The sequence below is a fragment of the Vulcanisaeta sp. genome (assembly GCF_049966235.1).
Lineage (GTDB): Archaea > Thermoproteota > Thermoprotei > Thermoproteales > Thermocladiaceae > Vulcanisaeta > Vulcanisaeta moutnovskia.
This window is the reverse complement of sequence record NZ_JBMFVA010000012.1, coordinates 1-54443: the sequence shown is the minus strand read 5'-3', so window position 1 is coordinate 54443 and position 54443 is coordinate 1. Positions and strand designations below refer to the sequence as shown.

At 40.9% G+C, this 54443-nt stretch carries 60 protein-coding genes and 1 pseudogene; 37 read left to right on the top strand and 24 right to left on the bottom strand.

The window, feature by feature from the left end:
• Positions 1-389: pseudogene (locus tag ACP5L5_RS07895) on the bottom strand (MFS transporter); the annotation flags it as partial.
• Between the two features lie 125 nt (positions 390-514).
• On the opposite strand from ACP5L5_RS07895, the gene ACP5L5_RS07890 reads away from it, so the two are divergent.
• A complete protein-coding gene (locus ACP5L5_RS07890; protein WP_013605426.1) occupies positions 515-847 on the top strand; it encodes a hypothetical protein in 333 nt (110 codons plus the stop codon).
• A 32-nt stretch (positions 848-879) separates the two neighbouring features.
• Here the strand turns inward: ACP5L5_RS07890 and ACP5L5_RS07885 are convergent, their stop codons facing one another.
• The 3 genes from ACP5L5_RS07885 to ACP5L5_RS07875 form a co-directional block, all read right to left on the bottom strand.
• Positions 880-1107, bottom strand: a complete 228-nt coding sequence (locus ACP5L5_RS07885) for a CDGSH iron-sulfur domain-containing protein (RefSeq protein ID WP_428762865.1) — start codon at positions 1105-1107, stop codon at positions 880-882.
• A 127-nt stretch (positions 1108-1234) separates the two neighbouring features.
• Positions 1235-2179, bottom strand: coding sequence for a carbohydrate kinase family protein (locus ACP5L5_RS07880; protein ID WP_428762863.1), 945 nt, complete (start codon positions 2177-2179; stop codon positions 1235-1237).
• Positions 2127-3371, bottom strand: a complete 1245-nt coding sequence (locus ACP5L5_RS07875; RefSeq protein ID WP_428762862.1) for an MFS transporter — start codon at positions 3369-3371, stop codon at positions 2127-2129. Before ACP5L5_RS07875 ends, ACP5L5_RS07880 begins: the two co-directional genes overlap by 53 nt.
• 306 nt (positions 3372-3677) lie before the next feature.
• Here ACP5L5_RS07875 and ACP5L5_RS07870 point away from each other — a divergent pair, with 306 nt between their 5' ends.
• The gene (locus ACP5L5_RS07870; RefSeq protein ID WP_428762861.1) at positions 3678-4730 is read left to right on the top strand and encodes a single-stranded DNA-binding protein; all 1053 of its coding nucleotides are present in this window, start codon (positions 3678-3680) and stop codon (positions 4728-4730) included.
• Here the strand turns inward: ACP5L5_RS07870 and ACP5L5_RS07865 are convergent.
• Positions 4711-5112: an Sjogren's syndrome/scleroderma autoantigen 1 family protein gene (locus ACP5L5_RS07865; protein WP_428762860.1), complete on the bottom strand. Its 402-nt coding sequence runs from the start codon at positions 5110-5112 to the stop codon at positions 4711-4713. The two genes, ACP5L5_RS07870 and ACP5L5_RS07865, sit on opposite strands and share 20 nt — an antisense overlap.
• Before the next feature lie 190 nt (positions 5113-5302).
• On the opposite strand from ACP5L5_RS07865, the gene ACP5L5_RS07860 reads away from it, so the two are divergent.
• The 13 genes from ACP5L5_RS07860 (at position 5303) to ACP5L5_RS07800 (ending at position 16861) form a co-directional block, all read left to right on the top strand.
• The gene (locus ACP5L5_RS07860) at positions 5303-6142 is read left to right on the top strand and encodes an aldo/keto reductase (protein ID WP_428762858.1); all 840 of its coding nucleotides are present in this window, start codon (positions 5303-5305) and stop codon (positions 6140-6142) included.
• 56 nt (positions 6143-6198) lie between these two features.
• Positions 6199-6480 (top strand): twin-arginine translocation signal domain-containing protein, encoded by a 282-nt coding sequence (locus ACP5L5_RS07855; RefSeq protein ID WP_428762857.1) that lies wholly within the window; start codon positions 6199-6201, stop codon positions 6478-6480.
• A gap of 2 nt (positions 6481-6482) precedes the next feature.
• The gene (locus ACP5L5_RS07850; RefSeq protein WP_428762855.1) at positions 6483-6917 is read left to right on the top strand and encodes a DsrE family protein; all 435 of its coding nucleotides are present in this window, start codon (positions 6483-6485) and stop codon (positions 6915-6917) included.
• A gap of 104 nt (positions 6918-7021) precedes the next feature.
• Entirely contained in the window at positions 7022-7258 is a 237-nt protein-coding gene (locus tag ACP5L5_RS07845; RefSeq protein ID WP_428762867.1) for a sulfurtransferase TusA family protein, read from the top strand.
• Between the two features lie 5 nt (positions 7259-7263).
• Positions 7264-9000, top strand: a complete 1737-nt coding sequence (locus ACP5L5_RS07840; RefSeq protein WP_428762853.1) for a SelD-related putative sulfur metabolism protein — start codon at positions 7264-7266, stop codon at positions 8998-9000.
• A gap of 113 nt (positions 9001-9113) precedes the next feature.
• Positions 9114-9353 (top strand): sulfurtransferase TusA family protein, encoded by a 240-nt coding sequence (locus tag ACP5L5_RS07835; RefSeq protein WP_048057044.1) that lies wholly within the window; start codon positions 9114-9116, stop codon positions 9351-9353.
• A gap of 46 nt (positions 9354-9399) precedes the next feature.
• Positions 9400-10218 carry a tRNA pseudouridine synthase A gene (locus ACP5L5_RS07830; protein WP_428762851.1) on the top strand — a complete coding sequence of 273 codons (819 nt, stop codon included), beginning with the start codon at positions 9400-9402 and terminating at the stop codon, positions 10216-10218.
• Between the two features lie 57 nt (positions 10219-10275).
• On the top strand, positions 10276-10956 hold the full coding sequence (locus ACP5L5_RS07825) for a hypothetical protein (protein WP_428762849.1): 681 nt from the start codon (positions 10276-10278) through the stop codon (positions 10954-10956).
• A gap of 5 nt (positions 10957-10961) precedes the next feature.
• On the top strand, positions 10962-12512 hold the full coding sequence (locus ACP5L5_RS07820; RefSeq protein WP_428762847.1) for a radical SAM protein: 1551 nt from the start codon (positions 10962-10964) through the stop codon (positions 12510-12512).
• A 157-nt stretch (positions 12513-12669) separates the two neighbouring features.
• Entirely contained in the window at positions 12670-13443 is a 774-nt protein-coding gene (locus ACP5L5_RS07815) for a hypothetical protein (protein ID WP_013605440.1), read from the top strand.
• Between the two features lie 8 nt (positions 13444-13451).
• On the top strand, positions 13452-15113 hold the full coding sequence (locus tag ACP5L5_RS07810) for an ABC transporter ATP-binding protein (protein WP_428762845.1): 1662 nt from the start codon (positions 13452-13454) through the stop codon (positions 15111-15113).
• A complete protein-coding gene (locus ACP5L5_RS07805; RefSeq protein ID WP_428762843.1) occupies positions 15103-16146 on the top strand; it encodes an energy-coupling factor transporter transmembrane component T family protein in 1044 nt (347 codons plus the stop codon). Before ACP5L5_RS07810 ends, ACP5L5_RS07805 begins: the two co-directional genes overlap by 11 nt.
• Positions 16147-16180: 34 nt before the next feature.
• Positions 16181-16861 carry a translation initiation factor IF-6 gene (locus ACP5L5_RS07800; RefSeq protein WP_013605443.1) on the top strand — a complete coding sequence of 227 codons (681 nt, stop codon included), beginning with the start codon at positions 16181-16183 and terminating at the stop codon, positions 16859-16861.
• Between the two features lie 8 nt (positions 16862-16869).
• Here ACP5L5_RS07800 and ACP5L5_RS07795 read toward each other — a convergent pair whose 3' ends face one another.
• The 3 genes from ACP5L5_RS07795 to ACP5L5_RS07785 are packed head-to-tail and all read right to left on the bottom strand — an operon-like array spanning position 16870 to position 19281.
• Entirely contained in the window at positions 16870-18324 is a 1455-nt protein-coding gene (locus ACP5L5_RS07795; RefSeq protein ID WP_428762842.1) for a DUF402 domain-containing protein, read from the bottom strand.
• A 46-nt stretch (positions 18325-18370) separates the two neighbouring features.
• A complete protein-coding gene (locus ACP5L5_RS07790; RefSeq protein WP_428762840.1) occupies positions 18371-18760 on the bottom strand; it encodes a hypothetical protein in 390 nt (129 codons plus the stop codon).
• A 41-nt stretch (positions 18761-18801) separates the two neighbouring features.
• Positions 18802-19281, bottom strand: a complete 480-nt coding sequence (locus ACP5L5_RS07785; protein WP_013605446.1) for a PaREP1 family protein — start codon at positions 19279-19281, stop codon at positions 18802-18804.
• Positions 19282-19364: 83 nt separating this feature from the next.
• Here ACP5L5_RS07785 and ACP5L5_RS07780 point away from each other — a divergent pair, with 83 nt between their 5' ends.
• The 5 genes from ACP5L5_RS07780 to tpiA all read left to right on the top strand — a co-directional run bounded on the left by ACP5L5_RS07780 (position 19365) and on the right by tpiA (position 22859).
• The gene (locus tag ACP5L5_RS07780; protein ID WP_428762838.1) at positions 19365-20087 is read left to right on the top strand and encodes a ParA family protein; all 723 of its coding nucleotides are present in this window, start codon (positions 19365-19367) and stop codon (positions 20085-20087) included.
• A gap of 51 nt (positions 20088-20138) precedes the next feature.
• Positions 20139-20993, top strand: coding sequence for a metallophosphoesterase (locus ACP5L5_RS07775; RefSeq protein ID WP_428762836.1), 855 nt, complete (start codon positions 20139-20141; stop codon positions 20991-20993).
• Between the two features lie 144 nt (positions 20994-21137).
• Complete coding sequence (locus tag ACP5L5_RS07770) at positions 21138-21572, top strand: hypothetical protein (protein ID WP_428762834.1); 435 nt, start codon at positions 21138-21140, stop codon at positions 21570-21572.
• A gap of 32 nt (positions 21573-21604) precedes the next feature.
• Positions 21605-22054, top strand: a complete 450-nt coding sequence (locus ACP5L5_RS07765) for a hypothetical protein (RefSeq protein ID WP_428762832.1) — start codon at positions 21605-21607, stop codon at positions 22052-22054.
• A gap of 133 nt (positions 22055-22187) precedes the next feature.
• Entirely contained in the window at positions 22188-22859 is a 672-nt protein-coding gene (tpiA, locus tag ACP5L5_RS07760; protein ID WP_428762830.1) for a triose-phosphate isomerase, read from the top strand.
• A 143-nt stretch (positions 22860-23002) separates the two neighbouring features.
• On the opposite strand, the gene acnA is transcribed toward tpiA, so the two are convergent.
• The 3 genes from acnA to ACP5L5_RS07745 are packed head-to-tail and all read right to left on the bottom strand — an operon-like array spanning position 23003 to position 27907.
• Positions 23003-25717: an aconitate hydratase AcnA gene (acnA, locus tag ACP5L5_RS07755; RefSeq protein ID WP_428762828.1), complete on the bottom strand. Its 2715-nt coding sequence runs from the start codon at positions 25715-25717 to the stop codon at positions 23003-23005.
• Positions 25718-25770: 53 nt separating this feature from the next.
• Complete coding sequence (locus ACP5L5_RS07750; protein WP_428762827.1) at positions 25771-27213, bottom strand: hypothetical protein; 1443 nt, start codon at positions 27211-27213, stop codon at positions 25771-25773.
• Between the two features lie 40 nt (positions 27214-27253).
• Complete coding sequence (locus ACP5L5_RS07745) at positions 27254-27907, bottom strand: hypothetical protein (RefSeq protein ID WP_428762825.1); 654 nt, start codon at positions 27905-27907, stop codon at positions 27254-27256.
• Between the two features lie 129 nt (positions 27908-28036).
• On the opposite strand from ACP5L5_RS07745, the gene ACP5L5_RS07740 reads away from it, so the two are divergent.
• The gene (locus ACP5L5_RS07740; protein ID WP_428762824.1) at positions 28037-28222 is read left to right on the top strand and encodes a hypothetical protein; all 186 of its coding nucleotides are present in this window, start codon (positions 28037-28039) and stop codon (positions 28220-28222) included.
• Here ACP5L5_RS07740 and ACP5L5_RS07735 read toward each other — a convergent pair.
• Entirely contained in the window at positions 28209-29195 is a 987-nt protein-coding gene (locus ACP5L5_RS07735; RefSeq protein WP_428762822.1) for a winged helix-turn-helix transcriptional regulator, read from the bottom strand. The two genes, ACP5L5_RS07740 and ACP5L5_RS07735, sit on opposite strands and share 14 nt — an antisense overlap.
• Positions 29196-29289: 94 nt before the next feature.
• Here ACP5L5_RS07735 and ACP5L5_RS07730 point away from each other — a divergent pair, with 94 nt between their 5' ends.
• Positions 29290-29541, top strand: coding sequence for a hypothetical protein (locus ACP5L5_RS07730; RefSeq protein WP_428762820.1), 252 nt, complete (start codon positions 29290-29292; stop codon positions 29539-29541).
• Here ACP5L5_RS07730 and ACP5L5_RS07725 read toward each other — a convergent pair.
• A complete protein-coding gene (locus tag ACP5L5_RS07725) occupies positions 29491-30072 on the bottom strand; it encodes a hypothetical protein (RefSeq protein ID WP_428762819.1) in 582 nt (193 codons plus the stop codon). The genes ACP5L5_RS07730 and ACP5L5_RS07725 overlap by 51 nt on opposite strands.
• 43 nt (positions 30073-30115) lie before the next feature.
• Positions 30116-30391, bottom strand: a complete 276-nt coding sequence (locus tag ACP5L5_RS07720) for an RpoL/Rpb11 RNA polymerase subunit family protein (RefSeq protein ID WP_013605457.1) — start codon at positions 30389-30391, stop codon at positions 30116-30118.
• 326 nt (positions 30392-30717) lie between these two features.
• Between ACP5L5_RS07720 and ACP5L5_RS07715 the strand changes: the two genes are divergently transcribed.
• Positions 30718-31641: a hypothetical protein gene (locus tag ACP5L5_RS07715; protein WP_428762817.1), complete on the top strand. Its 924-nt coding sequence runs from the start codon at positions 30718-30720 to the stop codon at positions 31639-31641.
• A 114-nt stretch (positions 31642-31755) separates the two neighbouring features.
• On the opposite strand, the gene ACP5L5_RS07710 is transcribed toward ACP5L5_RS07715, so the two are convergent.
• Positions 31756-32913, bottom strand: coding sequence for a CBS domain-containing protein (locus ACP5L5_RS07710; RefSeq protein WP_013605459.1), 1158 nt, complete (start codon positions 32911-32913; stop codon positions 31756-31758).
• A gap of 78 nt (positions 32914-32991) precedes the next feature.
• Here ACP5L5_RS07710 and ACP5L5_RS07705 point away from each other — a divergent pair, with 78 nt between their 5' ends.
• The 7 genes from ACP5L5_RS07705 to ACP5L5_RS07675 all read left to right on the top strand — a co-directional run bounded on the left by ACP5L5_RS07705 (position 32992) and on the right by ACP5L5_RS07675 (position 39579).
• On the top strand, positions 32992-33441 hold the full coding sequence (locus ACP5L5_RS07705; protein WP_428762814.1) for a RecB-family nuclease: 450 nt from the start codon (positions 32992-32994) through the stop codon (positions 33439-33441).
• 44 nt (positions 33442-33485) lie between these two features.
• Entirely contained in the window at positions 33486-33881 is a 396-nt protein-coding gene (ndhC, locus tag ACP5L5_RS07700) for an NADH-quinone oxidoreductase subunit A (protein WP_428762812.1), read from the top strand.
• A gap of 5 nt (positions 33882-33886) precedes the next feature.
• Positions 33887-35092, top strand: a complete 1206-nt coding sequence (gene nuoB, locus ACP5L5_RS07695; protein ID WP_428762811.1) for an NADH-quinone oxidoreductase subunit NuoB — start codon at positions 33887-33889, stop codon at positions 35090-35092.
• Positions 35092-36369 (top strand): NADH-quinone oxidoreductase subunit D, encoded by a 1278-nt coding sequence (locus tag ACP5L5_RS07690; RefSeq protein WP_428762810.1) that lies wholly within the window; start codon positions 35092-35094, stop codon positions 36367-36369. The genes nuoB and ACP5L5_RS07690 overlap by 1 nt, the downstream gene beginning before the upstream one ends.
• 181 nt (positions 36370-36550) lie before the next feature.
• On the top strand, positions 36551-37747 hold the full coding sequence (locus ACP5L5_RS07685; protein ID WP_428762808.1) for a DNA double-strand break repair nuclease NurA: 1197 nt from the start codon (positions 36551-36553) through the stop codon (positions 37745-37747).
• A 59-nt stretch (positions 37748-37806) separates the two neighbouring features.
• Complete coding sequence (locus ACP5L5_RS07680) at positions 37807-38208, top strand: hypothetical protein (protein WP_428762806.1); 402 nt, start codon at positions 37807-37809, stop codon at positions 38206-38208.
• Positions 38209-38253: 45 nt separating this feature from the next.
• Positions 38254-39579, top strand: a complete 1326-nt coding sequence (locus ACP5L5_RS07675) for a cyclic 2,3-diphosphoglycerate synthase (protein WP_048057047.1) — start codon at positions 38254-38256, stop codon at positions 39577-39579.
• Here the strand turns inward: ACP5L5_RS07675 and ACP5L5_RS07670 are convergent.
• The 3 genes from ACP5L5_RS07670 to ACP5L5_RS07660 all read right to left on the bottom strand — a co-directional run bounded on the left by ACP5L5_RS07670 (position 39572) and on the right by ACP5L5_RS07660 (position 41711).
• Complete coding sequence (locus tag ACP5L5_RS07670; RefSeq protein WP_428762805.1) at positions 39572-40204, bottom strand: pyridoxamine 5'-phosphate oxidase family protein; 633 nt, start codon at positions 40202-40204, stop codon at positions 39572-39574. The two genes, ACP5L5_RS07675 and ACP5L5_RS07670, sit on opposite strands and share 8 nt — an antisense overlap.
• Positions 40205-40237: 33 nt before the next feature.
• Positions 40238-40936 carry a B3/B4 domain-containing protein gene (locus ACP5L5_RS07665; protein ID WP_428762804.1) on the bottom strand — a complete coding sequence of 233 codons (699 nt, stop codon included), beginning with the start codon at positions 40934-40936 and terminating at the stop codon, positions 40238-40240.
• Between the two features lie 205 nt (positions 40937-41141).
• Positions 41142-41711 carry an exosome complex RNA-binding protein Csl4 gene (locus tag ACP5L5_RS07660; protein ID WP_428762803.1) on the bottom strand — a complete coding sequence of 190 codons (570 nt, stop codon included), beginning with the start codon at positions 41709-41711 and terminating at the stop codon, positions 41142-41144.
• Between the two features lie 82 nt (positions 41712-41793).
• Between ACP5L5_RS07660 and surE the strand changes: the two genes are divergently transcribed.
• The gene (gene surE / locus ACP5L5_RS07655; protein ID WP_428762802.1) at positions 41794-42618 is read left to right on the top strand and encodes a 5'/3'-nucleotidase SurE; all 825 of its coding nucleotides are present in this window, start codon (positions 41794-41796) and stop codon (positions 42616-42618) included.
• 88 nt (positions 42619-42706) lie between these two features.
• Positions 42707-45721: an isoleucine--tRNA ligase gene (gene ileS, locus ACP5L5_RS07650; RefSeq protein WP_428762800.1), complete on the top strand. Its 3015-nt coding sequence runs from the start codon at positions 42707-42709 to the stop codon at positions 45719-45721.
• Here ileS and ACP5L5_RS07645 read toward each other — a convergent pair.
• Positions 45715-46287 (bottom strand): ASCH domain-containing protein, encoded by a 573-nt coding sequence (locus ACP5L5_RS07645; RefSeq protein WP_428762799.1) that lies wholly within the window; start codon positions 46285-46287, stop codon positions 45715-45717. The two genes, ileS and ACP5L5_RS07645, sit on opposite strands and share 7 nt — an antisense overlap.
• A gap of 57 nt (positions 46288-46344) precedes the next feature.
• Between ACP5L5_RS07645 and ACP5L5_RS07640 the strand changes: the two genes are divergently transcribed.
• Positions 46345-46683 carry a hypothetical protein gene (locus ACP5L5_RS07640; RefSeq protein WP_428762797.1) on the top strand — a complete coding sequence of 113 codons (339 nt, stop codon included), beginning with the start codon at positions 46345-46347 and terminating at the stop codon, positions 46681-46683.
• 25 nt (positions 46684-46708) lie between these two features.
• Here ACP5L5_RS07640 and ACP5L5_RS07635 read toward each other — a convergent pair whose 3' ends face one another.
• From ACP5L5_RS07635 to ACP5L5_RS07625, 3 genes are all read right to left on the bottom strand, one after another.
• Positions 46709-46987, bottom strand: a complete 279-nt coding sequence (locus ACP5L5_RS07635) for an ATP cone domain-containing protein (RefSeq protein ID WP_013605474.1) — start codon at positions 46985-46987, stop codon at positions 46709-46711.
• 62 nt (positions 46988-47049) lie between these two features.
• Positions 47050-48366, bottom strand: coding sequence for a Clp1/GlmU family protein (locus ACP5L5_RS07630; RefSeq protein WP_428762794.1), 1317 nt, complete (start codon positions 48364-48366; stop codon positions 47050-47052).
• Positions 48367-48431: 65 nt separating this feature from the next.
• Entirely contained in the window at positions 48432-48743 is a 312-nt protein-coding gene (locus tag ACP5L5_RS07625) for a hypothetical protein (protein WP_013605476.1), read from the bottom strand.
• Between the two features lie 133 nt (positions 48744-48876).
• Between ACP5L5_RS07625 and ACP5L5_RS07620 the strand changes: the two genes are divergently transcribed.
• The 3 genes from ACP5L5_RS07620 to ACP5L5_RS07610 all read left to right on the top strand — a co-directional run bounded on the left by ACP5L5_RS07620 (position 48877) and on the right by ACP5L5_RS07610 (position 52680).
• Positions 48877-49878, top strand: a complete 1002-nt coding sequence (locus ACP5L5_RS07620) for an AAA family ATPase (RefSeq protein WP_013605477.1) — start codon at positions 48877-48879, stop codon at positions 49876-49878.
• Positions 49879-49958: 80 nt separating this feature from the next.
• On the top strand, positions 49959-51482 hold the full coding sequence (locus ACP5L5_RS07615; RefSeq protein ID WP_273304374.1) for a VWA domain-containing protein: 1524 nt from the start codon (positions 49959-49961) through the stop codon (positions 51480-51482).
• A 97-nt stretch (positions 51483-51579) separates the two neighbouring features.
• Positions 51580-52680 carry a DNA primase gene (locus ACP5L5_RS07610; protein WP_428762792.1) on the top strand — a complete coding sequence of 367 codons (1101 nt, stop codon included), beginning with the start codon at positions 51580-51582 and terminating at the stop codon, positions 52678-52680.
• Between the two features lie 3 nt (positions 52681-52683).
• On the opposite strand, the gene ACP5L5_RS07605 is transcribed toward ACP5L5_RS07610, so the two are convergent.
• Positions 52684-53106 carry a hypothetical protein gene (locus ACP5L5_RS07605; protein WP_013605480.1) on the bottom strand — a complete coding sequence of 141 codons (423 nt, stop codon included), beginning with the start codon at positions 53104-53106 and terminating at the stop codon, positions 52684-52686.
• Positions 53107-53151: 45 nt separating this feature from the next.
• Between ACP5L5_RS07605 and ACP5L5_RS07600 the strand changes: the two genes are divergently transcribed.
• A complete protein-coding gene (locus ACP5L5_RS07600) occupies positions 53152-53754 on the top strand; it encodes a nucleotidyltransferase (protein ID WP_428762790.1) in 603 nt (200 codons plus the stop codon).
• An 8-nt stretch (positions 53755-53762) separates the two neighbouring features.
• Here the strand turns inward: ACP5L5_RS07600 and ACP5L5_RS07595 are convergent, their stop codons facing one another.
• The gene (locus ACP5L5_RS07595) at positions 53763-54335 is read right to left on the bottom strand and encodes a 50S ribosomal protein L6 (RefSeq protein WP_428762789.1); all 573 of its coding nucleotides are present in this window, start codon (positions 54333-54335) and stop codon (positions 53763-53765) included.
• Positions 54336-54443: the final 108 nt, after the last annotated feature.

The following is a 54443-nucleotide window of genomic DNA, read 5'->3' as shown; positions in this document are numbered from 1 at the left end:
GATAGTAAGGCGCTACCTATTGGATGGTAATAAGCAGCGCCAACACCTGCGATAACAACGCCGATATACACAAGGAAAAGGTCGTGAATATAGAAGCCTATTGAAGAAAGCTCTATTGCAAATGTCCACAGGAGCATCCCAAGTGCCATGGCTCTCATATGTCCACCAAGCCACTTAATGCTCAAGGGCACTAATGGACTTGCCAATGCGGATATTGCCGCGTATAATGCCGATAATAATCCAATTATTGCATAATTAACACCAACCTGACTAAGTATTGGGAGTATTATACCGGGTATTAACCACATATTTCCATCATTAATGAAGTGTCCGATCGATGTTAGCCCAAGAATTGTTGCCCTATCTCTGCCCTTTCCTTCCTGCATCATTAACGTTTGGGTTACCCTAATGTCTTTTAAACCAATCGCGTTAAGTAATAAGTAATGAAATTAAGCCAACTAATCATTAATAATCGCGAAATACTCATAAACATGTTAGCATTAAGCCGCAGCTAATGGCAAAGGTAGTCTTCCTAATAATGAGCGATGATATAAAAATGGACCTCGCATTAACAATGGCAGCGAACACAGTGGGAACAAATAGGTACGAGGACTTCAAGGTTGTATTCTGGGGACCCGCCCAAGAGAGACTAATAAGACTTGAAGGACCTGCCAGAGACAACTTCGAGAAGTTACTAAGGGCTGGCGTAATCGATAGTGCATGCATTAATTACGCAAAGAACAAGAGGATAGACCAGGAACTAACGAAGATAGGTATTAAGCTGCATCCTGCTGGTGATAGGGTGGCATATTACATAAACAATGGGTATCAAGTGTTGGTATTTTAATTTTAAATTGAATACTAATTACCGAGATTTTATCAAACCCTCCTCAATCTCTCAACATTCTCCAGGTTTACCATACCTAATCTATTTCCATTTTGATCATAGGTATAGATCCTATTATCTTCTTCATCACGTACGAGCTTATGCTTACCACTGCATATTGGGTATGTATCACTTAAACCGCACATGCATATCCAAACTGATTCACCGTTGGGTGTTTTATATTGGTAGGGTCCCTTTGCCGTGTGAAGTATAACCCTCACGGTACTACGTGCGGATTACGTTATTAAAAAGGTTATTACTAAGTTCAGAAAAAAGTATGTATTATCGCCATTGAATAATAGCATAGTTAATACTAATTCTTTACTAATTATTAACGAAAATAGTGCGTCATTTAATGATTTCCCTAATTTCAGGGAGTTCCATTGGTGTCAAGTGTTGAGTTCTTAGGAAGGCTATCCTATTACCTAGGTTGCATGATTCAACTGGGTCCAGGTCTCGTATAATTCCAGTAATGTATGCTGCATTAAATGTGTCACCGGCGCCAATCGTAGTCACTATATTACTTGTGTCGTATGACTTACACCACTTAATTTTACCATTACGTACTAGGGCGGCGCCTCTACTACCCAACTTCACTATAGCAATAATACCAGTACTACCTGTAAAATTAGTCAGATTTTCCAGGTCGCCGAACAATCTCTTCATTTCATCCTCATTCATGAAGACGGTATTTGATAATCCAATTAGGCTGATTATTAAGTCCCTATTATTAATGGCAGGTCCTACATCGAGAAACACCTGGACTGAGTGTTTATGAGCAGTTCTAATCGTCTCAATAAATGTATTAACGATGCCTACTGTGAATGAGGCATAAAAACCATTGATGTATATAGCCCTTGAATTCTTAATTATGTTCTCATCAATATCATCAACGGTTAATTCCCTGCCAACACCTAGGTATCCCATGAATGCATGTCCATTATTAGTAATGATATTATTGGATATTGTTACAAAACCATGCACCCTCTTTATAAAGCCTGTATGTATACCATTGTCGTTAAGGTATTTAATGAGAATATCTGAGAATGGGTCATCACCAACCTTATCAATAACAGCGACATTGAGGCCCAATTTACGGGTCACTAAGGCCGTTGTGCATGCACCGCCAGGCGATAACGCGATTATATCTGATACTGCAATATCACCTACCTTAATAGGTAATTCCCCAACCCTATAATAAATGTCCAATACGCAGTCAGAGAGAATGACTAAATCAAACTCATTGTTTCCCATGCTCCCACGCACCAATGCTAATTCCCCTGCCAGTCTCAACACCGATTAAGTACCAGGTGAGGGATGCTGCGAATCCAACACTAAATATTACGGCCGCCAATATTAAGTATGAACTTACTGGTAGGTAGGATGATAGGAATATCACGGGTATGGAACCACCCAGTGATATAACCCTAACAATCGCAGTATAGGAACCCCTACGCCTAGTTACCCAATACTCAGATTTCAGTGTATCTTCAGTTAGGAAGTATGTATTTATGAGAATTGAGAATAGTATGAATAGTATCCAGAAGATGTATTGGGCGTTTATGAGACTCCTTATTAGTAGTAAAATAAGCATTGAGGTAATTAGGGATCCTATTGATGAGAGAAGTAACAATGACTTTCTGCTAATGGTATCAGCAAGCATACCTATGGCGATTCCTGAAATGAGTGATGATATTGAGAATGCAAAAATAAGCCAATTAGTGAGGTTTGGGAAGTAATACGGTCCAAAGGTCAGTACTAATAGTGTGAAGCCCGTTGTGTATGACCAGCCAATTAAACCGCCTATGGCTATCCTAGTTGTTAATGATGGTAACCTTATTGTGATATTACTATTTCTATTCTTTATTAGATCAAACCTGGAATTATCATAGGGTAATCTCCTTGCCCTAAGCCAGTATGGTGATTCAGGGATTAATGACCTAAGTAGATAGAGTATTGGTATTACTATGAGTATTGTTAATCCAAGTGCGAGCTTTTGAAGAATAATGGATGATATGTTGATTAAGACCAAGGCAGTTGCTAGGGCGCCACCAAGGTTAGTGAAGTTAAGTATTAGGTAAACAATCCTACTCCTGATTCCGCTTGGGAAGTACTCATGGGCTGAGATCATCACGGTATTATACTCACCACCAACTGCAAGCATTAATATTGCGAGGGAAATCAGTAAAATCACATAGTTAATACTGAATATCAACCCCATGGAGCCAATTATGTACATTATTAATGATATGTAAAGGCTCCTCTTCCTACCAATGGTATCTGAGAGAGGGCCCATCAAGGCGCCACCCAGTAACAACCAAAGTGGTGGCCATATTGATAGTAAGGCTATTAAAGGCCTTGGTACTGAGACCCAGTTTGAGGCAATATAGGCTATGGAATATATGTAAGCCTCAATCATAGTACTTATTGAAAACACAGTAAACACTAACGTATGAATTCTACTCCATTTCTCAGACTCAATCATCATAATAGGATAACTATCCTATTTATAAGCTATACCAAAACACCATTATTGGCTCTATCGAAAACATAGGCACAATATTTTATTGCTCAACGATCAGATTCCGCAGATGATTGGCGGTTTAGTAAGATTTTTTGTGTACAGGAAGTTTTTTAGAATGCATGGTGATGGAGGTCTGATATGTGAAAATTACCATGGCATAGTAAATATGTGGGTATTACATTGAGGATAATTGTGGAAAGTAAGACTAGGGAAATGCATGGGACAGGGCAGATAAAGAGTTTTATTGCATAGGTTCGCCTACTCATCGTGAAGTTAAACCTTGATAGGAATTGGATTGATTTTACTATTGAGAGTGAGGATGATTTGTACGTCATTTACCTATTGATTGATCCTGGTGATATTATTTATGGCTGGACCGTTAGGGAATTTAGAGGTAGGGAAGGTTCCAGGGGTGAAAGGATTAGGATTTACGTTGGTCTTAAGGTTGAGAACCTGGAGTACCACGCTTTCAGAGGTACGCTTAGGGTTAGAGGTGTGCTTATTGAAATTCCCGAGTGGTTTGAGGGTGCCAAGGGTAGTCACCACACAATGGAGTTATCCTATGGAATTGAGTATAGATTAGTTAAGCCCAGCGATATTGATAGGGGATTCATTAATAAGGTCCTGGAGATGTTCAGTGGTGCATCAATAAGTGTATTGCTGGTTTCGGTCTCTATGGAGGAGGTTGCGGTTGCCCACATTCGTAGATTCGGTAGGGAGTTACTTGGGACAATACCAATACAAGGTGGTGGTAAGGAGGGTGAGGACTCGCTTGATAGGTTTAGGAGATCCCTTAGGAACGCACTTACTCAGGTTAAGCAGTGGGTACAGGTTAGGAGACCTACGCATATCGTGGTTGTTGGTAATCATATGACACTTTCAATGGCTAAGGACGTGATTAATGAGGAATTGGGTAAGTTGGGGATACAGGCTATTTATCATGAGCAGGGTGAGGGTGGTTTAGCCGGTATTTATGAGTTTGAGAGGGTTGGTGTTGATGTTCTTAGGAAGCTGAATATAAGTCTTGGACAGGAGTATGTGGATGAAGTATTTAGTAGGTTAGGTATGGGTAATGGACTGGTCGCTGTGGGCGTCGATGAGGTTAGGAAGGCGCTTGAGTTTGGTGCTGTGGAAACCCTGATTGTTCTTGATGAGACGTATAAGGAAAAAGGTTATGAAATGAGGAATTTAATTAGCATGGTATTAAGGACTAGGGCTAACCTAGTGATAATACCATCAAGTACTGAGAGCGGTGAGAGATTGAGGAGTATTGGTGGTATAACTGCGCTATTGAGGTTCCCTATTTCTTCTCAGACTTAGTTCCCTCAGTCTTTGTTGGTTCCTGGTTAATTATTTGCGTTATCTTATCATAAGCCTCTAGGATTAGCACCATTGATCTAACAAGCTCATTTATTCTATCAATGTCCTTGGTCTCCTTAAGCTCATTATTTATCATAACAAGTCTTTCATATAGCGTATTCCTAATGTCCATAAGGCCGTACCTAATCATGACCTCCTTTTCCTCAGCATCAGACTTGACAATTACCACGGGTCTATCACAATTAGCGCAGTAATACTCACCAGTCTTCAACTTAAGCAATGGTGTTCCGCAGACTGGGCATGTATAACTCGTCAGCGTCGCCCCAGCCCTAATCAACTGAGCCATCTTCTTAGCAACCAAATCCCTACTACTAACATTCACGATGCCTAAACTAACACAACCTGCTTATAAACCCAACGAAGCAATGCCCAAGTTAAGTATTTTAAACCTTGAATAGGTTCTTCGTTAAGTGATGAGTGACATGCCATGTGACTGGTGATCGATCCTGGGGTACCTGACCATACCTGCACTAAGGAATAAGGTTAATAGAGTCTAATTACATGCGGCATCCGTGGAGTATAGAGTATTTGGTAAGACCGGCATTAAGGTATCCATAATGGGCATGGGTACTTACTACGACCCAGGCTGGATAATACTATCAAGGCTCGGGATAAGGCCTGGCTACGAGAGGAAGCTCAGGGCCCTTAGGGTTGGTCTGGATGGTGGAATTAACTTTATAGATACGGCGGAGATTTACGGCTCGGAACCATTGGTTGGCGAGGCTATCAAGGATTTCAACAGGGAGGATTTGTTCATAGCCACTAAGGTCTGGCCAACGCACTTGAAGTACGACGTCGTTATAAAGGCTGCGAAGAGGAGCCTTGAAAGGCTCGGTGTTAAGTACGTAGACCTATACCAAATACACTTCCCGAATAGGAGGATTCCAATCACGGAGACCATGAGGGCCATGGAGTACCTAGTCGATACCGGATTAATAAGGTTCATTGGACTAAGCAACTTCAATCTCAACCAAATAATCGAGGCGCAGGGCGCCCTTAAGAAGTATGAAATAGCCTCCATACAAATGCCCTATAGCCTAATGGATAGGGCCATCGAGAAGGATATAATACCCTACGCCAGGAAAAACGGAATGGCCGTAATAGCCTACTACCCACTTGGCCATGGCAAACTCATTAGGAGCATTCCAATGGGTATCATTGAGTTGGTTAGTAAGAATCATGGACCAAAGACACCTGCCCAGATAGCCCTTAACTGGATAATCACTAAGCACGAACATGTATTCCCAATACCCAGGGCCTCAAATCCTGATCACGTAAGGGAGAACCTTGGTGCCGTGGGCTGGAGATTGAGTCAGGAGGAGATTGAGAAACTGGAGAACATTAATTTATAATAAATTTTGAGGAGATGTTGAAGAAGCCATAAATAATTAAGGACCACGTAATCCACGTGAGTCTCATAGATAGGAGAAAGTTCATAAAGCTATTATTAGCGGCAGGTGGTCTCGCCGCGTTAGGTGGTTATGTAAGTAATCAGTTAACTCAGGTTAATAGTGAGAGCACAGGTACACCACAACCACCGCTTAATTCGCACATATCCGCCGTAAGGAATTACACGGGCATAAACACAACATCCATTAATACGCCTAATCTGCCGTATTTTCATACTTTCTTCTATGCAGAGATTGCATTACTTCTCCCGCTTTTAAAGGGTCATTTAGTGAGGGTTTAATAATGAAGTTGCTTATTCTAATCACTGGCTCAACGTTGGATCGATTATTAACATTAGGCACAATAACCCTTGGCGCAGTGAGCATGGGGCATGAGGTTGCCATTTATGCCACCCAATCAGCATCCTTTGTCTTCCTTAAGGATTACGCAGATAAGATTGGTAACTACACAGGTGATTCCTCGCTGGGTATGTTAATTAATGGTGTCATTAATGGTTATAACAATGCCGTAATTAACGGTAAATTTTTCAAGTGGCATGAGATGATTAGGCAGGCCAGAGAGATCGGTAATGTGAAGGTCTATGTCTGTACCCAGCCCTTTGAGTTGGCGGGTATTAAGGTTAATTTAGGTGGTTTTCTTGACATTGTTGATGAACTGGTTATGATTGGTAAATACATTGAATTGCTTGAGTGGTGTGATAAGTCGGTCTCGCTTTGAATTTAAATAAATTTATTTAAATTTAAATGAATGTTAAACTGTGCAAAAACAGCACTGATTTAAGGCTATATAAAGCGTTACGTTGGTATAATGCCGTGAAATTCATGAAAGTAAGTAATGATAGGTACATATTAGATGCCAGGGGTTATGCCTGTCCATACCCACAGGTCTTTACGTTGAAGGTTATTAAGGAGTTGAAAGAGAACTCGATAATAGAGGTTCTCGTTGATAACCCAGCGAGTTGTGATAACGTTCCAGCGGCTGTTAGGAAGCTTGGTCACGAGGTTCTTGAGGTTAACCAGGAGGGTAATTACTGGAGGATTGTGGTTAGGAAACGGTGATTAAGATGAGGGAGGATAGAATAAGTGTGTTTAGGGAAAGGTTGGATAAATACCTGAATCTTGGAATTAACTTGCTATCCCTTGCCATTGGTTGTTCAGTTAAGGTTGACCTATACGATACGTTGTACCCAGCCCTCTCACTTGTTAACAATGAGATAGCTAAGTTGAACATAGAGATACAACCAAGGGAGGATGTAGCCGTGCTAAGGAGTAATGGTGATTACTCATTGGTCAGGAGGATATACGATATAAGTGGTAATGGTGTGAATAAGGATGAATTAATTAGTATTAATCCATTAGTGGCATTATTGCTATTGCAGGTTCACCAATCACGTGCATCATCACCGAAGGAATTTGCAAGTTCAATAATAAGCCTATATAGGAGGTTAGGGAGTTCGCCGGTTCGGGTTAGGATTGGTAAGGGTCACTCAATAGTCTCGACTAAGGAGAAGGCTGAGTTTGCCCTTATCGACTTCATAGGTACGAAGAGCGGTAATGAGTACTTATTGGCTAATAATGATACAATACAGATAATTGACCCGACAGAAGACCCAGGTAGTTATAGGCAGGTGGCTACCGCAGTGAGCAATGCATTAAATGATTTATTCATAAAGGGTGTATATAGGGGTATAACGATATACCCAGTCTACGATGCACCAATTGAGGATTTAAGGGAGAAGTTAACGAGGAGCTTTAAGGAATTTAGTAGTAAGTGGGACTTTCAATTAAATGCTGATGTTATACAACCAAGGGTTAACTATCTATTGATGGGCGCAACCGTGGTTGGTACATTAGATAAGGAACCACCAATGTTTTATGATAATATTAAGGCCGGTTTTAAGATACTCGTCACTAGGTCATTTGGCGAGCTTTCCATAATATCTACGTATTTAACGACTCACGTTGATGAATCAATAATGGATGAGCTTGAACGTAATGTTATGAGTATTGAGGATCTTGAGAAATTGAAGACTAAAATAATGGACTCTCTCTCAAGACCTAACATCGAGATAGCCAGAGTGATAAGTAAGTACTTACCTGAAATAGGCGAGGCGTTTAGAGAGGACGAGCATATAGCGGCCACGGTAGACGTATCGGGACCCGGCATATTCGTATTTAAGGAATTAGCTGAGCAGGCTAATGTAGATGTTGCTCTGTACAACATACCATTAATATCACCTGAAATTGCGAAATTCGCTGCTGAGCACTACATAATCACCGATGCCACGGCGGGTACTAATGGAGCTATAGCAATCGTGGCTAGTAAGGACGTTATTGATTCGTTGATTAGGGATTTGAGGGGCATTGAGGATGTGCAACCCATGGTAATTGGCGAGGTCATGGGCAGGGGGTCTGGCAAGCTATTCGTGCCAGATTACATAACAAGGTATATAACGAGTAAATCATTATTAATGAAGCTCACTATGAACATCGACGTATTAAGAAGCCTAAGGAGGCAACAAGTCAGGTGCGAGAAGGTAAGGGTTGAGGCGAGGGTCCTTGGTAATGTGCAGGGTGTTGGATTTAGACCAACACTACGTAGGCAAGCTCTATCCCTTGGATTAACCGGGTATGTGAGGAACCTTCTAGACGGCTCGGTTGAAGTAGTTGCTGAGGGTTGTAAGGAGGATGTGATGGCGTTTATCGAGTGGATTAGGTCGAGCCCTGTTGGTTCAGTTCAGACTATAAATTACATGATTAAGCAATATTATGGGGAGTTCAACGAGTTCGAAATAAGGTAGTTAACCTGATGATCAGTCATGCACGAACCATGCCTTATAAACTTATTGGCTCAGTTAGTAATCAGCACACGCATAAGCATTTTTATGCATGCCATTAATTATGTGTGAATAATATGACTAGTGTTATTGATGTTAGGGGTTTTCAATGTCCAACGCCGGTTACAATCGTCGCCAATGCGGTGGATAAGGCTGAGGCAGGATCAACACTTACGGTAATAACGGACGACTTCATATGCTTCATGATGATACAGAGGATATTGAAGATTCTCAATGTGGAGATTAGGGAGGCCGTGCAGTTGGATGATGGTAATTATAGGATAGTCGTTATTAAGCTCCATAAAGGCACTCAATAATCTATGATTAGCACTGATTTTAATTCCCAGTAAATACGTATATTCAATGCCAACAATGGCCTTTAAGGTGCTTTATGATGGATCATTATTTAGCGGATTTACGGGTGGTACTAACTCCATTGAGTATTATCTGAGGAGGGCCATTAGGTACTTCATTAAGGACTTTGGGTTAAGTAAGGCCTCAAGGACTGATCCAGGGGTTAGTGCCGTTGGTAATGTAATTTCGATAAAATATGATGACGGCATTAGGTTGATGCCTGGTATGTTAAATTCCAGGTTGCCGAATGGGATTAGGGTGTGGGCTTGGGCTGAGGTTAGTGATGATTTTCATGCAAGGGCTGCTGTGTCTAGGACGTACGTTTATGTAATGCCTTGGCTCTACGAGGATGTTGATCTAATGAGAAGGGCGACGGAATTATTTGTGGGTGTTCATGATCTGTCTAATTTCCAGGTTAAGGATAGGGGTGTGCCGACCACGGTAATGATAAGTAGCGTTAATGTTGAGAGACTTGGTGATTACCTGGTTTTTACTATTGTTGGTAAGGGATTTAGGAATAAAATGATTAGGAAGATTGTTAATGCAATTAGGATGGTTGGCATAAGCAACTTAACACTGGATGAGCTAAGGGATTTAATAGAGTTAAAGGTTAGGAGACCAATACCTCCTGCATCACCTTATGGACTATTATTACTAAGTGTTAGTTATGGTGCTAAAGAACCAAAGTGGATCTTACATGATGATGGTGTCTCATACGCAATTAATTATCTAGTTAATAGGTGGCATAATTCATTATCGAATTCATTTGTTATTTTAAAAATTCTTCATGAATTTATGGATATAAATAAATTATTTATTCATATTTAAACATAACATGGACCAAATGTTTAAATAATAAATAAAATAATAGTAAACGGGAGTTTTGTGGCATATTTCGACATTGAAATGGCCTGTAAGGAGGGTTTTGGTGAACGTAAGCTAGTCTCCATGATTCAACAACGGATTAATTCCCTATCCTGGGACCTAGATACTAACGAGCAGGATTTCCTTACGAGCTATGCTTATCAAGACTTAAGATACTACCTATTATATAAGTTCGGATTGCTTAACCTAGATAGTGAAAACGCATCCTTTGAATTATGTAAGAGGATTTTAAGGGATGAGGATTCCATTACGAAGATTGTTGATGAATGGTTTAGTTGGTGGATGGTTAAGTGGAGACAGAGGGTTAAGTTAGTATTCAGTGAGAGTGAGCAGGTGAATTCTGATGATAATACGAGCTTAATGGCTAATGTTGATAGTATTCTTAAGAATATTCCGAAGAAACTAATCGAGAAGTTACGTAGAGAGATTGTGATCGAACTAATAAGGCAGAACGAGATTTGCAGCCTTGATGTAGTTTCTGATTTTATATTAAGGACGACGCTTAATGATCTTGTTAATGAGTATGGAAAGGATGGAATTATAAAACTAATAATTACTGATATAACGAGCATACGCCTAAGATTATTAAGAAGAATAATGGAAGTAAAGGATTCTAATCAACCGCTCGTAATTCTTAGGGTTAAGATTAACTCATCACAACCATACCAGGGAGCACAATAACAATAATGACCACTTACTATAAATCATATAGGAAAGGAATGATTAAAGTAGCCATTGCATATCCATCTAGCATAAGGGTTGCGCTCCAATCATTATCAGTGCATATAATCCGGAAATTACTGAGTGAGTATCCTAATGTATATGCAGACTTCGTATTCATAGGCAATAATGGACAATCCATAACAAGATCACTTAAGGATTTTGATGTGGTTATCTTCTCTGTGCATTATGAGCTTGATTACCCACGCATACTAAAGATGATGGAGATTAGTGGCATAAACCCATATAGCTCTCAAAGAGGTATTAATGATCCATTAATAGTAATGGGCGGTCCAACGCTAATAGCTAACCCTGAACCCATGGCGCCCTTCGCTGATATAATACTTATTGGTGATGCTGAGGTCTTAATTCCCAAGTTCATGGAGCATTACATGGAATACGGTAAGGATATTGAAGAATATGTAAATCTAACTGGTTTTTACATTCCATCACTTGGTAAGCATATTGTAAGTAAGGCGTTTGTTAAGGACTTATCATATTCCATAAAATTAATTCATGATACTGCAATTGAACTAGGCCTCAGTAATGTTAAATCAGTATTCAGTCATTCAGCAATACTTGAGGTTATGAGAGGTTGCCCGAGAGGTTGCCTATTCTGTATGGAGGGTTTCATTGGAAGACCTGTTAGGTATGCTAACATCAATTCAATTAAGAATATAGTGCTTAGAGATGCTAATAAAGATAAGAAAATAATTAACGGAGTATCACTAATGGGGCTTTCCGTAACTGATCATCCAGGCTTTAAGGACTTAATGGATTTTCTTGTGAATAACCTAGGGTTGAGCGTGTCAGTTCCTTCCCTACGTGTTGATTCTCTAGATGAAGATACGATTAAGTTAATTGTAAGGGGCGGCCAAAAAGTCCTTACTATAGCTCCTGAGTCAAGTGAGAGATTAAGGAGGGCATTAGGTAAAGGTTTCTCTGATGATGATATTGCTAGCATCGTTATAAGTGCGATGAATGCGGGTATTGATCACATGAAGCTTTACTTCATGGTTGGATTACCCGGTGAAACTAATGATGATGTGGAATCAATAATAAACTTACTACTAAGACTTAAGAGACTTGGTATTAAATATTCTCTCTCGGTTAATCCATGGATACCTAAGCCACATACCCCATTACAGTGGCTGCCAATGGCTAGTGATGATGTGATTAATAGTAGGGTTAAGGTTTTGGAGGATTTACGAACATACATTGAATTCTCAACATATAATATACTTGATGCTAAGATTCAGGCTTTATTATCGCTTGGGGATAGGGATGTTGGTGACCTGGTATTTGAGGCTTCATTAACAGGGCTCGATAGGGGTTCCTGGAGGAGACTACTTAGGAAATATGAGAATTTACTTAATAAGTACGTATATTCATGGAAGCCACTTAATAGTGAGTTGCCCTGGAGTCACATAAGGATTCCAGGTATTGAAGAACAGAGTCTCAAGGTATTATTACTTAGGTACCTTAAGGAAGTTAATATCAGTATTTCAATTAATTAAAATAATATTATTTAAAATTGAAATAGCTTCAAGATAAATCAAATAATAATTATAATATATAACTAGGTTTAAATAGTATATTTAATTTTAAATAATATAGTTACTTTATTTACGTAAATCTTTTAAATTAAATCATTAGCGCCACTGTGGTGAACATATGACCTGGAATGGTGTGCACTTTAATCTGAACACAATAATACCCTGGTACGTCATACTCATATGGATACTGCTCTATTTCGCATTACTCGCATGGGCCTGGAGACCAAAGGAGGGTAGACCCTTCGGTAATTTCAAGACCATTGACTTCGTTTACGTAGCATTAATAGCTGCATTACTTATCGTCTATAACTTCTTTATATCACCATTAATACCTAAGGTTGGTACAGTAACAACATACTTCTATTACCCAATCATTGGCGAGATGTTCCTGGTAATGTTGGCGGCAGCCCTAGTTGGTAAACCTGGTTCTGCAGGATTAACAATGTTCATTTACACTCTTCTCTCTGATATTATTCATTATGGCTTCGGCGGTGAACCATTCTGGTTCCTTTATGAGGTTACGTCGTATGCCGCAATAATTGATCTATGGTTAATATATAGGGGTAGGTATTACATGATGCCATTTAGAGGCGTTTTTAAGGGTGCAATTGGTTCTAAGACGGGTGATAGTGAATCTGTAGCTAGTGAGGAGTTAGAGGAAGAGTTGAAACCTGCTAAGGCGTTGTTCATTATTGATGCCGTATTGGGTGGTATCACTATATCAATAGCATACCCGTTCTGGTGGAGAGGTTTCTGGGGACCATTCGTACTTGGAATCTCGTATACACCAAGTTTTTGGTTCATAACAACCGTAGCCAGCATAGGTGCTGGTATTGTACTTGGTCTCGTGGTTGCCCCATTCATTTACTATATTAAGAAGGTACTGACCTAGGGGGATGTATGGCAAAAATCATTAAAATCAATAACCTCTTTGTTCGTTATTTTGGTTCCGATAAACCTGTTCTTAGGGGCTTATCACTTGAAATTGAGGAAGGTGAATTCGTGCTCCTTGTTGGTAGAACAGGCTCTGGGAAATCCACGTTGCTTAACGTAATAAATGGCGTTATACCAAACATAATAAGTGCGACCGTTAGGGGTTCAGTTAATGTGGCTGATCATGATCCAAGAAAAACCCCCGTCCATGAGATGGCTACAATAGTTGGCACTGTATATCAAATACCCGAAAGTCAAATTTTCTCATTGATTGTTGATGATGACGTGGCTTTTGGACTCGAGAATAGAGCTATTGAGCCTGAGGAAATGAGAAGAAGAGTTATTGAGTCCCTTAAATTGGTCAATCTTACACATAAGATGAAGCACCCAACATTCCTTCTAAGTGGTGGTGAGAAGCAGAGGCTCGTTATTGCTGGCGTTCTCGCTGTTAAACCTAGGATTTTGATTCTTGATGAACCAACATCAATGCTTGATTCCGTTGGCGCCGAGCAGATCTTTGGTCTTGTTAAGAAACTGAATGATGAGGGACTTACAATTATCATGAGTGAGCATAGGGTTGAAAGGGTTATCGGCATGGTTGATAGGATTATTGGTCTTAAGGATGGAGTCATATACATTGATGATGAACCACATAAGGCTGTGGCTAAGGACCTAACTAAGCTTGGTATTGAGGAGCCGCAGGTAACCACGCTATATAGGATGATCAATAAGAACTCGGATTACTATCCAATATCTGTTGAGGAATTTCTTGAAATTGGAGTGGCAAATAAGTTGGAAATTATTAGTAGGCATGAAGACGATAATAACACTAATATCGCTGTTTCAGTAAATAGCGTGAGATTCACATACCCAGGCAGCACACAGGAGGTTCTTAAAGGTGTTAATTTAGAAATACGTGATGGCGAAGTCGTAAGTGTTATAGGACCTAATGGTAGTGGTAAATCAACACTAATGTACTTACTTGCAGGCATTTATAGACCGAGTACTGGTTACATTCAAGTCTTTGGACGGGATTCCACGAAGTTAATCGGTAAGGATAGGGTTAGATTAATTGGCTATGTATTTCAGGATCCTGATCAAATGCTTCTTTCAAGTACTGTTAAGGGTGAGTTGGAGTTTACGCTTAAATTAGCAGATATTCGTGGTAAGGAGGCCGAGGATAGAATCAAGAGGATAACTAATTACCTGAATATTAGTGATTTACTTGATCAAAGTCCACATAAGTTATCTGTAGGACAGAGAAGACTTGTTAGTGTTGCCTCTGTCCTTGTGGCCGAGCCTAGGATTTTGATTCTTGATGAACCAACAAGGGGCCTTGATAATGCAATGAGTATTGCATTAATGGACTTAATATTAACAATAAAGGAGGAGAGAGGTATGACACTAATCATGGTTACCCATAATATGAGACAGGTTGGGGAATACAGTGATAAGGCGTTTGTTATGTATGATGGAACTGTGGCATTTAGCGGAACGCCAGAGAAGGTTTTTGAGGAGTCACATAAGCATCCTGAGTGGGGTATATCTCCGCCTCAGGTTTTTGAGGTTACGCGAAGTATCGGTAAACCAACAGCCAGCATGAGGAGGGTGAGAGCGAATGTTGCTTAGCCAATTACTGTATAACCCAGCTGTTAATTGGATAATAACATTAGTAATACTTCTTTACGGTCCGATACTGGTTGTTTACCTAATATTCAGGCTCATTGGTTTTCAAGGCTACATGTCATTGTTTAGGTTTATTGAGGGTAAATCAATAATTTATAGGATGGATCCCAGAACTAAGATACTGCTCTCGATAATAATTACGACTGTTGCCGCAATAACGATTTGGTGGATATCGGCAATAATGTTTATAGCCGTCATGGCATTATACGCATTACTAAGCAATATTAGGGAGAAGCTCAGGGTAGCGCTACCCCTCATACTGGCCTCATTTATAGGAACTGCATGGACTGAATCCATATTTGCCCCATACTCATACCTACATATTATATTTCACCATGTAACGTTCCTATACGTATTTCCACAATCACTTTCGGTGCTTGGCATAACCCAGGGAACTGGAACATTCTATGTACCGTACCTTGGCTACGTTAATAACCCAGTTGGTTTAACATGGGAGGGCATTATATATGGCTTACAAATAACGTTTAGGGCCGTGGCGGCAATAGCCTCTGGGCTACTGCTCATCTTCAGTACTCCACCTTCGGATATACTCAGATCTCTCGAAAAAAGCGGTTTGCCTATCGAACTTGGATTCACATTATTACTCGCTGTGAGTTCTGTGCCTAAGGTGCTTGAGAACTCCATGGTAGTTCTTAACTCACTGAGGGCTAGGGGGATTGACTTCAGGCCTAGGAGTAGGAATCCAGTGGCATTTATTGGCGAATCATTATTCATAATTAAGATTGTGGTAATGGCGCTCGTGGGTATAGTAATACTAACGCTCAGGGATGCCAGGCAGATAGCCATTGCAGCTGACATAAGGGCATTTAGGGCTTATAGGAGGAGGACGTATTACAAGGACATTAGGATGAATAGGATTGATTATATAGTACTTGCATTACTAATCGTGTTGCTAATTGCCGGTATTTATATCTCTGGGCTTCCTGGCATGGGTGCCGTGCCATACAACCCATAATAGTTATTAATATGGAGCTAAGTATTTATTATGAATGAGTAGGCGTAGGTTTGAGGTGGCGCCATTAAGTATTTACGGGACATCGACAATAGGTGTATATATATTTACAAATAATACCTTAACTATTGTTCCCATGGATGTTCCTGATAAGGTAATTAACTCAATAAGAGATACGCTAGGTACAACAGTAATTAAATCATCACTTGCAAAATCACCATTGATAGGTATATTCATGATTGGAAATGACAATGGTGTATTAGTACCAAGTATAGTAACTGAGGATGAGGTAAATGAGTTAAGAAAGAATGGTCTTAACGTCTCAGTAATACGCACGAGATATACCGCAGTTGCAAACCTGGTATTAACGAATAGTAGGAAGACCGTGGTATCACCAATCATTGAAAAGGAATATATTGATTTAATAAGGGATACATTGGGTACGGAGGTTATTATCGATGAGATCTGCGGAACCTACTTGGTTGGTTCAATAGCAGTGGCAAACGATAGAGGTGTTTTACTAAGCCCTGAGGCTAGGGATGAGGATGAGAGGAAGATTAGGGATTACTTCGGATTGCCAGTTAATGTAGGTACTGTAAATAGGGGTAGGAGTTTCCTCAGGGGTGGGCTTGTCGTTAATAACAATGGTGGTCTAGTGGGTAGTGATACCACGGGCTTTGAAATAGTTAGGATTATGCAGGCACTAGGCGGTGCATGACCATGGCATTACCTAATTAATTCCCTGGCCTTATTAATGCATTCCTCACCAAGCCCATGTATATTTCTCAATAACTCACTTATCAATTTCTCAACCCTAACCTGCAACTTACTTGGTATTACACCCATACTTACATATGATATGTACTCATCATAGTCAATAACCCTGGCCTCATTAGAATCCCATCTCTTAACAATATCAACCACAAGGTCAATATAAAGTACATTACCTCCTGTGTACTCAATAGGCGTATTAATATTCACATAAATGCCCTTAGGTCTCAAGGAACGATCTGCATAAACATGAACTAGGTACTCACTACCCACTGATGAACAGGTTATTGCAATATCACCCTCCTCCTTAGGGAGCCCAAGGCCATCAAGATAGCCACCACCCCTCAACCTACGCAATAAAACAATATCACCAGGCTCAAGCTTAAGTGCATCAGCAATACCAAGCCTAATAACCTCACCACTAGGCTTAATATGCACAATACCAACCCTATGCCTTCTACTCATCAACTGCCTCATGAACTCCGCACTAAACCCAGCCCTATCATTACAATGACTAAGGAATGACTCAACGAAATCGAGTAATGTAGTGCGTCTTCTCAGTGTCTTATATGTGTGATGTCCCATTATTGTTGGCATGACGTTGTTCCTAACATTATCAAGCAGGAGTTTAGCCCTGCCATTAAGCATGATCTCAGTAATACACTCGCCATCCTGAAGCACAGTGTATGGTGAGGATGACCTACTTGCAGCATTTACCTCATTGAATATACTCAATGCTCTTTCAGCCTCTCTAGCAGCCTCATTCTCAGTTAGGAATTGGGCACTACTTCTCCACTTAATGCTATATCCACTTAATTTACTGACATACTTAAGACCAACCTTAAGAAGCACTTGCCTAGCCTCATACTCCCTGATATGCCTACTAAATAATACTGTACCACTACCCGGTACTATCGAGACATACTCCGTATCGACCCTAATACCAGGCATTGCAACAAGTTCATCGCTTGGGTAAACCCTCGTTTTACTTATGATTATTGGAATCACATCACCATCATTATATGCATTACCTGGCGCTCTAAGCACGGCCTTAATGCCATTGCCAATATCGACAAGGTAATTACCATTACTAACATTAACAATACCCATTATAACTCTATGAAGCGGAACAACGGACTTCCAAGTTAAGGCTTCATTCTCAACAACCCTGAGCAGGTTATTAACGACATCATTAACCACACCACACTTACCCATTACCGTTAACGCTCCAGGGATCCTCTCGGAGTCCTTAATTGTAACGTCAGGCGCAGAATTATCAACATTGATACTAAACCTACTGATTATCACGTCAGAAGCTTGCGCAATGGTATAACCAAGATCAAGCGCTAACTTACTAATTGCAGTCGCGTATTTACCCCTAATCCTAACCCTATAGCTATATTTACTCACAGAAAATTGACTTATCAAGGGCTAAAATAATTTACGACCATGTAATTTAACGGCAAATACCATACTTAATGTACGAGGCAATTATTAAGCCAAGAAACAACACTGAGATTGCTAATGGGAATGCAAGTATAAGCGTTGAACCAATGACTGGCTGCCTAACGGCCATGTAAACAGATAGTGGTAAGCAAACTATGAAAAATAGAACCATAAGTACACTAAATATGATACGCCATTTACGCTCCTCAGTACTTTGTATCCTCGGCGGCTTAACGGCAACAAAGGAAAGCACTAGGAATACTAAAAAGGCCACCAACCCTATGAAATTAGTCGTGTTAATTATCCATGTAATTAAAAAGAACACAGCAACGACTAGGTAAACAATCATAAACCTCCTACTCATTACGGCATTACCGCAATTAAACCCTTGACTACTCATATACTAAAGTAATGAACAATACTCAATTAAATGTTTCCCCATTAACTGGTTCCCGAAATACTCTTTGCAAGGTTTACAAGAGCCTCTATGTCGGGTAAGTCCCTCCTGACCTGGTCAGACCTTAACCTTGCCTCATGAAATCCCTCAACGTGTAAAAACCACGCTCGTCCCCACCACCACCTAACCTCCCTTCTGCTAAGCCTATCGGCAGTATTATCCACTGCATCAAATAATAGCTGTGCCGTCCACCTACCAATCTCAGAGGCTTTCTTTGCCTCATCTAGGCCTAGGGTTATGGCTATTGCCTTAATGGCCTCCTCAGCGGCCTTGTAAAGCTTCTCGCTGGCCTGCACAGGATCCTTGCTAATGAGTTCCCTACCCTCATTTAGGAATTTCTCGGCAAGTTCAAGGTGAGCTTTACTTGTTGTTGATGGGTCAAGTGATAGTGCCTTGGCTATTAAGTCCACTATGTCTATTCCCTTTCTCTCAGCCTCGTCGATTATCAACTTTGGTATTTCCACGATTTACATTGTTGATGCGGAGTTAAAAATGTTTGTTCGTAATAACGTTAGTGCCTTATTAATTGGGGTGTTACTATATTGACGTGAGTATTAAGTGCATTGCCTCAGGCCAGAAGGGTGGTGTTGGTAAGAGCACGCTAACAATACTGACGGCTAAGGCTGCACCTGCGCTCGGCATTAGGCTAGCCATTATCGACCTAGCCATGGGCAACCCAAGCACGTCCCTCAACCTACTTGGTAATATACCGAGGCATACCCTGGCTACCTACGTAATTAATGTATCTAAGGTTAATGAGGTCATTCACGTAATTCCAACAGAGCATGGTCCCGTCTACCTAATACCCTCTGGTCATGGTGATTTAGCGCTTATTAATGAGTACGGAGATTTTAAGGAGAGGTTAGGCTCTTTGATTAAGTATTTGATTGATAGGGTTGGGATTGATCATGTGGTTATTGATTTCCCATCGTTTGAGCCAAGCCTAGATAGCGTGCTGAATGAGGCATTGGATGAGTGCGATATTGTTTATCCAGTGGGTATTCAGGACCTTGGCTCGGTGGTTGCCCTGAGGAACCTGGTGCATTTTGTTAGGAGGTTTTCGATTAATGTTGGTCGCCCTGTGATTAATATGTTTAGGGAGTCCCTGGGTAGGCAGTGGGTTGCTGTTGTTGGTAAGCTCAGTGGTTTGGAGCCCAGTATTATTCATTATGATCCCTGGGTCATCCGGTGGGTTCATGATGGTGCTGGTCAGTATGGTGTTGGCGTTAAAGAGGCTTTGTCATACGTAATTAGGGAGATTCTAAGTTAGTAGTTGTTACGCAAAATGGTTTTAAGGCATTAATTATTAGTCATTAATGCGGTGTCCGTTGAGGAGTTTCGAGGTATTACAGTGGATTCTGAGGATGGCGAGAGGTGGCTACTTATTGCCGATACTCACGTCGGCCTAGAGGTTGAGCTTGGTAAGAAGGGGGTCAGGATACCGAGCCAGTCAGCTAGGATTGCTCAGTTAGTCCTGGACTTTGCCGAGAGAACCGGAGCAACATCGCTGGTGATACTCGGTGATGTTAAGCATGAAATAGCCAGTATAGTCGAGAGTGCCAGGGAGATTAGGGAATTCCTAAACAGGGTCAGCGGTAAGTTCAATAAGGTGGTCCTTGTTAAGGGCAACCATGATGGTAACCTAGACCTAATATTGAGTAGTGACGTGAAGCCTAACGTGTACCTAATCGACTCGAGGGGCTTCGTAATGAGGAGTAAGGACGGGAAAAAACTCCTCCTGCTTCACGGTAACTCAAAGCCTAGGATTGAGGATTTCATGAATGCCGACGCAATAATAATGGGACACACTCACCCAGCCATACTCATACAGGACGTGACAGGTTATGTAATGAGGTCACCCGTCATTGTAAAGATACGCGTTGATAAGTCCGTGTTCGGTAAAAACATGTATAACACCGAAATAGACACCACGGACCTCATGAACATAATAGTACTACCCACATTTAACCCATTGACCGTGGGCATGGACGTGTTCGAAATATTCCCAAAGGATCTCGTCGAAGTCGAAACAATACTCCACTATGCACGCACCTGGGAGATACTAGGTAACATTGAGGTTTACCTAACGGATATGACGTACCTCGGCACAATGGACATACTCGCTAAAATCAGGGAGGAAATTGGCGAGAGCAGTTACGATGTTAATTGGCTTTAAATGCCATTAAACCCAACGTTAAAGTAGGTGCATTTTATCGTAAGTTAGCGTCAAGTACTGTACTCAATTATTGCGAGTTATCTGCCAAGTGGGTCATATTGATATGAAAAGTCTTAATTTTACTACGTGACTTACTTATTATATATGAAGTATTTAGAGCCACGTGAATTGAATAGGGAGTTTAGGTTTGGAATAGTCTTTTCGGTGATTGGTGTGGTTTTACTTGGTACAACCATAACACTAAAGCTCATTAATATGTTGAATGATGGATTTTACGGAGGATTTATTTCACTATCCATAGAATTACTGTTAATAGGGATTGTATTAATGTTAGGCGCATATATTATTGCAAGAAGACATAGACCAACTATTAACTGCGAGGCGATTAAGAACCTGGCGGATTGGTTCTTTAGCGTTGTAGCACTTTTATTAATCATGGTAGGTATTGTTGGTTCAATTCTTCACTTAACAATGAATTCGCCATTAGCCATAGCACTCGTTACACTTACAGGTAGTAGCTTCTTCATTGGATTCTATACCTACGGTCACATGAGGAGATACTGTGCAGGCAAGTCTTAATGGTGCATAAGTTAGTTAATAGGTGTAGGGTTATGAGAATTAATGATTTGCGTTGGATATTAATAATCGCTGCCATAGGTCTCGGACTACTTAGTGTTGGCCTTGTCCTGAGACTCCTTAACTTAATAACGATAGGCGTGTTTTACGGCTTTGCCCTAGCTTCCCTTGAGGCATTCTTAATATTTACGGCACTCATTATTGGTACAATGATCATGAGGAGGTATGGAATTAATTGTAAAATTGCTAATTGGCTCTACGGACTAAGCGGCTTCTATGTCTCGGGAACCCTTCTTGCATCCTTCACAGTCTTAACATTCAATTTACATGTGCCTCAATGGGTTAATACCACAATTATCACGGCATTAATAGTGGGTCTCGGCTTAGTGCCGATTTGGGTCTTATCAATGGTTCTTTATGAAAAGTGTAAGAAGAATAGAATTAATTATTCAGGGGTAAATAGTGGCAATATAACGCATATTTAGTAATATTGGCTTCCTACACTTTTTAATTTAAGTTTCTATCTCTCATGTAGTAAGATTATTGTGGTGCGGTTATGTAATTGTGTGATTATGCAAGGTTAATAATTTAATAATTAGCGCGATTCCCACCGTTTGTATGAGATTGCCAATACTAATTATAAACATGAAGGTATACCCTGAGGTACTCGGTAAGAGGGCTCTCGAGCTTGCCAAGGTTGCCGAGTCGGTGTCCAGGGAGTTAGGCGTGTCCATTGCCGTAGCCCCACCAGTCACTGAGCTCAGGCTTGTGGCCGAGAATGTGGGAATACCGGTATATGCGCAGGGTGCTGACCCAGTAGAGCCTGGGGCTAGGACTGGCCATGTACCACTTGAGTTCGTTAAGGAGACTGGGGCTTCGGGGGTAATACTTAACCATAGTGAGAATAGGTTGTTACTTAACGACCTTGGTTGGCTCGTTAGTAGGGCGAAGAGCCTTGGTCTGGAGACCCTCGTGTGCGCGCCTGACCCATACACAAGCGCTGCTGCCGCGGCCCTGGAGCCAACGGCTGTGGCTGTTGAGCCGCCTGAGCTCATTGGTACGGGTAAGGCTGTGAGTAGGGAGAAGCCTGACGTCATTGTGAAGACCGTGGGGCTCATCAAGAGGGTTAACCCAGGCATTCCCGTGATTACGGGAGCCGGTATTGAAAACTACGAAGATGTTAAGAAGGCCCTAGAGCTTGGCACACAGGGTGTATTGGTTGCGAGCGCAATTGTTAGGGCTAGGGATTGGAGACAGAAGATTATGGAGCTTGCGAAGGCTTTACACTAGAGTAGTAATTAGCTATGTTCATTTCGGTTCCGTAACGAAACTTAGTTCCGGCGCGGAACTTTTTCCTACTGTTAGAGAAAAATGAGTAATTGCCGTTAATTTTATGATGATTATGATTTTTATAACCATGAATGTGCGTCCTTTTAACGGTATTTCCTTATTATTTGCCTAAGTACGTACTGTAGTATACCTCCGTTCAGGAAGTACTGAACCTCCATTGGCGTATCAAGTCTCACAAGCAACTTTGTCTTTATGACCCTGCCATCGGGCTTATGTACGACTAATTCAACGGTTTGCCTAGGCTTTAATCCCTGGGATAGTCCTATTATGTCGAATGTCTCGTCGCCCGTTATACCAAGCTTGTCCGCATCCTCACCTTCCATGAACTGGAGCGGTAGTATGCCTATCTCTACGAGGTTACTCCTGTGTATCCTCTCGAAACTCTTTGCAATAACCGCCTTTATGCCCAGAAGCTTCGGGCCCTTAGCCGCCCAGTCCCTTGAGCTACCGGCACCGTAAGTCTGCCCAGCCAGTATTATTAATGGTACATGTTCCTCCTTATACTTCATGGCAGCATCAAACACTGTCATTAATTGACCATCAGGCCAGTGAATTGTATATCCACCCTCAATTACTTTACCACCCATCTTGTTTCTAACACCTTTGTTCCAGAATGTGCCCCTTACCATTACCTCCCAATTACCCCTTCTGGTGCCGAATGTGTTAAAATCACTGGGCTTTACCCCGAGTGACAATAGATATTTACCAGCCGGTGAGTCCACCGGTATTGAGCCTGCTGGCGATATGTGATCCGTGGTTATGCTATCGCCGAGTATTAATAATGCCCTTGCGCCAATTATATCCTTAACCTCAACGAGCTTGTTTGGTTCAAAGTCATCAAAGAATGGTGGTCTCCTTATGTAGGTGTTCTTTGGATTCCATTGGTATAGGTCACCGCTCGGTGCCTTTAGTGTATTCCACTCATCAGGTACTAAGTCACCGATCTTTGTATACTTCTCCACAAACTCATCTGGAGTCACGTACCTCTCCACATAGCTCCTGATCTCATCATCACCAGGCCACAGATCCCTTAGGTATATTGGCTTGCCATCATTTGTATATGTTACTGGATCCTTTGTTAGGTCCTTATTAACTGTGCCGGCAAGAGCGTAGATCACCACCAATGGTGGTGACGCTAGGTAATTAGCCCTAACATCTGGGTGTACCCTATTTTCGAAGTTTCTATTGCCTGAGAGTACAGCGGCAGCTATCAAGTCATTATTCCTAATCGCGCTTAGTACTGGTTCGGGTAATGGACCTGTGTTGCCTATGCATACCATGCATCCAAAGCCAGTTACATAGAACCCAATCTTCTCTAGGTACTGAAGTAAACCAGCTCTCCTTAGGTATTCATCAACGACTCTAGAGCCTGGAGCGAGCACGGTCTTCACGTAGGGTGGAGGCGAAATGCCTAGTTCCACAGCCCTCTTAGCGATTAAGCCAGCCGCCATTAATAGGTATGGATTACTTGTGTTTGTGCAGCTTGTTATTGCTGCTATGGCCACAAACCCATCTTCAAGCTCCACCTTCTTTCCATCAACCTCTATAACAACTTTCCTCCTACCACTAGTGTTCTTCTTCTTGTTCCTATCCTCAATAATAGATTCAAGGCTCTTAGGGACATCACTCAACGACCTCCTTTGCCATGGTAGTGATGGACCAGCCAGATTAGGCTCAATTGTGGACAAGTCAATACTAATTACCTGGCTATACTCAATGTCGCCTTCCTTTGATACGCCAAATACACCTTGCTCCATGAAGTACTTCTCTACTAGGGATATTAACCATTCATCTCTTCCGGTGAGCCTTAGATATGCCAATGTTTGATCATCAACTGGGAACAAGCCGGTAGTTGCGCCATACTCAGGGGCCATGTTGGCTATGGTGGCCCTATCAGGAACTGGTAACTCCTTAACACCTTCACCAAAGAATTCAACGAACCTATCAACAACATTGTACTTCCTAAGAGTCTCAGTTATGTGTAGCACTATGTCCGTCGCCGTAACACCAGGTCTTGGTTTGCCATATAAATTAACGCCGACAACCTGTGGTGGAAGTACAGCTATTGGTTGACCAAGGAGTGCAGCCTCAGCCTCAACGCCACCAACGCCCCAGCCAACAACGCCAAGTCCATTAATCATTGTTGTGTGGGAGTCCATACCGACCACGGTATCGAAGTACGCAAGTCTCTCGTTATGTTCAAGGTTCTCCGTCATCACAACCCTGGCGATATGTTCAAGGTGCACTTGATGTATGATGCCAGTGCCCGGTGGAAAGACCCTGAAGTTCCTGAAGGCGTTCTGAGCCCACTTAAGGAACTCATACCTCTCCGCATTCCTCTCAACCTCAAGCTTAATGTTTAGCCTAACGGAGTCAGGCCTACCCCAGTAGTCGGCCTGTACGCTATGGTCTATGATTAAGTCCGTCGGTACCTGCGGATTAATGACCTTTGGATCAATACCGTACTTAGCCACTATCTCCCTCATCACGGCTAAGTCAACTAGGGCAGGTACTCCCGTGTAGTCCTGCATTAAGACCCTGGCAACCTTTATTGGGACCTCCTTAGTACCTGGATTCTTCGGGTTCCAATGCAGTAAATTCTCAATATCTTCCTCAGTAATTGCCTGCCCATCGTAATTCCTGAGCAGGTTCTCTATGAAGACCTTAATCGTGTATGGGAACCTGGCAATGTCAAAGCCCTCTCTCTCAAGTGCCTTCAATGAGTAATAGCGAACCTTGATGCCACCAACATCCATTACGCTCAAAGTATTCCATAAATTGGGTAGGTTCTTGGCCACGAGGGTATAATTAATTCATGTGATTTTTAATATTTGCCCTTTAATTAACGGGATTACCTTGCGAATTGATTATAGCCAGAGGCATTGACGTTATAGTACGTTAGATCCCAGGTTGGTGGTGCGCTTAATTCGAATGGTGTCATGTAGTTTGCCGGTAACGTCTTAGTTGTTTCGTTTAGGAATGTTACCTGTATGTCGAACATTGTACCATTAAATATATAATCATATATTGGATACTTAGTGTATGCGTACTGGAACTCGAGTTGTGTATATGTGGCGTAAAACGGTGTTCCACTATATGGTATCTCATGCACCCAGAGTTGATCTGTGTTATAGTCATAAATCTCAAAAATTATCTCCTTGGTGCTCATATTGTAATAAATCATTAACCTTAGTAATGTATTATTGGGTGTTTGTATGCCAGGCAATACTGCGGGATTCATCGTTGTCTCGTTAAAGTAATAATGAGCAAAGCAATTTTTACCGGGTACGTACCAAGGCGCAATCGTACCATTCGGGTCAAGGTCAACCCCTATTTGGAAGAAGCCGACACAAGATGACCTGGTGGCTCCGTAGTGATTCATGGCATTTATTTGAAAGCTCAATATACCAACCTGTGGCGTGTTCCAGTACCTAAGTAGTACGAGTGCAGTTAAGTTATAAAATGGTGGTAGTAAGGTAGTGAGTAGGCCTGATCCCTGCCCATAACCCTCCATATTATTATACTTCTGCAGGTATATTGGTATCTCGAGGCTTGTGACTATAATGTCCGTGTAATAAACAGTCCCGCTGGTAGTATTTATGACCACCGTGTAGTAATTACCTGCATCAGGAACAGAAACCTCAAATGGGGGTTCATCAGTCTGATCAACAAATACCTGCATAACCCAACCAGCGGTTTTATTATACGGTGTGCTGGCATTGAATACGTTAACCATTATGAAGACCCAACCAGGTGGGTAAAGCGCATTTGATAGGCTTAATAAGGGAACCACAGGCTTTAAGTCCGTTAGGTTTGGGCCAGCCCACACATAACCATTAGCAATACCAACTATGGCGACTGGTTCATAATTACTATTCACTAAACCAAAGAATCCACTACCACCATCACCGTAATAAATCGCCACCTGGAAGGATAGGAATTGATCACCCCTAACTATTAATGATGGATTAACAATATCAATCTGAGGTTCGCCATTTAAGGCCGTAGACTCCAGTGCAGGTTCGCCCCAGTAGTTGGGTTGCGTAACTATTACTGGCGCTTGCCCATTAATGCTTATCCACCCATAATAACTGGGTGGTTCATTCACGTTCTCAAAGTTAGATACGTAGGTAAAGGCGCCAACAAGTGATGCGGCAGGTGCCAGTCTTGGTAAGGGTTTATGTACATGGGTGTAATCATGTTGTGATAAGAAGGTATTTGCTGTCAGTGTTATTGTTAGTATTATCGCCATCATTATTATAATTTTTATGGTTTTCCAGTTACCCTTTGTCATAAAATTAAGTTGTTGCTATTTAGTATTTAAATTTTATTGGTCATTCGCCAATCATGGACCTCTCCTCAGCGGTGACCTCCTCCTCTGAGTCAACGTGTAGTCTCCTCGTTTGTATACCGTCGGGTGTTAGTAATACCATTTTCACTGAGGCTCCATCCTCACCGAACCTTGTTAGGTACCTAATCAATACCTTGTTGGCCAGTACTATACCTATGTGTTGTGTCTTACCGTTTAATGAGACGCTTTGGTGGTAATGCCAGATTTCCTTCTTTGTTATTATGTTGAATTGTTTAACGATGGAGTCCTTATAATCATCAAGGATTAGGTTATAAATGCTTAATACCCTCCATATTCTCTTTGTTGGGTTTATTTCCCCGTAAATAATGACCACGGGTCTTTCGGTTCTCTTTTCCTTAACCTTTGATTGGTAAATTGCGGTTATTACAGGTTTTGAATCAAGCAGTAGTAGGTCCTTAATGAATTGTCTGTACCTAATCACGGCCGCCATGAAAGGCATTAATAACCTAAACCTAAACTCCACACCATTAGGTATCTTCACGCTATCGAAATTACAATTATAACAATGAACCCTAACAATGGCTGGCGATGGTTCTATTATCCTCCTTATGAAATCCTGATCTTCCTCAATGAGTTCCTCATTGTTCACCTTCTTGGATTCATCATTAATAGCCATCAATATTCTATCACTATTATAGAATTTATTAAATTTATGGTTCATAATGATAATATTGTTCTATGGAAAATATGCAGATTCTGCATCTTACAAACTGCTTTTTAATATAATCTATGAAGTATTAATTGTATGATGAGACATGAATTAAGGAGATACATCACCTATGGGCAATTAATAATGTGGCCCAGGATTGTTGTAAGTGCGAGAAATCACGTTAAGTTGGTGTTATTTAGTAATGCCATAAGTAAGGGTGATGTAAGGAGTATTAGGTGTACGATGGTCAGGGTCTTAAGACAGGAACTCATTGCTCAGTAGATTTTAATGAATAAACAATAACTTCCTTATTACCCCTAATAATTACCTGCCTCTGAATTAATCCCTTCCTAATCAAAATACTCAATGCGTTCCTAACAGTCCTACTGGGTAACATTGTCTTCTCAACAATCTCCCTCTGCGTTAACTGACCCTCGTACTCAAGAATCTTAAGTATGAACTTGGCACTTGGTGGTAGATCCATATTGGCTAGAAGGCTTACCTTCTTCTCATAACGACCAACCGTACTCGAAACGCCACCAACCCTAACAAGCTTAAGAGGCTTTCCAGGCATTATCTTAGTCTCATTACTCACGTAGGTCCTAATACTGCCGTCTATTATCACCTCAATCCTGGACCTGGAAATTAGGTCCTTTATGCTAATTACGGAATCGCTGGGTACAATTACTGGTACGCGGGCTAGGTTCGTACTATTAACGGGCACTATCTCAAAGACCTGGGCTCTCGAGTGTATTAATGGGCCTCCTGCCGACATTGCGTATGCGGTGGAGCCCGTGGGCGTTGATATTATTAGGCCATCGGCGACATCATGCCATAGGTACTCATTATTCACGTACAAGCTATACTCAAGGGTTATTGCGCTTTTAGCTGGGAAAATGGCGACCTCATTTATTGCATTTGGTAGTTTCTTCCCTTTCACGTTCACGGAAAGCCTGAGTATCTCCTCAACATCGTAACTACCACTCACTATCGTCGATAAGGCCTTATCCAGGTTTGCGATGTCCACGGAATTCAGGAAGCTCAGTCCAAAACCCACGGTGAGGACCGGGCCCTCCCATGAATTTAATTTATGAAGGTTCATGATTATGAACCTGTCTGTCCCAATAATACCTATAACATCGTAATTACTAACATCATCGCTCAGCTCAGTGACTACATTAAATGATGAGTAATCATTAATTAACTTCTTAACCTCACCAACAACGCTAGGCATTGTTATCAACAGACCTCTCATCTTTGTTAATTATAGAATGCTACAGGAATTTATTTTTTACTATGATTACCTCGATAATGTATGCCTTAAAAATGCGAGTAATTAACCATGTAGGATGCTAACAATGATTGTGGGGGTACTTGGACTACTATTCATTGCGGTAGGTTGGGTGCTCGCACTAGGTGATGTGCCACCACTTAGGTTAACAATACCATACTTAATAGGCAGCGCCCTACTGACGGCATACTCAGCACTTAATTGGAACCTCATATTCCTAATATTAAATGGTGCCGCAACAATCCTCTCAGCCATTAATCTAATAAGGAGGGTTAGAATGAGTAAGGTTAATGTTGAAGATCATGGATAATGCCATAAGCTCAAGCACTAAATCGCCCTTTGCAATGTATATATCACCACCATTACTTAATAACAAAGTTATTAATGAATCAAGAATCAACGTCCCTCTGGCAGTACCCCTACCTAACGCTACTGTGCATTTACCTTCACCAGTATTTAGCACTGTGATTGTATATATTGAACCAGGGATTACCCGGTCCTTAACAATTACCTCGGTCATACCAATAGTGCTAACCACCTCGGTTTTAGCAAGGCCTAGTAATAATAATGCCTCATCAATACTCCTCGTATTACCAATTCTTTTAACGAGATTTATTATGGTTGATAATATGCCCCTTGCAGTGCCCCTTTGAATAGGTATTGTTTCTCCATAGGGTAGTAAGGATATGACGACGGAGCCTTTAGCCATGCATGGATTACTTACAGAAATTATAACACTATGTGGAGGCACATTACAATCATTAACCCTAACGATATCCTCATCTAACTCCTTAACTACATCAATCAACCACTGAGGTGGTTCGCCAAATACATAGATCAATGATGGACCACCACCCTTAATTATTTTAATCGCCCTGAGGCATTTACGGTGATCCTAAAAATCCCTTCTCTAGCTCCTCAACGTCCTTTAATATTTCATTTACTGCCTCCTTAATAACATCAAGTGGTGGTTTCCCCTTGGTCTTTATCCTAAACCGAACATTCTGTGTCAATGGGTGGTCTACATCATACATCGCATACTCAACATCAGGTCTCTTGAGTAAGTACTCAATCAACGGCGCGAATAACGTGTATGTTTCACCCTGGACAACAGCCTCCAGGTAGTTGTCCTCAGCCTTAACAATACTTATTTTAATCACGAATTCACTGTGGAATAGGTAGTAAAATAAAAGCTTTAGCTCTAGCTTAAAAATAATACATTGAGCATATATCTAAGTGATGACAACCCCCGGAACTGACATCGAGTGAAGAATTCACGTACCGACTGACTTTATTCACTTTTGATGCTTCTAATTTTAGCTTCACAAGGCTTCACTTCAAATACCGTTTTCAAAAATAGATAATATCAATAAGTCCAATAGCACTTATAGTACTTACTAGTTAATAATAATTATTATTATACCATAAGGAACAACTCTTAATTTAGCAGTGTTTAAAAACTAGGTCGTATTTTTACCTAACCACTATGTCCAATTTATGCATTTATGTTATTGTTGTCTTGACAGTGATTCTTGTGATTATTGGTGCTTATCTGAGCATGATTGTCATCTCATTAAAGAATGAAGTTAATGCGTTAAGAACGGGCATGTTAAGGAGCGTATCGGAGTATTACGAGTCATTGACGAAACCCATGCTTTATATTTCCACATATGGGAATTATAGTTTCGTGGCTTTGTATCTAAACATAACGAACCCAACAAATGAATTAATGAATATTACAATTAACATAATTACCATACAACCACCAATACCATATCAGGCATTCCTACCATATCCGATGGCATTCATAATACCACCAAAAACCACAGTCTCACTACCAGTAATACTTAACTTATTTAATTCGTCCATGAATAACATAACGAATATAAACATAACAATCACAATACTCACCAATGAACTAGCCAATTTAAGATTACCTGGGGTTACATACAACGTATCGATAATCGAGGTCATTCCGATGAAACAACCAATGGGTATTGCATTTTACGGGCTAACTCAGGGATCATTGTTCTCTCTACGTGTTATGGATCCATTATCAAGTTCAATGACGATTATTAGTTATGAGATGTACGCCTATAATGGTTCTTTGTTAACCTCATGCATTTTAAGTAAATCCTTAGTTATAAATCCAATGAGCTTTGCTGGTTTCTCTCTACCGACTAGATCAGGTACATTCTCTACATTGTTTATCGTAGATATGCCATCTAGTCGGTTAGAAACTTCATTTTCAGCATCAACGATATGTACAGTGAACTACACGCTTCCAACAAACGATGCAGAATTACCCTATGGATATGTTATGCTGAACACAAATATCGGGAACATAACAATACCGTTAATACCATTTCCGCCTATCTTCCATAACCTAACATCTAATGCTTCTCATTAATGGATCAGGTCTTTGTATGTTCTTAATACTTCAGTGATTTACCTTTATATCAGTCGTTGGCGAAGTAATCATCAGTCATTAAAGGGTGCGTTCATCACTTACATCATTAGTTTTTTACTCACCTGGAGGTCCTCCGCGTAGTCTTCCTCTCCTTTTTATATCCCTTGTTCTATTTATTTCCCTCTCAATTCTCTTAATCAATGTCTCAAAGGCATACCTAACCGCGTTGACTGGGTCCCAATCAACTTCGTTAACGGTGTACGTGTCGGCGTTGTCCTTAAGCATTATGTGGACGGAGTACTTACTTCTCTTCTCTTCACCTCCCTTCTCGTACTTCTTGATGTTTATCTTCATGTCTATCACATTCGTCATCCTATTTATCTTGGCAATGTAATTTGAAATTACCTTCTCAACCAATGGCTTAACATCTTCATCAATTTCAGCGAGCTTAGCCTCTACAGGTATCTCCTCGTATGGTCTAATAACAGCCCTTATAACGTCATAACTTGAGATGACCCCTACCACGGATTCCCCAGAAATCACGGGCATTCCAGAAATACCCTTATCAAGCATTAAATTAACCGCGGTGTAGACATCATCACTCTCGCTAACGGTTATTACTGGCGTAGTTGCTATTGCCTTCGCGGGAGCCGCGAGTATGTCATCCTCGGTGCCAACAACGTCACCCCTCCTACTGCGCCGTGGTATTGATGCGTAGTATAAACGCTCAACTATGTCGCGCATTGAAACTATACCGTAGAGCTTACTTGACTCAAGTACTGGTAGGCGTGTTATTCCATGCCTAATCATAAGCCATTTAGCCCTTGCCACGGCTTCATTGGCGTCAATAGTAATCGCAGGTTTAGACATTATTGATGATACGGTAATTCGAGGTAACAACTTACCATTAACTAAGTACCTTAGTATTTTTTCCCTAGTTAGAATACCAACAAGGTTCATGCCAGAATCCACAACGGGTAAGGCCCTAACCTTCAATGTAAGGATCTTTGCCATGGCTTTTATCAGGTCTGAATCCTGGTTTATTGAATATGGTGGCGACATTGCACTTGAGACCTTAGATTTGAGACTAATCCTACGTTCGAGTAAATCCCTATAGCTCAGGGTACCGACTAATTTACCGTTCTCATTAATGACGGGGACAACCCAAACCTTATAATCCTTCATGTCTGAAATTATCTTGGAAACAATGTCCTTAGGTTTTGCGATAACTATTGCATGGTCCATGAGCTCACTAACAAGTGGTGTACTCATTGAGGAAATACTTGATTAGGCCTTTAATAATTTAATTGGGTATAATTTTTATAAATAGGGATGGAAGATACGGCCACGATGGATTGCCAACAAATCCTCAGCGATACAATCCCTGTGATTCATAATCCAGCCAGTGTTCAGAAACTTCTTGATGCAATAAAGGTATCACTTGGCTTTGGTGTAAAGACGATAGTCGTAACTAAGGCTGTGGGTACAGCAGCACAGCAGGGAATACCTGAGGCCTTTAGGCTTGTTCTTAAATCAGGGGCTACATTAATAGTGCTACCAGATATTAAGGATGCCATTGAGTTATTGCGACCCGACTCAATTTACTTCCTGAGTACGAGGGGTAATCCTATGGATAATATTAAGGGTAGGACTTTAATGATAGTCCAGGCTTCCGATCAGTCATTTATGCAGAGCGAATTGAATTTGGGGCAGCAAGTTAAGGTTATTGGTAGGGATGTGGGTAGTACGGCATTATTAACATTAGCACTTAATAAGGTACTTGATAAATGCATTGAATGAGGTTATTACTTAAAAATGCCTCATTGCTAATTCTTTCGATCACGATGTCAGCATTCATTGATGCATTAGCAATACTGATAGTACTCGTGGTGATAGCCCTAATAACCGATGCTGCAATAATATACATAGCAAAGAGGATTGCTACTAGGAATCCAAATATATCGAAGCTTCAGAGATATGAGGCTGGTAACCCACCAGTTGGTGAGGCCAGGTACGTGTTCCCAATACAATACGTAGGTTTTCTAATCATGTTTCTAGGCATGGAGCCGATCATAGTAATACTACTAATTTTGTCATCAGCTACTGTCATGGCACTACCAATAACCTACATAATACTAGCGATACTAGTAATAACTCTACCCAGTATCTATGTTGGTTATAAATACGCATTAAAAATTGCGTATCCCAAAGAATTTATAAGAAGGTCAAGTGGTAGGTGACGCGAATGTCACTTGACAAATATTTAGAACCCTACAAGAAGTGGGGTACGAAGTATTCCCTATGGCCTGTCCACCTCGTAACGGCGTGTTGCGGTGTTGAGATGGCACATACCTGGAACCCAACATATGACGCGGAGAGGCTTGGTTCATTACCATGGCATGCACCAAGGCAGACTAACCTAATCCTTGTTGAGGGTACGATATCCTTCAAAATGGCAAGGGTCCTTAGGTACATTTGGGAGCAAATGAGTGATCCCAAGTACGTGATTGCCATGGGCTCCTGCGCCGCTGAGGGCGGTATATTCTGGAATAGTTATCATGCAGTTCCGGTTAATAAAATCGTGCCAGTTGATGCATACGCCATCGGTTGCCCACCAACACCTGAAGCCGTTATTCAGATGATTAGGACTGTTCAGAGAAAGATAGAGACAGGAGAGGCTAAGGCCAATGTTAAGCCAAAGACCATTGACCTAACAAAGATCTTCACACCAACACCAACAAAACAACCCGCACCAAACCCACCACATAGGATAACCCCTAATCCGCATATACCGGTTTGCCAGGAAAAGAAAGTTGAGTGGCCCTTTGGGTATGAATTAATAAACAATCAATTAATGCCCACACTCAAGGAATCAGCTAAGAAAATCATTGTAACTGACGTTAATAGAATATGCGTTGATACAGAGCCCAATAAGTTAAAGGATGCCGCATTGTCATTATCAAAGCTTGGCTTTGATCATGTAAAATCAGTTAACATAATCGATGCACCACACGAGAATAAGTTTTACGTAGAGTACTGGGTCTCGAGCTACAGTAAAAAGGAGTTGATGCCTGTACTCGTGTCATTAACAACAGAAATTTCAAGGGATAGCCCCAGAGTACAGAGTCTAATCGATGTTTGGCCTAGTGCGGATTACATGGAGCGTGAGATGTATGACTTCTTTGGTGTTTTGTTTGAGGGTAATCCATGGATGGGTAAGAACTTCTTACTGGATCCAGATACGCCAGTTAAGTTTCCACTTAGGAAGGATGTACCAATAGTTAGGGAGTTTTACATTATTGATAGGGAGTTTCCAGGTCTACCCATAGCACCGCCACAACCAAAACCAGCAGTATCACAAAAGCCAGACCAAGCCGCTGCGTCACAGTCAAAGCCTGTTCAGGAGAAGCCAGCTGAAAGCAAGAAGGAAGAGAGTGGTACCAGTAGGTGATGAGTATGGGCGATAATGAAAAATACGTAGAATTACCAGTTAAGATGGAGATTCCTGAGGAATTTATCAGGAATTTTGTGCCGATACCTAAGGAGTATGTTGAAGAGGCCTACAGGAGCGATGAGTATCTAGTCTTCATCGGTCCTCAGCATCCAGGTAGTGGTCACATGAGGATTATACTGAGGCTCAAGGGTGACTATGTGGTTGATGCAATACCAGATCCAGGTTATGTTCATAGGGGTGTGGAGAAATTGGCTGAAACTAGGTTGTACATACACGTCATACCTCTTATCGAGAGGCCTACTATTCAGGACTCGGCTAATTTCGATCTTGGTTATTCACGTGCAGTGGAGAAATTGGCTGACCTTGACGTGCCAAAGAGGGCCCAGTACATTAGGGTAATACTGGCTGAGTTAAGTAGGATAGCCACGCACCTATACGATACTGGAATACTCGCCGTGTTCATTGGTCATAGTACAGGCTATATGTGGGCCTTTGGGCTCAGGGATGTGATCAATGAGGCTTTCATAAGAATTACGGGCGCGAGAACAACACTTAGTTATACCGTGCCTGGTGGTGTTAGGTGGGATGTTAAGCCCGAGGTCCTTAACTTTGTTTATGAATTGACGAATTACCTGGAGAGGAAGATGAATGATATGGGATCAATATTCGTTAAGAATCCAGTGACGATACATAGGCTTAAGGAGGTTGGCGTACTAACAAAGGAGGAGGCAATTAAGTACGGCTTAGTTGGTCCGTTCCTTAGGGCATCTGGTGTTGAGTATGATGTTAGGAAGGTAGAGCCCTATGAGGTATATAATGAGTTTGAGTGGGATATACCGGTGGCTGATGAGGGTGATTCATACTCGAGGTTCCTGGTTAGGGTTGAGGAGATTAGGCAGAGTATTAAGATAATTAGGCAGGCGGTTAAGAACATACCAGACACACCAATAATTAGTGAGAAACTACTATCGAGAATACCGCCGAAGGATAGGCCGCAGGCAGCCAAGGACATTAGGACATTCCTAACAAAGACACATGTGGGACTAACACCAAGCGCCGGCGAGGCAACGACATTGACGGAAGCCTCGAGAGGACTACTACTATTCACATTAATATCTGACGGGCACAGCAACGTGCCGTATAGATTAAGGATGGTCACACCATCATGGCTACTGCTCAGGGGATTCATGGAGTCGCTAAAGGGCTATAGGTTAGCAGATGTACCGGCCATATACGGAAGCTTCGGTTACTTCCCGCCAGAGGCCGATAGATAAGCCGATAGATAAACGGAATTAAACCAGCCATTTACACTAAAGACTATGAGTAGTCCTCAAGGCAGGACTTTCACAATACTAATAAAGTAGGGAGGGAATAATAATGCCCAGGAAATAGTTACAACTACCACTCACTCTTGCTCATTAGTGCTTTATATACCTCTCTGTGTTTATTTTCTAGATGTTACCCAGTGATTATGGACCTGGAGACATTGAGTTTTGGATTGAACCTCCATTACTACTTTCCATACAATCTGATGTTAAGAAAATGCTTGATGAAGGCGTTGATTCACAGGTACTTGCCCTGGTCCGTGATTTGAGGAAGGTTATTGAGGATAGAGGATTAATTAAGAGCATTGGTTCATTAACAAGGGCTTTCAATGCCTACGCAATTGACTCGAGTTACCCAACGCCACCTCTCGAGCTCGTTGGCGGCGTCATGACAGTCCTCTCTTACGGCTATGTTGGTTATCTTAATGGTTCTTATGATAGGTACATGACTGGTGAGGTTGTTTTTGAGGATGTCGGTGAGTTTGAGAGAGTAATTACGAGGAGAGCCCAGGTCAGGGAAAGGGAGTTGGCGATTAGGCTTCTTCGTAATAAGGCCCGGGGCAGGAAGGAGGTTGACCTGGTTATTCTTGATGGTGAAATACCAATGCATCCGTTGCCATATAATCTACCTGTTGAGGGTGGTGTACTTGCCCGTGTAACGAGTATAATTGGCGATTTACTGGACTTAGCATTAAAGACTGGTGTACCATTAATTGGTGTTGTTAAGAGGGTTAGGTCAAGGTTCCTATCAATACTGACTAATGAGTGCTTACCAATGAATGACAAGCTCATTGCAAGCCTAGTCCTAAATAATGGTGAGTACATGGTGTTGGGTAGTTATGGTGATATTCTTCCATCATGGGTTCAAATAAACTATAGTGATTGCGAGCTAAGAAAGAGGTGCAAAGGCACAGGTTGTGATAATGTTAAGGAATTAATGAATAGAAGGCTTAATGAGGGTTTAATGAACCTTGAGCAGGTTTTCAGTGGGTCTAGTCATTCAGGGTTAAGAATGCTTAGGGAGATATACGTGGTGTTTTACAAGCCACGTAATGGCGCACCTGCAGTTAAGCTTGAGGTCTTTAATCCAGGTAATAAGATAAGTATTGACGACATAGTTACTTATCTTGAGTCCCAAACAACAGATACAGGCTACCCCTTCCTACTTGATAGGGTTGATGAGTATGTAAGGCTTGACCCCAAAATACTGGATTACGTAAGGAGCCTAATAATTAAGGGTTCAAAGGATTTAAACCCAGCCCTGTTGACAATGCTTCAATTAACTAATCCACAAAAGGCTTACCTAGTGAGGAGGCTTGAGGCTTAATTGCCCTAACATAATGGCAGGCTATATTTTAATACCACTAATTTAATTGTTCTATGTTAATGAGGATTGGAATTAGAATGAGAGGCTTGATAATTAAGGTGGCTATATTCATACCTTTGGCAATAGCTGCAGTAGTGGGTATTAGATTCGTTCAACCGATTTTTGCACCAATCATAATACTTACACTTCTTGTCCTAGTCATAATCATCAATAGAATAATAAATAGGAAATTATTAAGCATATGGGGATCGCAGTTATTAAGTATGGATAACTATGTCATTTATGAAGAAGGAATCTATGTAAAGCCCGTTGATATTTTCTACCCATGGAGTGAATTAATTACTGTGCGTAATGAGCAGTCATTCGTAACGTTCGTGTTCAATGATGGTACTGAAATTTCATTATCAAGAAGTATTATTGAGGGTCTAGGAAATTGTCCTTGCTTAATGAACATTAGGTAAATGTTAAATAGCAGTGGTATTGCCTAAAGGAATGGTGATTACTCGTTGCGGAGGGTAATAATACTGGGTGCGGGCGGTCGAGACCTACATGTATTCAACATGTACTTCAGGCATAACCCAGAGTATAAGGTTGTGGCTGTCGCCCAGGTTCAGATACCAGGTATTGGTGGTAAGCGTTACATAAAGGGTTCAGGAGATCTCTATCAACCAGGCGGTATACCCCTAGTTGGACTTAAGGATCTCGAGGATTTAAACCGGTTAATTAGAGACTTGGGTGCTGATGAGGTTATCTTAGCATATAGTGATTTACTTTATAATGATGTCGGTAAAATAATAAGTATTATTTTAGCAAGTGGTGCAAGCTTTAGGATTCTTGGTCCGAGGGATACCATGATAAAGTCCTCCAAGCCAATGATAGGTGTTGTTGCTACTAGAACAGGTGCTGGTAAATCAACGGTTTCCCATGAGGTAACAGTAGAACTCCTTAGGAGAGGACTAAGGGTCGCGTCAATAAGGCATCCCATGATTTATATGAATCCCGATGATATGCTTGTTCAGATATTTAAGACAAAGCAGGACTTGATGAAAATAACGTTTGAGGAAAGGGAGGAGTATGAACATTATATTGAGATCGGTGTACCCGTACTTGCTGGTGTTGATTATGAGATGATACTCAATGAGGCAGAGACCATGGCAGACGTAATACTATGGGATGGTGGTAATAACGATTTCCCATTCTACTACACTGATTACTTAATAACGGTTACTGATGCCAGGAGACCAGGGCATGAGGTCGGCAGCTTCCCTGGTGAGGTAAATACTAGGTTGGCCAATTCAATAATAATAACGAAGGTGTCTGATTCAACTCCTGATAATGTTAGGACAATAATCAATAATATTAAAGCCGTTAATCAAGGAGCATCAATTACGCAGGCTGATCTTGAGGTTTACCTGGATAATCCGAATGAAGTATCAGGTAAGAGGGTGATTGTTATTGAGGATGCGCCAACGGTCACTCATGGAGGTTTACCATACGCGGCAGGGTACATAGCAGCCAAGAAGTATAATGCTGAGATAGTAGATCCAAAACCGTACGCTGTGGGCATAATAAAGGAGACCTACGCCAAGTATACGCACATGGGGTCAGTACTACCAAGCCTAGGCTATACTCCAGAGCAAATAAGGGATTTAGAGGAGACCATAAGGAGGATACCAGCTGACGTAGTCATTATGGGTACTCCAGCTCACATTGAGGATGTTGTTAAGATTGATAAGCCAATAGTTAGGGCTAAATGGAGACTTAAGGTTCTTGAAGGGCCAACAGTAGGTCAGTTAATTGATGAATTCCTTGAGCGAGTGAGACTTAAGTAATTTGTTGATGGTTCATGACTAAGTCCATTAAATACCTTGGTATTGGTTTATTGTTCATGCTTATTAGTTTTCCATAATTAATTACTATTGGTATTACGCCTTCCCAATGCTTATCGCTACTAATTTTGGGTCCTCCCTCCCTCTTCTTGATTGCGAAATCCTCAATCTTAACCTTGACAACAGCCACTGAATTCAACTCATCAATTGTCGGTAAGTCAGTATCGCCTATTCTTCCAGGTACTAACCTATTAATTATTAATTGAAATACACGAAGTTTTTCAGCTGGTTCATTAACGAATGACCCCCTACCATATACAATAACTGATGCGTAATTAATTGAGTTATTACATAGATCACTTGAGAGGACTATCCCATGGATTTCCGTCACAGCAATAACTATTGGTGATCCACCACCTATTATCTTAATCAATCTACTATCAGGTGATCCATGCATGTAAATGTACTGGTCATCATTAACATAAAGCATTGGTATTACATATGGCTCACCCTCATCTATAAATCCAACATGACATATGAAGTTTCTACTCAGTATTTTCATGAGTTCATCCCTATCATAAGAAGCCCTCTCGCTGTATCTAACGACTTTAACCTTACGGATGTCCACACAATGTTAAAACTATTTACTAATTAAGGATTATCATAATGATAAATTCTCCTCATCCCTAACTACGACAGGTCTAGCATGGATAACTCCTTCTAAATACCTGGTCGTCAGGTCGATTATGAATTGCACGGAGTCAAGGAGTCTCTCATCATCAATGCCAGGTACACCTGCGGTAATTATTAATACATTTTTTGTTTCAGTCCTTATCTTCGTAATTTCAGAATCCCTATATGGATAAACATGTAGTATTAAGCCATCTATTGTCGATAGTATAATTTGATTATTGCTTAGGGTCCTTTTAGGTGAACCAATTGGATTAAAGGTCTCTCCATCCCGTGCATATCGTATGATGAGATCCTTACCACCAAAACTATCAATATCATAAAGCCCAATTGGTACTAAGTACTTTATGCTTGCTGCATTCCCAATATCAACCACTGGATTAATCCTTGGCAAGTCCTCACCCCTGAGAATCCTTCTAAGCAGTGCCTCCTGGGCTGGTCGTTGCTTAGTTGGGTCTATACCAAGTTCATGCCAATAAAAATCCCTATAAAACCTGATTATAGGGTCATCCTTAAGCTTATCAAGACTGTACTTAGACCTAACATCCTCGATAGTATTGTTAATGGTAGCCAGTAATTCGCTTGGGTAATCATTATTAATTACATTACTGACTATGCCTACACCAACAAAGACCTTACCCCTGAGCTTAGTATCTATTGAGAGTTTCACGCGATTCCATAACAATATTTTGATATTAAATTTTTACCAATAAATCAGCTCTGGTGCCACTCCTCATTATTCAGAAATACCAGTCTTCATCACTCTGCTTCATCATTGCTTAAAGAAATTTTTAATACCTACCTTAATTATGTTCGCGTGTTAGTGATGAGCACCTCGACCCCTGACATTATGAGGAGTGGTATTACGGCTGATCTCATATCCAGTATTCAATAAGGCTAACCTTACGCCTAACCACAGCACCACAATTGGGGCATTGCAACAAATCATTGCCTTTTAATTTCAATGCATGACCGCATCTAGGGCATCTTGCATAAACAACACCAAGTTGCGCATCCCTTAGGGTTAACGTATATGGCGGATCCCTAGATATTACTCTAGCTCTAATTATGTCACCAATTCCAAGTATTTCACTGGCGTTACTTGACTTACCATTTAGTAATTGGGATGGCGGTATTATGCCCGTCACATCATCCTTCAACGCCATCTTGCCGCCATTATTCTCAACACCAATTATCTTCACAATAACAACCCTATCATTTGGTATTGCTATGACTCTGCCATAAACGACATCGTTTACCCTTAATAATGAATTACTGCTTCTTAAGGGTTTAACGCTAACTACATGGTCCCGCTCATTCCTAACTACAATACCCATAACCTGAGCCCTCAACTTACCATCCGTATCAACTTCAACATTCTCCCCAGGTAAATATTCCTCAGCGACACCTATAACATCTCCCGGTGCAACTATTTCTTTATCCATGGTTTATTCACCACTTAGTCCTATTATAGTCCTTGATTACTGAGCACGAAACCCTTTATAAACCTTTAAAATCAAGGACCTTGTGGTTAGGATACTCGTAACAAACGATGATGGTATATACAGCCCAGGACTTAGGATGCTTTATGAATACGTTAAGGATTTGGGTGATGTCTATGTTGTTGCCCCTGAAACGCCAAAGTCCGCCTCAGGACTTGGCATAACGCTGCATAAGCCTCTCAGGGTTTCTAGAGTGGATTTATGTGGGTTTGAGGTTTATGCAACATCGGGTACTCCATCAGATACAATATATTTAGCGGCGCTTGAGATAACGGGTAATGTTGACCTTGTTCTCTCCGGTATAAATGTTGGTGATAATACATCAATGCAAGTCATACTATCTTCAGGTACATTGGGCGCTGCATTCCAAGCAGCATTGCTTGGTATTCCAGCAATAGCGTATTCTGTTGATGTTGAAAGTAGTGATGAGCTTGAAAACAATGAGGAGTTAGTACCGATTTTGAGGGCTGTAGTTAGAGAATCAACAATGTTCATATTGAGAAATGGCATGCCCAGGGGTGTTGATGTAATAAGCATAAACTTTCCAAGGGCCATAAGTAAGGACGTTAAGGTTAAACTTGTTAGGGCTTCAAAGTTAAAATTCTCTGAGAAGGTTGATGTAAGGATTGATCCCAGGGGAAACAAGTATTATTGGCTTTTTGGTTCACTAATAGAGCCTGAACCTGACAGTGATACGTATGTTGTTCATAAGGAGAACAACATAGCATTGACTCCATTAACACTTGATATGAATGCTCTGGGACCGCATACGTATACCGACCTTAAGGTGCTTAATGGTCTTATTGATGATCTCAATAATGCCATTAAAAATAGTTTAAATGGAAAATAACGTGGTGCTATGGACCGCAATATCAATGGCGCATTAACATTAATAATATTGCGTGAAATTTTTAAATACTCAACATAGTTTGTGATGGGTGTCCATTATTGATTCACGATTCACACTGGAGGTTCAGTTCGATGTAAAAAGGATCGAGGAAGTAGTTAGGCAGTATTGGCATGATATAAATATCGAGGGAAGATGGCGTGAAGGTCCTGGAAATACTGATAAATGGTTCACGTTCCTTGAAGGCCCACCAACAACTAATGGCTTTCCACACGTTGGCCATATTAGGGGTAGGACGTATAAGGACGTTGTTCTCAGGTATCACAGATTGCTTGGCTATAGGGTTTGGGCTCAGGGTGGCTGGGATGAGCAGGGGCTTCCCGTGGAGATTGAGGTTGAGAAGAAGCTTGGGCTTAGGACTAAGAAAGATATTGAGAAGGTTGGTTATGATAGGTTTAGTCTTGAGTGTAACTCACTGGTTGATTATTACCTTGAGAAGTGGAGGGAGGTTGGTACGAGGAGGCTTGGGCTTTGGCTCGACCTTGAGAGGGCCTATGAAACTAGGAGACCTTATTATATAGAGCATGTTTGGTCATTCCTAAAGAATGCTTGGGAAAAAGGATTATTGTTTGAGGACTATAGGGTACTGCCCTTCTGTCCAAGGTGTGAGACCGCACTTAGTGATGCTGAGGTTGACCAGGGCTATGAGGATAGAGAGGACCCATCAATATTTGTTAAATTCCCAGTGGAGGGCGTCAACAATACCTACCTAGTTATTTGGACCACAACACCCTGGACTTTAGTTGATAATGAGGCTGTTGCTGTTAATCCAAATTTTAACTATGCGCTGGTTAAGGTTAGCATTGAGGGTAGGGTTGAGTATCTATGGCTTGCTGAGGAGCTTGTACCGAGGTTAATGGAGAAGTTCGGTATTAAGGATTATGAAATTGTGAAGGTGGTTAAGGGGTCAGAGCTTGCTGGAACTAGGTATAGGCACATTTATATGGATAAGGTACCAATACATGCAGGTCACATTGAGAAGGCGCACTATGTTGTTTTAGCTGATTTCGTAACTCTTGAGGACGGTACTGGGCTTGTACATATAGCCCCTGCTCATGGACCTGAGGATTTTGAGGTTGCCAAGAAGTATGGTTTGCCGATAACAAATTCTGTGGAAATTAATGGGATATTTAATGAGAACGGTGGTGAATTCCGTGGTAAGTATTGGCTCGATGTTTCCCAGGAAGTAATTAGGGATTTGAAGGAAAGGAATTTACTTCTTCATTATGGTACGATAACTCATGCATATCCGCATTGTTGGAGGTGTGGTACACCATTGATTTACAGAACTGATAGACAGTGGTTCATTAGGGTATCCGCTTATAGGGATAGGTTTGTTGAGGAGCTTAAGAAGGTGAAGATATACCCAGACTTCCTGAGGGATAGGTTCGATAATTGGGTTGCTAATGCCAGGGATTGGACAATATCGAGAAGTAGGGTTTGGGGTACGCCATTACCTGTGTGGCGTTGTAGGGATGATCCGAGTAAGGTCCTAGTCATAGGTTCATTAGATGAATTAAAGAGATACGCAAGGTTTATACCAAACGTGCCGTCTGACATGCTCATACATAGGCCGTGGATAGATATGGTTAAGATAGAGACTGAGGATTGTAAAGAGTGGGTTAGGGAGCCATTTGTCGTGGATGTTTGGATGGATAGTGGTGTTGCTTGGATAGCCAGCGTCGATGGCCTTAGAAATAAGGAATTATTCAATAGGTTATATCCCTATGACTGGGTAACGGAAGCCATAGATCAAACAAGGGGTTGGTTCTATTCATTATTAGTAACTTCGGTTCTTTGGATGAATAAGGCTCCATATAAATCAATATTAATTAGCGGTCATGTAGTCGATAAGTATGGACAAAAAATGAGCAAGTCTAAGGGTAATGTAGTGTGGGCTGAGGATTTATTTAACAAGTGGGGTGCCGACCCAACAAGGCTATACCTACTAATTAAGTCTTCTCCTTGGGATACCATGTCAGTAGATCCAGATGAAATTGTGGAGACTAGGAGTACATTATCAATATTATGGAATATCGTTAAATTCGCAGATACTTACATGACCCTTGATAAGTTTGACCCAGCCATGCATAGGCTTGAGGAGTTGGTGGATAAGGGATTGATTGAGGACAAATGGATACTTAGCAGGTTCTATAGTAGGTTGAATAGGTTCATCAATTACATGAATAATATGGAACTTCACATGGCTGCTAGGGAGTGGGTTGGTCTAGTAGTTGATGATTTAAGTCATGGCTATATTAGGTTAATTAGGCGTAGGGTTTGGACTGAGGAGAGTAGGGAGGATAAGTACGCGGCATATTCAATTCTTTATTATGTAATTAAGGGAGTATTGATAATGGGATCGGCATTGGTACCGCACATAACCGAATATCTATGGAATTCATTCATAAGGAGGTTTGAGAAAAATGAAGTAGATAGTGTACACCTGACATCAATGCCTCGGGTAAATGAGAAATACATAGATGAGAAACTAGAGAATGCCTTTGATTCATTATTTATGATATTCTCAGATATTGCAGAAATGAGAAATAGGATAAAGGTGAAGTTAAGGTGGCCCCTCGCTAGGGCTGTAATTAAAGTTGATGGTGATGATCTAGACATGCTTAGGCAGGTGAAGCATTTACTTGAGTATCTGGCTAACGTTAAGGAAGTAGAATTTGTAAATGAATTAGGTCAATGTAATGAGAGCGAGTATGTTAGGGCACAGGGTAAGGGTTACGAGATATGTCTTAGTAAGGCAATGGATAAGAGACTATATTATGAGGCTCTTGCAAGGGAGATTGTTAGGCGTATACAAACTATGAGGGCTAAGGCTAACCTTAAGGTTGATGAGAGGATAAGGGTTTATGTGAATACGGGGAGTGACGAATTACTGTCCGCAATAAGTGAATATAGAGATTACGTAATGAATGAGGTTAGGGCTATTGACATAGTCATTGGCAAGTTGCCAGCAAACGCATTTACCATGGATTGGGACATTGAGGATATGAAGGTTAGGATAGGGATAGAACGCATAACTCAATAATCAGTTATAACTCCCATACTAATTAGGTGCTTAAGTGCTCTTCTAACAACTCTCCTAATAATTACCCTGCCCCTAAAGGAACCAAATAGCTTAATCGCAGCCTTACGAATACTACCCTCATTAATTAATTCCTGTAATATTTTCCTCTCCTCCTCACTCATTGGTACATTATACCTAAGTGCAAGCCTAGCAATATCAATGGGACCAAGTCCAACTGAGCCATCATCCCTATGGCCAATCCTATCAGTAACTTCAAGCATTAATATCGTAACCCAATCATTACTTGAAACATCGCCATAAATCTTCCTCAATTCATCAATTAAGGAATCTCTACTAATAAAACCATCAGTCACGGCATCCTCATCAGTTAGTTCAGAGACCCTTTTATAAAGAACATTCACTATTCGCGCCCTTGCAACAACCATACCACCACTATGAATAAACACCTCCCTATACTTCGGTCTAATTATACCAAGCCTAATTGTCGTGAACCTACCGTTATCTAACTTATCCAGGTACTTCGACTTAAGCATTAGGTGCCTACCCAGGTAAACAATCCTACGCATCCTTACGGTTAATGAGGGAGAGAGCACTTTTAAAAGCGTTTATTCGCGGTATACCTAATGAATCTTGGGAATATTGTTAAGTACGTAAATGCGGCCTACGCAGGTCTAATGATAGGATTAGCTGCCTACTTCGTAATATTGATAAAGCATGGCTATACATTCATTACATCAAGCTCCATAAGCATTTCTCAATTATTCTCATCAGGTGCATTAGGGCCATTAGCGCTCGGTATAATTCCCTGGACATTAATGATAATGATTATTGCAACAATATTTATTGTTTTGATTAATATGATTTACGAGAATAGTCTAAGGCCCATTAGGAGAGAGAAGGAAAAAGGAAAAGAAGCAAAGATAAGAGAGGAAAGGAAAGCCAGGGGTAAAAGTAAAAGATGATTTTATGTTCAAGTAAGGGTAATTCTCACTCTATCTCCTTTTCTGTTAACCTACGCTTTACGGCCCTATCAAAGACTATCCAATTCCTATACCAATCCTCATTAGCCTTCTTAAGCTCCATCAATATTGCCTTGGTTAAGTCCTTGGCTGTTACTTTATCCACGTCCATGAATTGACATTCAATCTTTCTAGCTATTCTTCGTGCAGCGTCTATTGGCGCCCCTGTTTTTAATATACTAACTATTATCTTTTCGATTATGAAGTCCTCCTCAGAACCATCCCTCTTAACTACCTTATTTACCATTAATTATTTAGCAAAAAGTTGCCTAAAATATCTTTCTCCTTCAATGATTCTCCATACTATTGTCATCTTTTAAGTATAATTTGTGAGGATAATAATGATTCAACCTTACCAATATAGAGGACCTTCTCTATCTCCTCATAGTTATCATTAACTCTGATCATACCAAGCCTAATATGATCAATCATATTTTCATTATTGAACGACTCATGTACTGATACCACTGCTTTACCAGTATTATAGTAAATCTTTCGTAATATACCCAATGACAAAAGATAGTTATTCTTATCCTCCAATGCCACTAATAATCCGCTCTCCCAATTCTCAGGTAATATGGCTATATTTACGTCACCAAGATTCCTAACTTGGAATTCCTTAACATTGCCGATGGCCACTGCGGCATTACCCCACTGTTCAATATAGTGTATTGGCAGGTTAAGACTTCTTCTAATGAGACTTATAATATAGTTATCATACTTCAACCCATTAAATAATGGTAAATTTATGATAGGTCTCTCCCTAAGATTTATGCTTAATTCTCTCGAAGGCATTAAATACTTACTATAACCCATTTCTCTCCTTATCTTCCTATCATCCCTATCCCTAATTCTTGCGTTTGGTGGTGATGGTATTACAATAACATTTCTAGCTAGGCTGGATAATTCCTTGAGTAGCCCGTCAACCTCATCATTACGTTTAATCACGATGATGTGGCTCGCATTAGCTCGCTTGACCATTTCAAGTTTAAACTTTATGGCTATTGAGTCAGAAACCCATCCATCAGTATTAATTACTATGGTATCGGCATTATAGTTATGTTTAAGGTCATCGATTAATCTAGAAATTGAATCTAATACGTAATTCCATACATGTTCTATACTTGTTGTCTTTACGAATACAGACCTCAAATTCCTCAACTGTGTTAAGTGCGTTATGAAACTTGTTGCTATTGATGCTGAGATTGTCGTTGGCGGTCCAATATCGTTTTGTCCTGGATCACCATCAATAACACCAACCCTAAGGTTCTCTCTCACTCCCTTATTTACTAGGATTGTCGTCACGGTCGTTTTACCAACATCCATAGCGCCCAGTATTATTATCGTGGAGTTCCTTAGTGGTATTGCGGATAATGCCCTATCCCACACATCAATGACTTCGTTGTTTCCATCTACCTTCTCAATCTTACCCTCAGGACCAAGCACAACATCAATCTTAGAATCATTCAATGACTTAGCAATTATTCTTCTACCCCTCATAACAGTAAATGAATCCCCTGAGCCATATTCAACACCCAATACATATAACCTACCATTCATTACCCTAATACTTGCAGGTCCGTCAATACTTAAGAATTCATTGGGTCCAACTGCCTGGATATCCACAGCATAATTATTACTTACGTAATTATTTAAGCTTGATTACTCAATAAAGGTATGTTGTTTTATTATTAATATAAAGCTAAATCCCTGAAGTCATACGGTATTGGCCTACCCTTCTTCTTAAGCTCTTCGTATCTATTTGCAAGAAATGCCTCAAGTATTGGGCAACCCTCGTACCTACCCTCCCTTGGGCATTTATTGTTCTCAGTATTGAATAATATGAAGCAGTCGCCAGACCTTGTGTCGTAGTATGGGCATTTCTTATAGTAATCCTTCATTGACCTTATTATCCTAACAATCCATCGCTGCTTAGGGTCCCTTATTTCTCGCTTTAATTCATACTCATTTAGGTCTTCCTCATCCGAGTAACCATATTTCACCAAAACCACCTTTTCGAAACGACTAAGGCGTTATTGAGTAAGGATATTAATACCTTTCTCCTCATGCATAGGCAAATTAGTTAAAACGATGTAGCACTAAAAATTTAAAGCTCAATAAGTGCGTTTGTACTGAATGGCAACAGGTAAGGACTTGATGACATTATTGCCGCGACTATCAGACTTAGTTAAGAGGGAGGAAGTCCAGGTTAATAGGTTGATCGCCGATGCTATAAGGACTAAGGGCGTTAAGAAGATACTTACGGAGTTGGAGAGGGAGCTTAAGGGATTGAATGATATCGCAATGGACGTACTAAGTAGCCTTGCCGTGGGTAGGCATGTGCTCATAATGGGACCCGTGGGTATAGGGAAGACATCACTGGCTGAATCATTGGCGGATATAATCCATATCTCCGAGCCTCCTTACATTGAGGTTGCATGCCATAGTCATATGACAGCCACAGAATTAACAGGCGATATTGATATAGCAGTGGCTTTACAGGCTGGTCTTGATCATCCACTGGCTTATATACCTGGCCCCTTGGTTATGGCTCACAGTGGCATATTAATACTTGACGAAATAAATAGGTTAAATCCATATAGCCAGGCAGCCCTGTTACAGGTTCTCCAGGAGCACTACGTATTCATCAGGGGCTTCAAGATAAGGAGTGACTTCCTAGTAATAGCTACGTCAAACCCTGCCGAGTACTCGGGCGTTTATGAACTCAGTGAGGCGTTGGCGGATAGGATGAAGGTTGTAGAGATACCATACCCTGACAAGGACCTTCTGAAGTCAATCCTTTCCTGGAAGAGTAGCCTATACATGGAGCATCTTGGTTTAAAAGCTCCTGATGCATTGACTGACGTCACTGCTACATTCATGACACTAGTTGCTCAAGATAGTAATATAGAAGTTGGGCCAAGCATTAGGTCGGCAATATATGCAATAACGACTGCCATGTCGAGGGCATGGCTAGATGGTAGGGAGGTATCATTAAATGATTTGAAGAAGGAGATCATTAGTAATATGGTTAATGTGGTGCGTGGAAACTTCGCCAATGAAACGGAAAAGAGGGATTACCTTGCACGTAAGTTTGATGAAGCTATAATGATGTATAGGAGATATTCAAGGAGATGACCATCACTATGAACAATTATGAGTAATTAAATGGGTAAGTTATTTAATATGGCATACAATATTCATAATGGGGTTAAGGCTTGAGTACAAATGCTGATCCGGCGCAAATGATAACGAGAGTACTCAGTAAGGTTTATGAGTACTTGCAGGAAGATTCTAGGGTCGTTAGGCCAGGTTCAATAAGGAGCTTTGAGGCGGCGGCCGATGACATAATGATGAGGATACTAATTGAGGGTGGTGTTGATTATGAAAAATTTAAGGAGACAATTACTAGAGTTGGTATTGAGAACCTCTATTTATCTGTGGAAACATCAAACCCCGATGATAAGAAGAGAGTTCTTGAGGAGGCCTTTGAAAGGGCCTTTGAGGATATTGAGAAGAATCAGAGCGAGACTGAGGAGCCATCCATGCAGCAAGTGGCTGGCTTTAATGTTAATAATAATGGTGAGACCAGTGAGGGTGAGAATACGGAGGAGAACTATGAAAGAGGCACTAATAATGTTGGTAGTGGATTTGGCGCTGAATATAGCGCTGAGGAGAACCAGGATCTATCTATGAGTAGGTCATTAATTGCCAATATTGATGAACGTAATAAGGATGCCAAGCTTGACTCAATAATATCAACAATATACGAAATACTATATGGCGGTGTTGGAACGGTTAACTTCCTAAACCTAGCTCAATTAATAAACATGTTTATAGATCCTTATGTTAACATTGTGGAGAAGGTCAAGGTTCTTAGAAAAATGGAGCCATACTTAAGAAACTATGGATTATTGCCTACAGATTTTAGGAGAAGTAAGGATGGGGAGAGAATGTTTGAAGCCTTGAGGAATGTAGTTAGAAATGCCATGAGTAGTATGGGTCAGGTAAAGATTGTTAGGTTTACGGACATTGATAAATACCCAACATACGTAGTCAGTGTCAGGGAGTATAAGGTTGGCGATAATTACTTTGACGTTGATCTGCAAAAGACAGCTATGAACCTAAGTAGAAAGACAATGATGCACAAACTATTCACTAATAAGGACATTGTGGTTAAGGAGTACGCGAATGTTAAGACCATAGATATCGTCCTATGCTTAGACGTATCAGGCAGCATGAGGGAGCTTAGTAGTGGTATGCCCAAGATAGAGATTGCAAAGGATGCTGTTTCCCAATACATACAATTCCTTTCAAAGACCAATGATAGGTTAGCAATGGTACTCTTTAACTTCAGGGCTGATGTACTGTGGGGGTTGCACCAGGTTAGGAGGTATTGGCAGCAGATGAACTATATGCTTAAGTACGTATATGCTGGTGGTGGTACGAATTTAGCAAATGCACTTGAGAGGTCCAGGGAAGTATTGACCAGGTCTAAAAGTAATTCTAAGCATGTTATCTGTGTAACTGATGGTAGGACCGTTAACTCAAGCATGTGTGTTAAGGAGGCTGTTAGACTTAGGAGAAATGGCACGACCATATCCACCATAGCCATTGGTGAGAATAGTGATGATGAACTGTTAATGAGGCTTTCGAAGATTGGCGGTGGACTTTTCATAAAGATAAGTAGTATACACGACCTGGGCAAGGCATTGATAATGGATAAACTACATAGTATGTAGTATCATTAAATTAATGATAATGCATCTCATAATACGCTGAATTACTGACTTAAATTTCTTTATATACTCACATGTTATTATTAATTTGGTGAATTAAGTGCTTAGGTGCTTTAATGATTACGTGAGTTTTATCGTGAAATACCCATTTAGCAAGGAGGGTCTCACAAGATTTAGGGAAATAACCAGTGAAAGGGGGATATACATTAATGACTTGGCTGATTCAGTAATGGGTAAGCAATTGCTTCAGCGTGCTTATGAAATACTCAGCGAAGCAATAATGAAAAACTCAATAACAGATGACCCAGATATTGGCGAGGATGAATTACTGGCGCATTACATAGCGGTAGTGCTAGCTGCGCATCTTGATAAGTCCTTATGGAGAAGATTTGCTGATGTAGAGAGCAAGAGATTTTCAAGTAAATTACTGCTTGAGGACCCTGATTGTGTAATATACCTTGCTAAGGAATTTGGTATCAATGCCGTAAGGCTGAGAGACCTTGAAGTTTATGACGAGAACCTGGCATTAGCCTTCGACGTGGGTGTCAGGATTTGGGATTACTTGAGGTACATGCCTAAGAATGATCCATATTGGAAGCTCGTTAACAGATACCTATTAAGGGGTTGGGTATTAATCACGTATAAAGACTTGGTTAGGCTCGTGGAGGAGGCTGTGGAGAAGAAGGTCATTGAGTTAATTAGTAAAGCTGCTGAGAATCTTGATGAAACAAGACCACTGGTTGATGCGCTAAATGGAATGAAGGAACTTAAGGAGTATAAGCCTGGGTCCACTATTAAGGTTAAGGTCCAAATAACTGGTTTAACACCACCCTGCATGGATTCAATAATTAACGAAATTAAAACTGGTGGTAATCCGAGCCACCAAGCTAGGTTTGCCATCGCAGCCTACATGCTTAGGAGATGCCATGACCTTGAGGGCAAGCCAATGGAGGATTGTGTTGATGATGTGGTTAATTTATTTAAAACCGTGGCGGATTTTGATGAGAAGAAGACTAGGTACCAGGTAGAGCATATTGCTGGCCTTAGGGGTGGACATAAGTTCTACATGCCTCCATCCTGCCAGGAAATGAATAGTCTAGGATTGTGCCCAACCAACTTGGGTTGTGGAGTTAAAAACCCACTGCAGTATACCGTTAAGGCAATTAAGAAATTTCAATCAATGCAGCAGGCACATAGTTAATGACTACGCATACATCATTCCCTCACCCTGTCTCTGCTGTTGAGGTGGAGGTACTATGGGCATTGCCGGTGGAATACCCAGTTCCTTGAGTAATAGATTTACCTCAAAGAATACGTATTGACCAATCATCATCTGAATTACTTGCGGTGACTTACCTGAATTCACGGACTTCACAATATCCTCAAGTTGCTTTGGGTCACCCTGAATAATTAATGCACCTCTAATTGATATGTTGACAATGGATGGATTGGAACTTGCGGCTAATGAAAAGGGTATCTCAACAATATCACCCCTGGTCACGGCATTAGGCCCAATGACAAGGTTCACATTAAATGCAACCTGTGTTTGCGGTGGTATTAATTGGAGGCGTTCTGCATGTAGGTAGTCGAATCTAATACCCACGGCCTTAAACGATACTCCAGACATATTTGGCAAAATACTTAAATTTAAATGGTAATTTAAAGTCTACGCATGGGGAGTAATCAATCTAAAGGAACCGTGGATTTAATAAGGAAGGCATTAATAAAGGTGGGTTCTGAATTAAGTAAGAGGAGTATTGAGTTCATGCTTATAGGTAGTGCCGTGTTACCCCTTCTATATGGTATTGATTGGAACGTACATGACATAGACATGTTCATCATAAACAAATCAACAATAACGGAACCAGAGCTTTTTGAGGATATAGCCAGGGAGAATGATTGGGATGTTGGTATGGACATGAATGGAATGATGTATTACGAAATCCTAGTTGATGCCCAGGTAGTTAGAGTTGACCTCATGGAGAACATACTCGACATATACATACCCGAGGAAATGGTAAGAAATGCTGTGAAGGTTAAGGTTAATGGTCTTGAAATAAGGAGTATAAGGCTTGAGGACCTATTAGTCCTAAAGGCCAGGGAGGCTAGTGAGGAGGGCGATGAATTTCTATCAAGGATCGCCGAAGTGCTCGCAGATCCAGAGAGTAAGGTAGGTATTGATAGGGAGTATTTAAGGAGGGCCATTAATTATTACGTTGATGATAAGGATGCGATTGAAAGAAGACTCGAGAAATCAGGTATATACCTTGAGTAAGGATAATTTTACTTCATGTGCTCGACACTATATACATAGATTCCATCTAAGACGCCGGGGCCACCTTCACGACCATGGGGACTAATCCTCTCCTCGCCTCTCAATGTTGTAGCTAATTCAACGTTTGCCGCAAATTGACTAACAATCTCCTTATCAATACCCTCGACAACAATGTCATCCTTAGTAGTTGACACCTTAACACCCTTGGGTATATTGAGCATAATCTTTGATCTCCTACCCATGAAATTCTCAATAATTAATTGATTACCCTGAACCTTGGCATTCATTGGGAAGTGGGAGAACACAATCTTAAGCTTGTACCTCCAGCCCTTTGTAACTCCAAGGATCATATTCTTAATGTGGCCAGCCACGGTACCAACGACAGCCTTCTCACTCCTACCAGCAAAGTAAGACTCAACAATTATAGAGCCATCGGAAGCCCTTATAATAACTGGTATATTACCGAAGTTTCTTTCCAGGGTACCCAATGGGCCCTTAATAACAACCTTACTACCACTAACATCAACCTTAACACCCTCTGGAACCTCCACCTCCTCATACACGTACGGCTGTCTAGCCATATCGGTTGATCATCAATTAAACCCCTATTAAAGCGTTTAGTATCGTTAATATCAATTAGTAAACAATATACCTATATTTAGGATATCACGTGACTTACGATCAGCTAG

Coding starts and splice junctions, on each gene's coding strand:
- ACP5L5_RS07890 (WP_013605426.1), top strand. CDS start 515: ATGGCAAAGGTAGTCTTCCTAATAATGAGCGATGATATAAAAATGGAC.
- ACP5L5_RS07875 (WP_428762862.1), bottom strand. CDS start 3,371: ATGATTGAGTCTGAGAAATGGAGTAGAATTCATACGTTAGTGTTTACT.
- ACP5L5_RS07850 (WP_428762855.1), top strand. CDS start 6,483: ATGAAGTTGCTTATTCTAATCACTGGCTCAACGTTGGATCGATTATTA.
- ACP5L5_RS07845 (WP_428762867.1), top strand. CDS start 7,022: ATGAAAGTAAGTAATGATAGGTACATATTAGATGCCAGGGGTTATGCC.
- ACP5L5_RS07840 (WP_428762853.1), top strand. CDS start 7,264: ATGAGGGAGGATAGAATAAGTGTGTTTAGGGAAAGGTTGGATAAATAC.
- ACP5L5_RS07835 (WP_048057044.1), top strand. CDS start 9,114: ATGACTAGTGTTATTGATGTTAGGGGTTTTCAATGTCCAACGCCGGTT.
- ACP5L5_RS07830 (WP_428762851.1), top strand. CDS start 9,400: ATGCCAACAATGGCCTTTAAGGTGCTTTATGATGGATCATTATTTAGC.
- ACP5L5_RS07820 (WP_428762847.1), top strand. CDS start 10,962: ATGACCACTTACTATAAATCATATAGGAAAGGAATGATTAAAGTAGCC.
- ACP5L5_RS07815 (WP_013605440.1), top strand. CDS start 12,670: ATGACCTGGAATGGTGTGCACTTTAATCTGAACACAATAATACCCTGG.
- ACP5L5_RS07810 (WP_428762845.1), top strand. CDS start 13,452: ATGGCAAAAATCATTAAAATCAATAACCTCTTTGTTCGTTATTTTGGT.
- ACP5L5_RS07805 (WP_428762843.1), top strand. CDS start 15,103: ATGTTGCTTAGCCAATTACTGTATAACCCAGCTGTTAATTGGATAATA.
- ACP5L5_RS07800 (WP_013605443.1), top strand. CDS start 16,181: ATGAGTAGGCGTAGGTTTGAGGTGGCGCCATTAAGTATTTACGGGACA.
- ACP5L5_RS07790 (WP_428762840.1), bottom strand. CDS start 18,760: ATGAGTAGTCAAGGGTTTAATTGCGGTAATGCCGTAATGAGTAGGAGG.
- ACP5L5_RS07770 (WP_428762834.1), top strand. CDS start 21,138: ATGAAGTATTTAGAGCCACGTGAATTGAATAGGGAGTTTAGGTTTGGA.
- ACP5L5_RS07765 (WP_428762832.1), top strand. CDS start 21,605: ATGAGAATTAATGATTTGCGTTGGATATTAATAATCGCTGCCATAGGT.
- tpiA (WP_428762830.1), top strand. CDS start 22,188: ATGAGATTGCCAATACTAATTATAAACATGAAGGTATACCCTGAGGTA.
- ACP5L5_RS07750 (WP_428762827.1), bottom strand. CDS start 27,213: ATGACAAAGGGTAACTGGAAAACCATAAAAATTATAATAATGATGGCG.
- ACP5L5_RS07745 (WP_428762825.1), bottom strand. CDS start 27,907: ATGGCTATTAATGATGAATCCAAGAAGGTGAACAATGAGGAACTCATT.
- ACP5L5_RS07740 (WP_428762824.1), top strand. CDS start 28,037: ATGATGAGACATGAATTAAGGAGATACATCACCTATGGGCAATTAATA.
- ACP5L5_RS07735 (WP_428762822.1), bottom strand. CDS start 29,195: ATGAGAGGTCTGTTGATAACAATGCCTAGCGTTGTTGGTGAGGTTAAG.
- ACP5L5_RS07730 (WP_428762820.1), top strand. CDS start 29,290: ATGCTAACAATGATTGTGGGGGTACTTGGACTACTATTCATTGCGGTA.
- ACP5L5_RS07715 (WP_428762817.1), top strand. CDS start 30,718: ATGTCCAATTTATGCATTTATGTTATTGTTGTCTTGACAGTGATTCTT.
- ACP5L5_RS07710 (WP_013605459.1), bottom strand. CDS start 32,913: ATGAGTACACCACTTGTTAGTGAGCTCATGGACCATGCAATAGTTATC.
- ACP5L5_RS07705 (WP_428762814.1), top strand. CDS start 32,992: ATGGATTGCCAACAAATCCTCAGCGATACAATCCCTGTGATTCATAAT.
- ndhC (WP_428762812.1), top strand. CDS start 33,486: ATGTCAGCATTCATTGATGCATTAGCAATACTGATAGTACTCGTGGTG.
- nuoB (WP_428762811.1), top strand. CDS start 33,887: ATGTCACTTGACAAATATTTAGAACCCTACAAGAAGTGGGGTACGAAG.
- ACP5L5_RS07690 (WP_428762810.1), top strand. CDS start 35,092: ATGAGTATGGGCGATAATGAAAAATACGTAGAATTACCAGTTAAGATG.
- ACP5L5_RS07685 (WP_428762808.1), top strand. CDS start 36,551: ATGTTACCCAGTGATTATGGACCTGGAGACATTGAGTTTTGGATTGAA.
- ACP5L5_RS07680 (WP_428762806.1), top strand. CDS start 37,807: ATGAGGATTGGAATTAGAATGAGAGGCTTGATAATTAAGGTGGCTATA.
- ACP5L5_RS07660 (WP_428762803.1), bottom strand. CDS start 41,711: ATGGATAAAGAAATAGTTGCACCGGGAGATGTTATAGGTGTCGCTGAG.
- ACP5L5_RS07645 (WP_428762799.1), bottom strand. CDS start 46,287: ATGCGTAGGATTGTTTACCTGGGTAGGCACCTAATGCTTAAGTCGAAG.
- ACP5L5_RS07640 (WP_428762797.1), top strand. CDS start 46,345: ATGAATCTTGGGAATATTGTTAAGTACGTAAATGCGGCCTACGCAGGT.
- ACP5L5_RS07635 (WP_013605474.1), bottom strand. CDS start 46,987: ATGGTAAATAAGGTAGTTAAGAGGGATGGTTCTGAGGAGGACTTCATA.
- ACP5L5_RS07620 (WP_013605477.1), top strand. CDS start 48,877: ATGGCAACAGGTAAGGACTTGATGACATTATTGCCGCGACTATCAGAC.
- ACP5L5_RS07605 (WP_013605480.1), bottom strand. CDS start 53,106: ATGTCTGGAGTATCGTTTAAGGCCGTGGGTATTAGATTCGACTACCTA.
- ACP5L5_RS07600 (WP_428762790.1), top strand. CDS start 53,152: ATGGGGAGTAATCAATCTAAAGGAACCGTGGATTTAATAAGGAAGGCA.
- ACP5L5_RS07595 (WP_428762789.1), bottom strand. CDS start 54,335: ATGGCTAGACAGCCGTACGTGTATGAGGAGGTGGAGGTTCCAGAGGGT.